General features: G+C 58.0%; 63 protein-coding genes and 2 pseudogenes (1 of these 65 running past the window's edge). 40 read left to right on the forward strand and 25 right to left on the reverse strand.

The window, feature by feature from the left end:
• A protein-coding gene (locus tag GOW09_RS09280) for a low molecular weight protein-tyrosine-phosphatase (RefSeq protein WP_171117626.1) crosses the window boundary here: on the forward strand, positions 1 to 24 show its 3' portion. It extends 420 nt beyond the left edge of the window; the window shows 24 of its 444 coding nt (coding positions 421–444); the start codon falls outside the window, past its left edge; the stop codon is at positions 22 to 24.
• Here the strand turns inward: GOW09_RS09280 and GOW09_RS09285 are convergent.
• The 3 genes from GOW09_RS09285 to GOW09_RS09295 all read right to left on the reverse strand — a co-directional run bounded on the left by GOW09_RS09285 (position 21) and on the right by GOW09_RS09295 (position 2,451).
• Positions 21 to 974 carry a LysR family transcriptional regulator gene (locus tag GOW09_RS09285; RefSeq protein ID WP_171117629.1) on the reverse strand — a complete coding sequence of 318 codons (954 nt, stop codon included), beginning with the start codon at positions 972 to 974 and terminating at the stop codon, positions 21 to 23. The two genes, GOW09_RS09280 and GOW09_RS09285, sit on opposite strands and share 4 nt — an antisense overlap.
• A 65-nt stretch (positions 975 to 1,039) precedes the next feature.
• Complete coding sequence (locus tag GOW09_RS09290; RefSeq protein ID WP_152457335.1) at positions 1,040 to 1,348, reverse strand: hypothetical protein; 309 nt, start codon at positions 1,346 to 1,348, stop codon at positions 1,040 to 1,042.
• Positions 1,349 to 1,350: 2 nt separating this feature from the next.
• Positions 1,351 to 2,451, reverse strand: a complete 1,101-nt coding sequence (locus GOW09_RS09295) for a Hint domain-containing protein (protein ID WP_171117630.1) — start codon at positions 2,449 to 2,451, stop codon at positions 1,351 to 1,353.
• Between the two features lie 161 nt (positions 2,452 to 2,612).
• Here GOW09_RS09295 and lepA point away from each other — a divergent pair, with 161 nt between their 5' ends.
• A complete protein-coding gene (gene lepA / locus GOW09_RS09300) occupies positions 2,613 to 4,412 on the forward strand; it encodes a translation elongation factor 4 (protein ID WP_171117632.1) in 1,800 nt (599 codons plus the stop codon).
• Here lepA and GOW09_RS09305 read toward each other — a convergent pair.
• Both GOW09_RS09305 and GOW09_RS09310 read right to left on the reverse strand, forming a co-directional pair.
• Positions 4,409 to 5,170 (reverse strand): hypothetical protein, encoded by a 762-nt coding sequence (locus GOW09_RS09305; protein ID WP_171117635.1) that lies wholly within the window; start codon positions 5,168 to 5,170, stop codon positions 4,409 to 4,411. The genes lepA and GOW09_RS09305 overlap by 4 nt on opposite strands.
• Positions 5,115 to 5,744, reverse strand: coding sequence for a DUF488 family protein (locus GOW09_RS09310; RefSeq protein ID WP_171117636.1), 630 nt, complete (start codon positions 5,742 to 5,744; stop codon positions 5,115 to 5,117). Before GOW09_RS09310 ends, GOW09_RS09305 begins: the two co-directional genes overlap by 56 nt.
• 260 nt (positions 5,745 to 6,004) lie before the next feature.
• On the opposite strand from GOW09_RS09310, the gene GOW09_RS09315 reads away from it, so the two are divergent.
• From GOW09_RS09315 to GOW09_RS09325, 3 genes are all read left to right on the forward strand, one after another.
• On the forward strand, positions 6,005 to 6,226 hold the full coding sequence (locus GOW09_RS09315) for a hypothetical protein (RefSeq protein WP_171117639.1): 222 nt from the start codon (positions 6,005 to 6,007) through the stop codon (positions 6,224 to 6,226).
• A gap of 113 nt (positions 6,227 to 6,339) precedes the next feature.
• On the forward strand, positions 6,340 to 6,660 hold the full coding sequence (locus GOW09_RS09320) for a hypothetical protein (RefSeq protein ID WP_171117641.1): 321 nt from the start codon (positions 6,340 to 6,342) through the stop codon (positions 6,658 to 6,660).
• A 106-nt stretch (positions 6,661 to 6,766) separates the two neighbouring features.
• A complete protein-coding gene (locus tag GOW09_RS09325) occupies positions 6,767 to 7,216 on the forward strand; it encodes a hypothetical protein (protein WP_152457340.1) in 450 nt (149 codons plus the stop codon).
• A gap of 100 nt (positions 7,217 to 7,316) precedes the next feature.
• Here GOW09_RS09325 and GOW09_RS09330 read toward each other — a convergent pair whose 3' ends face one another.
• The 3 genes from GOW09_RS09330 to GOW09_RS09340 all read right to left on the reverse strand — a co-directional run bounded on the left by GOW09_RS09330 (position 7,317) and on the right by GOW09_RS09340 (position 9,102).
• On the reverse strand, positions 7,317 to 7,733 hold the full coding sequence (locus GOW09_RS09330; protein ID WP_171117642.1) for a type II toxin-antitoxin system Phd/YefM family antitoxin: 417 nt from the start codon (positions 7,731 to 7,733) through the stop codon (positions 7,317 to 7,319).
• A gap of 828 nt (positions 7,734 to 8,561) precedes the next feature.
• Complete coding sequence (locus GOW09_RS09335; RefSeq protein WP_152457342.1) at positions 8,562 to 8,699, reverse strand: entericidin A/B family lipoprotein; 138 nt, start codon at positions 8,697 to 8,699, stop codon at positions 8,562 to 8,564.
• 61 nt (positions 8,700 to 8,760) lie between these two features.
• Positions 8,761 to 9,102 carry a helix-turn-helix transcriptional regulator gene (locus GOW09_RS09340; RefSeq protein WP_171117644.1) on the reverse strand — a complete coding sequence of 114 codons (342 nt, stop codon included), beginning with the start codon at positions 9,100 to 9,102 and terminating at the stop codon, positions 8,761 to 8,763.
• Positions 9,103 to 9,470: 368 nt separating this feature from the next.
• Between GOW09_RS09340 and GOW09_RS09345 the strand changes: the two genes are divergently transcribed.
• The 6 genes from GOW09_RS09345 (at position 9,471) to GOW09_RS09370 (ending at position 13,352) form a co-directional block, all read left to right on the forward strand.
• Complete coding sequence (locus tag GOW09_RS09345; protein WP_117869644.1) at positions 9,471 to 10,103, forward strand: ATP-dependent Clp protease proteolytic subunit; 633 nt, start codon at positions 9,471 to 9,473, stop codon at positions 10,101 to 10,103.
• 131 nt (positions 10,104 to 10,234) lie between these two features.
• Positions 10,235 to 11,503, forward strand: coding sequence for an ATP-dependent Clp protease ATP-binding subunit ClpX (clpX, locus tag GOW09_RS09350; RefSeq protein ID WP_171117645.1), 1,269 nt, complete (start codon positions 10,235 to 10,237; stop codon positions 11,501 to 11,503).
• A gap of 194 nt (positions 11,504 to 11,697) precedes the next feature.
• A complete protein-coding gene (locus GOW09_RS09355) occupies positions 11,698 to 12,060 on the forward strand; it encodes a RidA family protein (RefSeq protein ID WP_171117647.1) in 363 nt (120 codons plus the stop codon).
• 79 nt (positions 12,061 to 12,139) lie between these two features.
• Positions 12,140 to 12,523: an NADH:ubiquinone oxidoreductase subunit NDUFA12 gene (locus GOW09_RS09360; RefSeq protein WP_152457346.1), complete on the forward strand. Its 384-nt coding sequence runs from the start codon at positions 12,140 to 12,142 to the stop codon at positions 12,521 to 12,523.
• A gap of 11 nt (positions 12,524 to 12,534) precedes the next feature.
• A complete protein-coding gene (gene mlaD, locus GOW09_RS09365; protein ID WP_170345068.1) occupies positions 12,535 to 12,987 on the forward strand; it encodes an outer membrane lipid asymmetry maintenance protein MlaD in 453 nt (150 codons plus the stop codon).
• Positions 12,984 to 13,352 carry a DUF2155 domain-containing protein gene (locus GOW09_RS09370; RefSeq protein WP_171117650.1) on the forward strand — a complete coding sequence of 123 codons (369 nt, stop codon included), beginning with the start codon at positions 12,984 to 12,986 and terminating at the stop codon, positions 13,350 to 13,352. The genes mlaD and GOW09_RS09370 overlap by 4 nt, the downstream gene beginning before the upstream one ends.
• Here the strand turns inward: GOW09_RS09370 and aat are convergent.
• The 4 genes from aat to GOW09_RS09390 all read right to left on the reverse strand — a co-directional run bounded on the left by aat (position 13,307) and on the right by GOW09_RS09390 (position 16,535).
• Positions 13,307 to 13,939: a leucyl/phenylalanyl-tRNA--protein transferase gene (aat, locus tag GOW09_RS09375; RefSeq protein ID WP_174829383.1), complete on the reverse strand. Its 633-nt coding sequence runs from the start codon at positions 13,937 to 13,939 to the stop codon at positions 13,307 to 13,309. The genes GOW09_RS09370 and aat overlap by 46 nt on opposite strands.
• Before the next feature lie 48 nt (positions 13,940 to 13,987).
• Positions 13,988 to 15,337 (reverse strand): acetyl-CoA carboxylase biotin carboxylase subunit, encoded by a 1,350-nt coding sequence (gene accC, locus GOW09_RS09380; RefSeq protein WP_171117652.1) that lies wholly within the window; start codon positions 15,335 to 15,337, stop codon positions 13,988 to 13,990.
• A 9-nt stretch (positions 15,338 to 15,346) separates the two neighbouring features.
• Entirely contained in the window at positions 15,347 to 15,847 is a 501-nt protein-coding gene (gene accB / locus GOW09_RS09385; RefSeq protein WP_152457351.1) for an acetyl-CoA carboxylase biotin carboxyl carrier protein, read from the reverse strand.
• Between the two features lie 151 nt (positions 15,848 to 15,998).
• Entirely contained in the window at positions 15,999 to 16,535 is a 537-nt protein-coding gene (locus GOW09_RS09390; protein ID WP_152457352.1) for a LuxR C-terminal-related transcriptional regulator, read from the reverse strand.
• 189 nt (positions 16,536 to 16,724) lie between these two features.
• Here GOW09_RS09390 and GOW09_RS09395 point away from each other — a divergent pair, with 189 nt between their 5' ends.
• From GOW09_RS09395 to GOW09_RS09415, 5 genes are all read left to right on the forward strand, one after another.
• Positions 16,725 to 18,017, forward strand: a complete 1,293-nt coding sequence (locus GOW09_RS09395; RefSeq protein ID WP_171117654.1) for a helix-turn-helix domain-containing protein — start codon at positions 16,725 to 16,727, stop codon at positions 18,015 to 18,017.
• A gap of 78 nt (positions 18,018 to 18,095) precedes the next feature.
• Positions 18,096 to 18,476 carry a response regulator transcription factor gene (locus GOW09_RS09400; RefSeq protein WP_171117656.1) on the forward strand — a complete coding sequence of 127 codons (381 nt, stop codon included), beginning with the start codon at positions 18,096 to 18,098 and terminating at the stop codon, positions 18,474 to 18,476.
• Positions 18,473 to 18,781 (forward strand): hypothetical protein, encoded by a 309-nt coding sequence (locus tag GOW09_RS09405; RefSeq protein WP_253282543.1) that lies wholly within the window; start codon positions 18,473 to 18,475, stop codon positions 18,779 to 18,781. The genes GOW09_RS09400 and GOW09_RS09405 overlap by 4 nt, the downstream gene beginning before the upstream one ends.
• On the forward strand, positions 18,781 to 21,459 hold the full coding sequence (locus GOW09_RS09410; protein WP_171117658.1) for a sensor histidine kinase: 2,679 nt from the start codon (positions 18,781 to 18,783) through the stop codon (positions 21,457 to 21,459). The genes GOW09_RS09405 and GOW09_RS09410 overlap by 1 nt, the downstream gene beginning before the upstream one ends.
• Before the next feature lie 78 nt (positions 21,460 to 21,537).
• On the forward strand, positions 21,538 to 22,641 hold the full coding sequence (locus tag GOW09_RS09415; protein WP_171117660.1) for a FliM/FliN family flagellar motor switch protein: 1,104 nt from the start codon (positions 21,538 to 21,540) through the stop codon (positions 22,639 to 22,641).
• Between the two features lie 3 nt (positions 22,642 to 22,644).
• Here GOW09_RS09415 and GOW09_RS09420 read toward each other — a convergent pair whose 3' ends face one another.
• The 4 genes from GOW09_RS09420 to GOW09_RS09435 are packed head-to-tail and all read right to left on the reverse strand — an operon-like array spanning position 22,645 to position 24,844.
• Complete coding sequence (locus GOW09_RS09420; protein ID WP_171117662.1) at positions 22,645 to 23,076, reverse strand: TIGR01244 family sulfur transferase; 432 nt, start codon at positions 23,074 to 23,076, stop codon at positions 22,645 to 22,647.
• Between the two features lie 9 nt (positions 23,077 to 23,085).
• Entirely contained in the window at positions 23,086 to 23,517 is a 432-nt protein-coding gene (locus GOW09_RS09425; RefSeq protein WP_171117664.1) for a DUF6691 family protein, read from the reverse strand.
• Complete coding sequence (locus GOW09_RS09430; protein ID WP_171117666.1) at positions 23,517 to 23,945, reverse strand: YeeE/YedE family protein; 429 nt, start codon at positions 23,943 to 23,945, stop codon at positions 23,517 to 23,519. Before GOW09_RS09430 ends, GOW09_RS09425 begins: the two co-directional genes overlap by 1 nt.
• A gap of 35 nt (positions 23,946 to 23,980) precedes the next feature.
• Positions 23,981 to 24,844, reverse strand: coding sequence for an MBL fold metallo-hydrolase (locus GOW09_RS09435; RefSeq protein ID WP_171117668.1), 864 nt, complete (start codon positions 24,842 to 24,844; stop codon positions 23,981 to 23,983).
• Between the two features lie 243 nt (positions 24,845 to 25,087).
• Between GOW09_RS09435 and GOW09_RS09440 the strand changes: the two genes are divergently transcribed.
• Entirely contained in the window at positions 25,088 to 25,303 is a 216-nt protein-coding gene (locus GOW09_RS09440; protein WP_152457361.1) for a hypothetical protein, read from the forward strand.
• 9 nt (positions 25,304 to 25,312) lie between these two features.
• Here GOW09_RS09440 and GOW09_RS09445 read toward each other — a convergent pair whose 3' ends face one another.
• On the reverse strand, positions 25,313 to 25,531 hold the full coding sequence (locus GOW09_RS09445) for a hypothetical protein (protein WP_171117671.1): 219 nt from the start codon (positions 25,529 to 25,531) through the stop codon (positions 25,313 to 25,315).
• Between the two features lie 160 nt (positions 25,532 to 25,691).
• On the opposite strand from GOW09_RS09445, the gene GOW09_RS09450 reads away from it, so the two are divergent.
• The 6 genes and pseudogenes from GOW09_RS09450 (at position 25,692) to GOW09_RS09475 (ending at position 29,023) form a co-directional block, all read left to right on the forward strand.
• Positions 25,692 to 25,880 (forward strand): hypothetical protein, encoded by a 189-nt coding sequence (locus tag GOW09_RS09450; protein WP_171117673.1) that lies wholly within the window; start codon positions 25,692 to 25,694, stop codon positions 25,878 to 25,880.
• Positions 25,881 to 25,959: 79 nt separating this feature from the next.
• Positions 25,960 to 26,223, forward strand: coding sequence for a DUF2312 domain-containing protein (locus GOW09_RS09455; protein WP_152457363.1), 264 nt, complete (start codon positions 25,960 to 25,962; stop codon positions 26,221 to 26,223).
• A gap of 477 nt (positions 26,224 to 26,700) precedes the next feature.
• A pseudogene (locus GOW09_RS09460) lies at positions 26,701 to 26,823 on the forward strand (ATP-binding protein); the annotation flags it as partial.
• A 392-nt stretch (positions 26,824 to 27,215) separates the two neighbouring features.
• A complete protein-coding gene (locus GOW09_RS09465) occupies positions 27,216 to 27,941 on the forward strand; it encodes a LysR substrate-binding domain-containing protein (RefSeq protein ID WP_171117676.1) in 726 nt (241 codons plus the stop codon).
• Between the two features lie 319 nt (positions 27,942 to 28,260).
• Positions 28,261 to 28,783: pseudogene (locus GOW09_RS09470) on the forward strand (IS6 family transposase); the annotation flags it as partial.
• A 21-nt stretch (positions 28,784 to 28,804) separates the two neighbouring features.
• Complete coding sequence (locus GOW09_RS09475) at positions 28,805 to 29,023, forward strand: DDE-type integrase/transposase/recombinase (protein ID WP_367397115.1); 219 nt, start codon at positions 28,805 to 28,807, stop codon at positions 29,021 to 29,023.
• Positions 29,024 to 29,162: 139 nt separating this feature from the next.
• Here the strand turns inward: GOW09_RS09475 and GOW09_RS09480 are convergent, their stop codons facing one another.
• Genes GOW09_RS09480 through GOW09_RS09505 form a run of 6 tightly spaced genes read right to left on the reverse strand, consistent with a single transcriptional unit; the run spans position 29,163 to position 33,765 of the window.
• Positions 29,163 to 29,903, reverse strand: coding sequence for an energy transducer TonB (locus GOW09_RS09480; protein WP_171117678.1), 741 nt, complete (start codon positions 29,901 to 29,903; stop codon positions 29,163 to 29,165).
• Positions 29,900 to 30,295, reverse strand: a complete 396-nt coding sequence (locus GOW09_RS09485; protein WP_171117680.1) for a biopolymer transporter ExbD — start codon at positions 30,293 to 30,295, stop codon at positions 29,900 to 29,902. Before GOW09_RS09485 ends, GOW09_RS09480 begins: the two co-directional genes overlap by 4 nt.
• On the reverse strand, positions 30,292 to 30,663 hold the full coding sequence (locus GOW09_RS09490) for a biopolymer transporter ExbD (protein ID WP_171117684.1): 372 nt from the start codon (positions 30,661 to 30,663) through the stop codon (positions 30,292 to 30,294). Before GOW09_RS09490 ends, GOW09_RS09485 begins: the two co-directional genes overlap by 4 nt.
• Entirely contained in the window at positions 30,653 to 31,318 is a 666-nt protein-coding gene (locus GOW09_RS09495; RefSeq protein ID WP_171117896.1) for a MotA/TolQ/ExbB proton channel family protein, read from the reverse strand. Before GOW09_RS09495 ends, GOW09_RS09490 begins: the two co-directional genes overlap by 11 nt.
• Positions 31,319 to 31,322: 4 nt before the next feature.
• On the reverse strand, positions 31,323 to 31,769 hold the full coding sequence (locus tag GOW09_RS09500) for a hypothetical protein (protein ID WP_174829384.1): 447 nt from the start codon (positions 31,767 to 31,769) through the stop codon (positions 31,323 to 31,325).
• A 22-nt stretch (positions 31,770 to 31,791) separates the two neighbouring features.
• Positions 31,792 to 33,765 carry a TonB-dependent receptor domain-containing protein gene (locus GOW09_RS09505; protein ID WP_254442719.1) on the reverse strand — a complete coding sequence of 658 codons (1,974 nt, stop codon included), beginning with the start codon at positions 33,763 to 33,765 and terminating at the stop codon, positions 31,792 to 31,794.
• A gap of 298 nt (positions 33,766 to 34,063) precedes the next feature.
• On the opposite strand from GOW09_RS09505, the gene GOW09_RS09510 reads away from it, so the two are divergent.
• The 6 genes from GOW09_RS09510 (at position 34,064) to GOW09_RS09535 (ending at position 39,571) form a co-directional block, all read left to right on the forward strand.
• Positions 34,064 to 35,116, forward strand: a complete 1,053-nt coding sequence (locus tag GOW09_RS09510; protein WP_171117688.1) for a hemin-degrading factor — start codon at positions 34,064 to 34,066, stop codon at positions 35,114 to 35,116.
• Positions 35,116 to 35,964 carry a hemin ABC transporter substrate-binding protein gene (locus GOW09_RS09515; protein ID WP_254442711.1) on the forward strand — a complete coding sequence of 283 codons (849 nt, stop codon included), beginning with the start codon at positions 35,116 to 35,118 and terminating at the stop codon, positions 35,962 to 35,964. Before GOW09_RS09510 ends, GOW09_RS09515 begins: the two co-directional genes overlap by 1 nt.
• Positions 35,961 to 37,034: an iron ABC transporter permease gene (locus GOW09_RS09520; protein ID WP_171117693.1), complete on the forward strand. Its 1,074-nt coding sequence runs from the start codon at positions 35,961 to 35,963 to the stop codon at positions 37,032 to 37,034. The genes GOW09_RS09515 and GOW09_RS09520 overlap by 4 nt, the downstream gene beginning before the upstream one ends.
• Positions 37,035 to 37,814, forward strand: coding sequence for a heme ABC transporter ATP-binding protein (locus GOW09_RS09525; RefSeq protein ID WP_171117696.1), 780 nt, complete (start codon positions 37,035 to 37,037; stop codon positions 37,812 to 37,814).
• Positions 37,815 to 38,560: 746 nt separating this feature from the next.
• Positions 38,561 to 39,279, forward strand: a protein-coding gene (locus tag GOW09_RS09530) for an IS5 family transposase (protein WP_171117698.1) whose coding sequence is annotated in 2 segments (ribosomal slippage) — positions 38,561 to 38,888 and positions 38,888 to 39,279 — 720 coding nt in all. Because the reading frame shifts where the segments join, the coding sequence is not laid out codon by codon here.
• 43 nt (positions 39,280 to 39,322) lie between these two features.
• Positions 39,323 to 39,571, forward strand: coding sequence for a hypothetical protein (locus GOW09_RS09535; protein ID WP_171117700.1), 249 nt, complete (start codon positions 39,323 to 39,325; stop codon positions 39,569 to 39,571).
• A 434-nt stretch (positions 39,572 to 40,005) separates the two neighbouring features.
• Here the strand turns inward: GOW09_RS09535 and GOW09_RS09540 are convergent, their stop codons facing one another.
• A complete protein-coding gene (locus GOW09_RS09540; RefSeq protein WP_171117702.1) occupies positions 40,006 to 40,962 on the reverse strand; it encodes an AraC family transcriptional regulator in 957 nt (318 codons plus the stop codon).
• Between the two features lie 106 nt (positions 40,963 to 41,068).
• Between GOW09_RS09540 and GOW09_RS09545 the strand changes: the two genes are divergently transcribed.
• The 10 genes from GOW09_RS09545 (at position 41,069) to GOW09_RS09590 (ending at position 50,252) form a co-directional block, all read left to right on the forward strand.
• Complete coding sequence (locus tag GOW09_RS09545) at positions 41,069 to 41,224, forward strand: hypothetical protein (RefSeq protein ID WP_170380012.1); 156 nt, start codon at positions 41,069 to 41,071, stop codon at positions 41,222 to 41,224.
• A 14-nt stretch (positions 41,225 to 41,238) separates the two neighbouring features.
• Positions 41,239 to 42,912 carry a sulfatase-like hydrolase/transferase gene (locus GOW09_RS09550; RefSeq protein WP_170386664.1) on the forward strand — a complete coding sequence of 558 codons (1,674 nt, stop codon included), beginning with the start codon at positions 41,239 to 41,241 and terminating at the stop codon, positions 42,910 to 42,912.
• Between the two features lie 47 nt (positions 42,913 to 42,959).
• Positions 42,960 to 43,745: a hypothetical protein gene (locus GOW09_RS09555; RefSeq protein WP_170592131.1), complete on the forward strand. Its 786-nt coding sequence runs from the start codon at positions 42,960 to 42,962 to the stop codon at positions 43,743 to 43,745.
• A 643-nt stretch (positions 43,746 to 44,388) separates the two neighbouring features.
• Complete coding sequence (locus tag GOW09_RS09560; protein WP_171117704.1) at positions 44,389 to 45,783, forward strand: alpha/beta fold hydrolase; 1,395 nt, start codon at positions 44,389 to 44,391, stop codon at positions 45,781 to 45,783.
• Between the two features lie 335 nt (positions 45,784 to 46,118).
• Positions 46,119 to 47,006, forward strand: a complete 888-nt coding sequence (locus GOW09_RS09565; protein WP_171117706.1) for a LysR family transcriptional regulator — start codon at positions 46,119 to 46,121, stop codon at positions 47,004 to 47,006.
• A gap of 107 nt (positions 47,007 to 47,113) precedes the next feature.
• The gene (wrbA, locus tag GOW09_RS09570) at positions 47,114 to 47,737 is read left to right on the forward strand and encodes an NAD(P)H:quinone oxidoreductase (RefSeq protein WP_171117708.1); all 624 of its coding nucleotides are present in this window, start codon (positions 47,114 to 47,116) and stop codon (positions 47,735 to 47,737) included.
• Positions 47,737 to 48,375 (forward strand): DsbA family protein, encoded by a 639-nt coding sequence (locus GOW09_RS09575; protein ID WP_171117711.1) that lies wholly within the window; start codon positions 47,737 to 47,739, stop codon positions 48,373 to 48,375. Before wrbA ends, GOW09_RS09575 begins: the two co-directional genes overlap by 1 nt.
• 12 nt (positions 48,376 to 48,387) lie before the next feature.
• The gene (locus GOW09_RS09580; protein WP_171117713.1) at positions 48,388 to 48,537 is read left to right on the forward strand and encodes a hypothetical protein; all 150 of its coding nucleotides are present in this window, start codon (positions 48,388 to 48,390) and stop codon (positions 48,535 to 48,537) included.
• A 24-nt stretch (positions 48,538 to 48,561) separates the two neighbouring features.
• Complete coding sequence (locus GOW09_RS09585) at positions 48,562 to 49,461, forward strand: EamA family transporter (RefSeq protein ID WP_171117715.1); 900 nt, start codon at positions 48,562 to 48,564, stop codon at positions 49,459 to 49,461.
• A gap of 53 nt (positions 49,462 to 49,514) precedes the next feature.
• On the forward strand, positions 49,515 to 50,252 hold the full coding sequence (locus GOW09_RS09590; RefSeq protein ID WP_171117716.1) for an EamA family transporter: 738 nt from the start codon (positions 49,515 to 49,517) through the stop codon (positions 50,250 to 50,252).
• Between the two features lie 99 nt (positions 50,253 to 50,351).
• Here GOW09_RS09590 and GOW09_RS09595 read toward each other — a convergent pair whose 3' ends face one another.
• Entirely contained in the window at positions 50,352 to 52,850 is a 2,499-nt protein-coding gene (locus tag GOW09_RS09595) for a hypothetical protein (RefSeq protein WP_171117718.1), read from the reverse strand.
• Between the two features lie 409 nt (positions 52,851 to 53,259).
• On the opposite strand from GOW09_RS09595, the gene GOW09_RS09600 reads away from it, so the two are divergent.
• Positions 53,260 to 53,499: a hypothetical protein gene (locus tag GOW09_RS09600; RefSeq protein ID WP_171169361.1), complete on the forward strand. Its 240-nt coding sequence runs from the start codon at positions 53,260 to 53,262 to the stop codon at positions 53,497 to 53,499.
• The last annotated feature ends 699 nt before the right edge of the window (positions 53,500 to 54,198 follow it).

Genomic DNA, 54,198 nt, shown 5'->3' on the forward strand with positions numbered 1-54,198 from the left:
CTTGCCGCCCATCTGGACAGTTAGCCGCCGATCACCCGCAGCGATCCGCTCAGCCAGGGCAGTTTGGCCAAAGCCGGGTCAACGATCTGGTTCTGCATCAGACGCCGTGTCATGCCCGCCACCTCCTGCGGCACCTGATCGGACCAGCCCGTTCGCGCCAGCAATGATATGCTGCGCGAGAAATCCCCGAACGGGGCAGCGTGGGCTTCCAGCCCGTCATGGAACCGCGCGGCGCGCATGAAACCCAGCGGCGTCGTGATCGCCCAACCCAGACCCCGTGCAACCATGGCCATCAGCGCCATGTGCGAGCCGATCTCGAACCGTTCCTCGAACTCCTGCGCGCCGCGCGCCATATGCGCCTCGATCTGCCGGCTGATCAATTGCTCGCGGGCATAGCGCAGATACGGCAGGCTGTTCTGCACAGCCTCCACTCCGCCCGCCCCCTGAGGCGCAACCAGAATGAACGGATCCCGGACCAGAGGGTACTCGACCACCCCCTCCAGCACTTCTCCGCTATGGGCGGTGACGGCCATATGCAGGCGTTGTTCGGCCAAGGCCTCGAACAGATCGAGGCTCGACAAGGTGATCAGTTTGAAATTCGATCGGGTCAGACTGTCTGCCAGCAACGTGGCCAACCGCGGGGTCAGATCATTGTCGAAGTCGTCGATCAGCCCGATGGACAAAGTGGTCAGATGCCCCAGATCCATGACCGACAATTCGCTTTGTGCCATTTGCAGCTCGGCCAGAACCGCTTCGGCGCGCACCAGAAAGCTGCGCCCGGCCTGTGTCAGGCGCATCGGTCGGCGCCCGTGATCGACCAGTTCGGTGCCCAGAGCCTTTTCCAGATTGCGCAACTGTTGGGAAACGGATGGCTGGCTGAGCCCCGTGATCTCGGCGGCCTGTGCCACCGATCCCGTCCGCGCCAAAGCCTCGAACACCTCAAGGCCCCGCAGGGTCAGCCCTTTCATCACCATAAGATACACCTTTCGCTGCGCCTTTCTGGGGCGCAGCGTGGATCAGGTCAAGGTTTCAGAAGGGCTTAGCTGCAGATCGCCTGTGCCATCTGGCCAAAGTTCTGATACCGGTCCCACAGCGCATCATCGCGCGCGGTCTGCGACATCTTTAACTGTTGCGCCTGATGGGGGTCAGTGAACCATTTGGCCACGGTTTTCTGATCGCTACGGGTAAGCGCCTGATCTGCTACGCGCTGGATGCAACTGCACCGATCCCGCGTCGCCGCTGATCGATCCGACGCCAGACACGCCCGCTTGATCTGCGCCGCGTCAGCAACCGGAGCCACCGCCGTCAGAGATGCCGCACAAAATGCGATTAAGAGGAACTGTTTCATGCTCATGCCTCGTTTTTGCCTGCCCGGAGGGATCTTGCGCCCCTCTCGGCCTGCGGCGAAGTATGAATCAAACTGGAGTTTGGATCAACGGACAAGATGCTGTTGATCAGGAATGTTGCCTCTTTTCTCTTCAGCGTCAGCCTCGCGGTTTCAACGGCATATGAATCCTGATCGATCAGGCTGCGAAAGAACAGATCATCCGGGTTCTGGCCGCTGGTGGATGGTGCCAGCAGCAGGCTTTCGGAAATTGCTCCGTTGGCGTTAATGACATTATGTGTCTCAAGCAGCAGATGATGGTAAATTGCACTGTTTTCTCTGCACAATGTTGCAATGCCCGCATCAACAAGGCTGATGGCTGGAACAAACACTTCGTTCTCTGCACAAAGGATTTCAGCCAAAGGGTGCGTGACCAGCATTCTGTGTTGCTGTGACACTTTCAAAGGCGCGAAATTCGAAAGCGTTCCCTCGGGAATTTCGACCATTCTGAAACGTCCGGCTGTGATGACAGCCTGTTCGCCCGTCCAGATGACAGGTAGATAGCCATTGTCACGGGTCCAAATCTCATCACCCGGCTTCAGCATTTCGATGGGGCGGTATCCGGATTTGGTTTCGATCAGTGTCCCACGGCAGTAGCAAATGGGGCTGACATATGCGTTTGATGCGAAGCTTGGGCCTTCTTGCGTATTGACGACCGTCAGAGGCACTCCGGCTGGTGGAAACTGTCCGGGTCCGCCGATGAATGCGATGCCCTCGACGGTTCCATATGCCGGTGATGAGTTGTTCACGTTGAACGCAACCGCCTGCCACGTGGTTGTCCCATCTGTCAGCGTAATACCATATTCGGCTTCAACACGCGTGCCGCTGGCGAAAAGCGTACCATCGATTGTCTGATCGCCGTTTAACCGCTGATTGCCATCATTGTCGGAAAAGTTGGTGTCCGATCCGGCATCCGTGATGAAAACTTCGGTCGCAGTGCGCGAATTGATTGTAATCGTCTCGCCAATAAGATGAATCCCCGTGCCCTGATTGATCCCGTCCAGACCCTGCGCCACAGAGACGGACAATTGACCTTCACCCAACACAAAGATCGAATAATCGGCCAAGTCTTCCCTGCTTTCTGTTTTTGAAACGGCCAGATGATGCGATCATCTTAACTATTCACTGATTTCGGGTAAATGCCGCTGAACAGAAAGGCGCGGGTGGGACCTTTTTTGCAACGCTTCAACGCTTGACGAGGGGCAAAACTCCCGACATATCCCACTCCATGACAGACCTCGCTCATATCCGCAATTTCTCCATCGTCGCGCATATCGACCATGGCAAATCCACCCTTGCTGACCGGCTCATCCAAGAGACCGGCACGGTCAAGGATCGCGACATGAAGGAACAGCTGCTCGACAGCATGGATATCGAGCGCGAACGCGGCATCACCATCAAGGCCAACACGGTTCGCATCGACTATACCGCCGACAATGGCGAACAGTACGTGCTGAACCTGATCGACACCCCCGGCCACGTGGACTTCGCCTATGAAGTCTCGCGGTCGATGCGCGCGGTCGAAGGCTCTCTGCTGGTCGTGGACTCGACCCAAGGGGTCGAGGCGCAGACGCTTGCGAACGTGTATCAGGCCATCGACGCGGATCATGAGATCGTGCCGGTGCTGAACAAGATCGACCTGCCCGCGTCCGACTGTGACCGCGTGGCCGAACAGATCGAAGATGTGATCGGCATCGACGCGACCGATGCCATTCAGGTTTCCGCCAAGACGGGGCAGGGCATCCACGAAACTCTGGAAGCAATCGTGCAGCACCTGCCCGCACCGAAGGGCAATCTGGACGCGCCTCTCAAGGCGATGCTGGTGGATTCGTGGTACGACGCCTATCTGGGCGTCATCGTTCTGGTCCGCATCATGGACGGCACGCTGAAAAAGGGCATGCGGGTCAAGTTCATGTCGAATGGCACCCTGCACCATGTCGACCGTGTCGGCGTCTTCCGGCCTGAGATGGAGATGGTTGACAGCCTTGGCCCCGGTGAGATCGGCTTCCTCACCGCATCCATCAAACAGGTCCGCGACACCCGCGTGGGTGACACCATCACCAATGACCGCAACGGCACCGAAGAGGCCCTGCCGGGCTTCAAACCCGCGCAGCCGGTGGTGTTCTGCGGCCTGTTCCCGGTGGACAGTGCCGAGTTCGAAGATCTGCGGGATGCGATCGACAAACTAGCGCTCAACGACGCCAGCTTTAGCTTTGAAATGGAAACCTCGGCCGCGCTGGGCTTTGGCTTCCGCTGCGGCTTCCTTGGCCTTCTGCACCTTGAGGTCATCCGCGACCGCATCGAACGCGAATACGATATCGAGCTCATCACAACCGCGCCGTCGGTGATCTATCACGTCTACATGAAAGACGGCGAGATGATCGAGCTGCACAACCCCGCCGACATGCCCGATCCGTCCAAGGTCGACCATATCGAGGAACCGCGCATCAAGGCGACCATTCTGGTGCCCGATGAATTCCTGGGCGACGTGCTGAAACTGTGTCAGGACCGACGCGGTATCCAAATGGACCTGACCTATGCGGGTAGCCGCGCCATGGTCGTCTATGACCTGCCGCTGAATGAGGTCGTCTTTGACTTCTACGACCGCCTGAAATCGGTGACCAAGGGCTATGCCTCGTTCGACTACCAGATGACCGGCTATACCGAGGACAATCTGGTCAAGATGTCGGTGCTGGTAAATGACGAACCCGTTGACGCGCTGTCGACCATGGTTCACCGCGACCGGGCCGAGATGCGGGGCCGGGCGATGTGCGAGAAGCTCAAGGACCTGATCCCGCGCCACATGTTCAAAATCCCGATCCAGGCGGCCATCGGCGGCAAGGTCATCGCCCGCGAGACCCTGTCCGCCCTGCGCAAGGACGTGACCGCCAAATGCTACGGCGGCGACGCCACGCGGAAACGCAAACTGCTGGACAAGCAGAAGGCGGGTAAGAAGAAGATGCGCCAGTTCGGGAAGGTCGACATCCCGCAGGAGGCGTTTATTAGCGCCTTAAAAATGGACAGCTAACTGAACAAGCTCAATTGAGGGGGCTCCGGCAGTGAGAATATTCCCAGTAATTGCCAAGTCTGAGGTCGGCTAGCCATGTTGCCGAGCGCAAAAACAATGCCGGTCGAAACATATTTTTCGCAATATGTTTCACGCAGGTGTTTGATGGCGCTCTCTTCTCCATAGCTTCTTTTGAGATTGAAGAACGCAGCTTGGGTTTCCCAGTCTCCACACAATTTGTTCCGCCTCTTCCCATCTCCATCGAGGAAGCTCATTTTGAACTCGTATGGGCAGGGTTCAATCACATCGAGTTCTTTGTCAAACATTGAAGCTTGTCTCGCCTGTGCTTCAAAGGCAGCTCTCGCTTCTTCAATTTCACTAACATCGCGTTTGCGGCAAAGCAGTTCGACGTCTGTTGGACGGATTGCGGCAAGGCTCTGCCCTCTGTTGGCTGCCTCAACTTCTGAGGCGACAATCACAGGCGAAACGAGACGCGATCTCTTATCGCGATCTGTAACTTGAGCTATGACGTGAATAGACTCCTCGTGAACTCGACAACTCTCCAGCCTAGCATCACGAGTGGGCCGAGAGTACTCAAACTCAACAACGCTCCAGCGTTTGAATGACTGTTCATCTTGAAGATGGCGAAACCGCACTGGGAAAAGCCGTTTCCAATCCCCGTTTGGATCTAAACCAGCGCAACAAACGGTCTCTTGATGGCTTTTACTCGGCTGCGGTGAGGCTTTGACGAGGATGGTAACGCGGGATTTCAATTCCATTTTTTTGATACTGTTCTGGTTTGTCTGCGACCAAATTATAAATTTCAAAGTTGTGAGATGCTGCTGCATCAGCAATATATGAACGATGACAATGAGTTGCGCATCGTTCAAAGCACATCATGCAAGTTTTATTGTCGGCTGCAATCTGAAGTAGATCGCCAAACGCATTCTGGGCGTTTTCGGTTTCTAAATGGTTAAGAAAAATAGATTCGAATTTTTGATAGTTGCCAGATTTGGCGGCGTCGCGTCCTTCCTTCGGGTCTCCCAATGCTCGAAAATGTAAATACTTGATGCCGACTTCATTGAGCCGTTCGGCAAGTTTGTTCTTGGAGAGTCCTTTCTTTCTTGAGATGGGTAATTCACGAACGTCGGCCAGCACCTCTATTCGCATCGCGACTAGGGTCGCCACGAGGTCTTCGACAGAGGAACCTTCGTATCCGATTGTAAATAGTTCCTTCATTTTGGCCTCACCTGATTTGTCTTTCGAAAGGAGTGTTTTGTCTTGAGGAATGATAAATGAAAACGTGCCAATAGTAGGTTTTTCTTCGCATGAAAACAGAGAGTGATGCCTCATTGCAATTTTCTTTCGGAATATGATGCCTAGCAAACGATAACAATTGGTTGTTGCGTGACCGACAACCCATCCACCCGGCGGCACCGCCGGGCCGCGTCATGCTGAAAGCATGCCTCCGGGATGACCCGCCCCCGTCAAACCGGAGGTTTGCCTCCGGCAAAACGGGCGGCGCGTTTGCGCCTCCCCTCGGGCCGGCGCTGCCCTTAGGACTTAGAAATCTGTGACTAGCCGCTGACAGATCACGTCATTAGGTTGTTGCTATGGCAATGAACTATCGAACTATCTTGGAGCGCTGGCCCGTCGCGACGATTGGCCTGACGTTTCTTTCCTACTTTGTTTTGCAAAGCATTGCGGACAACACTTTCCGCGCCTTTGATCAGCGGGAATTTAACCCCGGTTGGGTACTGTTTCTCTTTGTTGGTGGCTGGGGATTCTACAGCATGTTTCACATAGTCTTTTATCTAATTCGAACGTTTAAATAGTATCATATCAGTGGTTTATCGGTCGTCCACCTAACACCTGTGACCCACCTCACAGCTCCAACCTTACCGTCCTGCTACACTTGACCCACCGGAACCCTCGGCAGGAGGCGCAGATGTCCACATCCATGATCCCCATCATCGCCCTCGGGTCGGCGGGTCTCTATTCCGTGGCCATGATCGCGATGAAGTTCTGGTGGAAGCTTCCCGGCGTGGGTCTTGGCCTGCTGATCGTCGCGACACTGCTGGCCGGGGCAACGCTGGAACTCGCCGCGCTGCGCGAGGAACGGCTGGGCATCATCTATACCGGCATTCTGGGGGCCGAGGTCGTGCTGATCGCCATCGCCTCGTATTTCCTGTTTGGCGAGAACTTTTCCTATCGCGAGGGGATTGGCATTGCGCTGGTCATTGTCGGGACAGCTCTGGCCTGGGCCTGAAGCCCCATTCTAAGCCGCCGCTGAACCAATCATGAAGTTTCCCTTAAGTAAGTTGTAACCTGCCCGAGCTCTCCCAATCTGTTTACCAGACAGAAGGAGAGAGCCCATGACCAGATATATGACTGCCGGAGCAGCCGCTTTGGCCACGACCCTCGCCCTTGGAACGGCCGCGCTGGCCGATACCACGCCCGACCTGCGCGGCACCTGGCTGGGGTCTTACACGACTGTCCAGCCCAGCCATTACTACAAAGGCGATCAGCCCCGGTTCAATCAGGCTGAATGGATGCTGGATGTGCAGCTTCAGGACGGCAACGTTTTCTGGGGGCACAGCAAATGGCGTCGCGATGGCGATACCGACTGGAATGAATACGAGGCCACCGGCACCATCAGCCTCGATGGGACGGGCAGCATCGGCATCGTCGAAACCTCACCTCTGCTGATCGGCGCGAATGCGTTGATCGATGCGCGGTACGAAGATGGCAAGATCTTTGCCGATTTCCGTAGCCTGCGGAACGGAACGACCTACAGCACCGTTCTGGAACGTCAGGTGAACTGAAGCGTGTCCGGCCCGGGCGATTGTAGGGGGTAAGTATCGCTGCTGCAATTTTGACTGCGGCGGAGGTTAGTAGGTTGCCACGCGCGGGTCGGACCGCTTCTCAAAAACGGAACAATCGTCTCCACAGCGAGGAGACGGGCCGGGCGGCCAGTTCACCGCCTGCGACAGGATCCAGACCACCCCGCGCAAGAATGCGGCGTTCCTCGGCGCGGGTCATCTGGATTTCGCGAACCTTCAGCGCGGCTTCGCGCGCGGTGACATAGCTGCCGTCCGGTCCCGGTTCCATTCCGGGGATGTTGCGTCCCCGCGACCACATCCCGCGAATGCCCGACAGCGGATGTTTCCACCCGATTTCGTCATCATCCTGCAAATGCCAGATCCGCTTCGCTTCGGCGACCGAGACCAGAACGGCCAGCGGTTTACCGTGCCGGGTCAGTATGATCACTTCTCGCGGGTCCTGGGCGCGGGTGACCAGAGCGCCCAAATGGGCGCGCGCATGGGAAATGGTGCAACGCATCGGCGAATCTCCGTATGTACGATTCGAAAGATTGGTGGTCCGAGAGTTGTACAAATCCTGCGATTCTCAACTAATGGCGCGTACGGTGGCCTTTGCGCCCGCAGCATTGGGCCAAAAACCGGGCTCAGGTTCAGGCCTGAAAATGTCCCGGGACAAACATGCGTGGAGTCGAAACTTCTCGGATTATCCACAAAGATTTCCCGGCAGATACCAACAGTTTATCCCCGTCTAATTTTCATGCTGCGGTGCTATTTTCTTGTCAGATACAAGGCATGCTGCAACAGTCTGAACACCACACAGGTTCTTCGGAACCGAAGGTGGGACGCAAAGGCCCGGGGGTCTTGGCAGAGAGACTGGATCTTAGGATTTGCGTTGAACTGCAATGGCTTACCGGTGGGTGATCAGCCGAGTGAGGGCTTCATGCCCAAGTCGGATGGTTACCTTCTCAGAAGGCCGATGCACGCTGTGATGTCTCTTCGGGGGCAAGGCAGCCGCTGCAGTCTCTCAGGGGGCTGTAGCAACTGGATCGGGTGCTCTTCGGAGCGCATCGACCCGGTAAGGCGTCAGGAGTGTCCGAAAGGATGCATGCAAAGACCGCGTCTGCGCACCTGGCGCCTTTTCCTTTGCCGGATTTCGGTTTCATACAGGCTACCACTCACCCCTGCCGAAAGGGACCGGGGCTCTTCTGCGTGTGCGAAAGAGCCCCGATTTAGCGTCAGATGATGCAATGCCGCGTCTATGCACCTGTAAGGGAAAGCTACCGCGGCATGCCATGTCTTTCAACTATATATTGAGAGAAGGCCCGCGCGCGGCGCAAAATAAAGTGTATTACAGGCTTTCCTGCACGTCGGTTGCTGCGCCTTGGATGGCATCTCCGGCTTTTTCGATATCCTTGCCGGCGCCTTTGGCGGTTTCGCAGGCAGTCAGTGCAAACAGGCTCAGGCCCATCAGAATTACGCGGATCATGTTCGTCTCCTTGGTGCTCGATTGTTTTTCGGTAGCACCTTTTATCAGCCGGAGCCAGTTCCTAGGCCGGACCGTCGCTGCAGAAGAGCTCGTAAACGACTTCGAGCATGCGGCGGGGACGATCATCCGCCAGACGATAATAGATGGCTTTGCCTTCCCTGCGAGGTATCACCAACCCTTCAAGTCGCAGACGGGAAAGTTGCTGTGATACAGCGGCTTGTCTGGCGGACAGCAATTCTTCCAGTTCGGTGACGGATTTTTCACCGGACACCAGATGGCAGAGGATCATCAATCTGCCTTCGTGGCTTATTGCCTTGAGAAAATTGGAAGCGCGTGTCGCGTTGGTGACCATGCGGTCAAAATCTTCTTTTGACATGTCATTGGACAGCTGAGGAAGTGCCATCGATTGAGTTCCTTGCAAACCCGTTGGCCGGGTGTTGTTTCCGTTACGTAAAGAGGCGTGAGTGTGAGACCCTTCAGTACACGTTTCGTACATTCATTTCTATATGTATGAATCAAAATAGCGTGATGTATGAAAGGGGAATTCGGATTGAACGTTCCCGCAACGCGAGGGGGCAGATGATTCACTTTAAGGCGATCTGCGGATCGTTGCCGGAAACAACAGATGGTTCGCCTTGACGATTGATGATGATCGACATTCGGTCAGCGTTCTCACTTGCCCCCCTTGCAGCCCCCCTTAGCCGACACTAAGACTCAGGTAACACTTGTTGGGATATTGTCCCGATCCATAGCTAAACAGGCAGGTTACGAATGTTCGATCCCGTAGAAACCTACATGAATACACTTGTTCCCATGGTCGTTGAGCAGACCAGCCGGGGCGAGCGCGCCTATGATATTTTCTCCCGCCTGCTGAAAGAGCGGATCATATTCATCAACGGACCGATTCATGATGGGATGAGCCATCTTGTTGTGGCGCAATTGCTGCACCTCGAGGCGGAAAACCCCAACAAGGAAATCTCGATCTACATCAACTCGCCGGGCGGGGTGGTGACCAGCGGTTTGTCGATTTACGACACAATGCAATACATCAAGCCAAAATGTTCCACATTGGTGATCGGTCAGGCGGCTTCAATGGGCTCGGTCCTTTTGGCCGGGGGCGAGAAGGGAATGCGCTTTTCACTGCCCAACAGCCGCATCATGGTGCACCAGCCCAGTGGCGGATACCAGGGCCAGGCCAGCGACATCATGATTCACGCGGCCGAGACGCAAAAGCTGAAGGATCGCCTGTATGACATCTACGTACGTCATACGGGGCAAACGAAAAAGGCGGTCGAAAAAGCGCTGGATCGTGACAATTTCATGAGCCCGGAAGAGGCCAAGGAATGGGGTCACATCGACGAGATCGTCGAAAACCGAGCGAAAATGGATACGGAAGAGGCCTGAGGCCAATACCCCGCGTCACCGGCGCGGGGGTCATTTTGAGATTGTAGCCGCCAGAGTGCTGGCCTAAGCTGCACACACAGGTGTAAGCGCCCCCGAAAAGGGGCGCAGGGACGAAGCCCGAAAGGTAGATCATGGCGACGAATTCAGGCGGCGATGGTAAAAACACGCTCTACTGCAGCTTCTGTGGCAAAAGCCAGCATGAAGTCCGTAAGCTGATCGCAGGCCCCACAGTTTTCATCTGTGATGAATGTGTTGAGCTGTGCATGGACATCATCCGCGAAGAGACCAAGGCCAGCGGGCTGAAGTCTTCTGACGGTGTTCCGACGCCCAAGGATATCTGCGAAGTACTGGACGATTATGTAATCGGTCAGGCCACGGCAAAGCGGGTTCTGTCGGTGGCCGTTCACAACCATTACAAGCGTTTGAACCACGCTCAGAAAGCGGGCAGCGATATCGAGCTGGCAAAGTCGAATATCCTGCTGATCGGTCCGACCGGTTGCGGTAAGACGCTGCTGGCGCAAACGCTGGCGCGTATTCTGGATGTGCCGTTTACCATGGCCGACGCGACGACCCTGACCGAAGCCGGCTATGTGGGTGAGGATGTCGAAAACATCATCCTCAAGCTGTTGCAGGCGAGTGAGTACAACGTCGAACGCGCGCAGCGCGGCATCGTCTATATCGATGAGGTCGACAAGATTACCCGCAAATCCGAAAACCCCTCGATCACGCGTGACGTGTCGGGTGAGGGCGTGCAGCAGGCCTTGCTGAAACTGATGGAGGGGACAGTGGCCAGCGTCCCCCCACAGGGTGGCCGCAAGCATCCCCAGCAGGAATTCCTGCAAGTGGACACGACGAACATTCTGTTCATCTGTGGCGGTGCATTCGCGGGTCTGGACAAGATCATCGCGCAACGTGGCAAAGGCTCGGCCATGGGCTTTGGTGCCGATGTGCGCGACAATGACGACCGCGGTGTGGGTGAGATATTCAAGGATCTGGAACCCGAGGATCTGCTGAAATTCGGACTGATCCCGGAATTCGTCGGTCGTCTGCCGGTTCTGGCGACGCTAGAGGATTTGGATGAAGACGCGCTGGTGACCATCCTGACCAAACCCAAGAACGCATTGGTCAAGCAATACCAGCGTCTGTTCGAACTGGAAGATGTTGAGCTGGGATTCACCGATGACGCGCTGAAAGCGATTGCCAAGAAAGCCATCGAGCGCAAAACCGGTGCGCGCGGCCTGCGGTCTATTCTCGAGGATATTCTGCTGGACACCATGTTCGAACTGCCGGGCATGAAAAATGTCAGCGAGGTTGTGGTGAACGAAGAGGCGGTGATGTCCGACGCGCAGCCGCTGTTCATCTATGCCGATGCGGCCAAAGAATCGGCCTCGGCGGGCTGAGGCCGGGCTATTTGCCGCGACGGTGGGACTTCACTTGAACCGGTTCAGGGGGCTCTGCCCCCGCTGCCCTTCGGGCATCCCCCCGGGATATTTTTAGCCAGATGAAGCTGTGGATCCGTCGCTCGCACATGGGTGTCGGCGCAGTTAGGCGGCGGAAGCTTAAGCAAGTTTTCGAACCACAAAGGTGACGAATTATGGCAGTGAAGCGCATCTCCTCGGGTGGTGAGTTCGAAGCCAAAGTCGGGTACTGCCGTGCGGTGGTCGCGGGCGGATGGGTTCACGTCGCCGGGACCGTCGGGCAGGGCGAGGACGTGGTGGCGCAATGCCGGTCTGCGCTGGACATCATCGGCAAGGCGCTGGCCGAGGCGGGCGCAGGCTTTGACGATGTGGTTCGGGTCACATACATGCTGCCCGATCGCAACGAGTTCGAGCCGTGCTGGCCGATCCTGGCCGAAACTTTTGGCACCAATCCTCCGGCAGCGACAATGATTGAATGCGGTTTGATTGATCCGAAATACAGGATCGAGATCGAAGTGACCGCCTTTCTGCCGGAGTGACGCAGGTGGTATCAGGGGCACTGGACCTTGGCGGGCCTTTGGTCCATACCTTTCTTCGACGAAATGCCGGAGGCACCCGATGGGAATCCTGAACAGTCTTTTGCGAGCCGTGACCTGGTGGAATGGGTCAACTTTGAACACTCAGATCTACACTGCACGCAAGGGCGTGAAAGTGGGCGAAGACAATGAAGGCAACGTGTTCTATCGCAATGCCGATGACAGCAAGCGTTGGGTTATCTTCAATGGCGAGGCCGAAGCCAGCCGGGTTGATCCTGAATGGCATGGTTGGTTGCATCGCACTTGGGACGAACCTCCGACAGATAAACCGCTGCCGCATAAATCCTGGGAAAAACCACATCAGGAAAACCTGACCGGCACCGCGCTGGCCTATGCTCCTGCCGGATCTCTGCGTCGCGCGGAACCGGTTGAACGTAAGGACTATGAGGCCTGGAGCCCGGAATAAACGAGGCGATAATGTCGACCCATAACTGGACCGAAGTTCTTGTCGGCGGCGTCGTTTTGGCCGGTGCTGTGGCATTTGGTGTCTATGCCAGCCAATCGACGGGCTTGTCGCAAGGGGCTGCTGGATACGAACTGGGCGCGTCTTTCAGATCTCTGGAGGGTGTGGGTGTCGGCACGGATGTGCGCCTTGCCGGCGTCAAGATCGGAACCGTAACGGGCGTCACCCTGAACCCTGAAACCTACCGCGCAGACACGACTTTCACGATTGCGGACGGGATTCTGGTGCCGGACGACAGTGCCATTGTCATTTCCTCAGAAGGTCTGCTGGGGGGCAATTTCGTCGAGGTGATGCCCGGTGGGTCGCCATTCTACTTTGATCCCGGCGATGAGATCGAGGATACGCAGGGCGCGGTCAGCCTGATTTCTCTTCTGGTCAAGTTCGTAGCCGGAGACGGCAGCGAATGATACGCGCCGCGTTTCTTGCCTTGTTGCTGGCCGCCACTGGTGCGGCTGCGCAGCAGAAAGTTCAATCTGGACCCGGGGCAATGTTGCGGGGCCTCGACAAGGTGAACGGCCAGACTGTCGATGTTGAATTGAAAACCGGCGAGACGGCAGCGGTTTTTGGGCTGGATGTTGCCTTGGGAGATTGCCGTTTTCCCGTTGACAATCCAACGGGTGACGCGTTCGCCTATCTGACCATCTGGGAGAGCGGAAAGGCCGATCAGCTGTTTGACGGTTGGATGATCGCAACCTCCCCCGCGTTGAACGCGCTGGATCACGCGCGTTATGACGTTTGGGTCATACGGTGTATCACACCTGCCGCCGACTGATTCAGCGGTGCCGAGAAATCGGCGCTGTGGTTCAAGGCCTCTTCCAGCTCTTTCTTGTAGGCGCTGCGCGGAATTTCGATTGCGCCCAAAGATGCCAGATGCGCGGTCAGAAACTGCGTGTCAAACAGGCGGAAGCCGGTTTGCCGCAGGCGGTCCACAAGATAGGCGAGGGCGATTTTCGAGGCGTCTTTGCGTCTTGAAAACATGCTTTCGCCGAAAAATGCTGCGCCCAGGGTCACGCCATAGACGCCGCCCACCAGAACGGTGTCTTCCCAGACTTCCAGTGAATGCGCATGCCCGGTTTGGTGCAACTGACGGTACAGGTCATGAAGTTCGGCGTTGATCCAGGTATCTGCCCTGTCGGCACACCCGTCGACGACGCCGGAAAAGTCCTGGTCGATCGAGATATCGAACCCGCAGTTTCGGATACGGCGCGCCAGGCTTCGGGAAATGTGGAATCCGTCCAGTGGAAAGACGCCGCGAAACTTGGGATCGACCCAAAACAGCTCGGGGTCATCGCGATGCTCGGCCATCGGAAAGATACCGATGGAATAGCCATGCAACAAAAGTTCGGGGGACAGGCTCATGTCAGGTATGAGGCAACCGGAGGGCAGGGGCCCTCCGGTCCTTGGTGACTATTGTTCCATGTTCTCCGCAAGCCAGCGCTCCAGCCAGTGGATGTTGTAGTCGCCGCTGCGCAGATCGGGTTCCTGCAACAGTGCGTGGAACAGAGGGACCGTGGTATCGATACCGTCGACAATCAATTCCCCCAGTGCGCGTTCCAGTCGGGCCAGCGCTTCGGCCCGGTCACGGCCCTGCACGATCAGCTTGGCGATCAGAGAGTCATAATAGGGTGGAATCGAATACCCGTCATAGAGAGCCGAGTCCATTCGAACGCCAAGGCCCCCCGGCGCGTGGTACGCGGTGATCTTGCCGGGGCAGGGCGAGAAATTCGGCAGCTTTTCGGCGTTGATCCGAACCTCGATGGCGTGGCCGTTGATTTCCAGATCGTCCTGACCGAACGACATCGGTTCACCCGCTGCGACAAGGATTTGTTCGCGCACCAGATCGACGCCAAAGATACCTTCGGTGACCGGATGTTCCACCTGAAGGCGGGTGTTCATTTCGATGAAATAGAACTCGCCATTTTCGTAGAGGAACTCGATGGTGCCGGCACCGATATAGTTGATTTTCGCGACCGCATCCGCGCAGATCTTGCCGATCCTGGCGCGTTCTTCGGGTGTGATGCAGGGGCCGGGGGCCTCTTCGAACACCTTCTGGTGGCGCCGCTGAAGCGAACAATCCCGTTCGCCCAGATGAACAGCCTTGCCTTTACCGTCGCCAAACACCTGAATTTCGATATGGCGCGGCGTGGTCAGGTATTTCTCGATATAGACTTCGTCATTGCCAAAGGCGGCCTTGCCCTCGGCCCGCGCAGTCATGAAGGCGCTTTCCATTTCGTCAGCGTTCATCGCAACCTTCATGCCGCGACCGCCGCCGCCTGCGGTAGCCTTGATGATGACCGGATAGCCGAATTCCTCACCGATCTTCTTGGCCGTCGCAAGATCCGGCACACCGCCGTCTGATCCCGGCACGCAAGGCACGCCCAGCGCCTTCATCGTGTCCTTGGCCGTGATCTTGTCGCCCATGACGCGGATGTGTTCCGCAGTGGGGCCGATGAACGTGATGCCGTGATCTTCGACGATCTGCACGAACTCGGCATTCTCGGACAGGAAGCCATAGCCAGGGTGGATCGCCTGCGCACCGGTGATTTCACAGGCCGAAATGATCGCGGGCACGGACAGGTAACTCTGGGGGCTGGGCGGGGGGCCGATGCAGACCGATTCGTCCGCCATGCGCACATGCATTGCGTCGCTGTCCGCGGTGGAGTGGACGGCTACCGTCTTAATCCCCATCTCGCGGGCGGCGCGGATGACGCGCAGGGCGATCTCGCCTCGGTTGGCAATCAGGATCTTGTCGAACATGGGCCCGCCTTACTCGATGATGACCAGAGGTGTGCCGAATTCCACAGCGTCGCCATCGCCGACCAGAACACGCTTGATCGTGCCCGATTTGGGGGCGTGGATGTGGTTCATGGTCTTCATCGCTTCGACGATCAGCAGCGTGTCGCCTTCGGACACGGAAGCGCCGACCGAGATAAACGCGGGCGCGCCGGGCTCGGGCTGCATGTAGACGGTTCCAACCATGGGAGAGGTCACGGCGCCAGGGTGGCTGGCCGGATCTTCCTGAGCAGCAGGGGCTTCGGCCACGGCAGGCGCAGCCGCAGCAGCAGCGGCAGGAGCTGGTGCTGCCGCAGGGACGGCAACCTGAACTGGTGCGGCTGCGGCCTGTGTCATGCGGCTTACGCGCACGTTCAGGCTGTCCTCCTCGCCATATTCGCGCTTGACCTGCAATTCGGTCAGGTCATTGTCACGCAGCAACTCGGCCAGAGCCTTGATGAATGCCACATCCGCTTCGTGTTTGGTGTCTGTCATGAGTGTCCTCGACGGTTCCCCTTTGGCCCGTCTGTTTCTTGCGGGCTCTGATCAAATTACGCAGGGTTATAGGCTAAGCGGCGGTGCATGAAAAGCGCCGACTCGCACCATCACAGGCGGGAATCCCGTATAATTTAAAGGGGCGGAAAGGTTACAGAGGCATCCCTGACAATTTGGCGACAAGCTCAGACAGTTTGCGGGCGCCGAATTTCTCAAGCAGTCGGGCGCGATAGGCTTCGATTGTGCGGTAACTCAGGCCCAGTTCGGCACCGATTTCCTTGGCGGACAGGCCACGGCAGGACAGGATCGCCACTTCGCGTTCTCGAACGGTCAATTCGACAAGGGGACGTTCTTCCGAGATGTCGGAAAAGCTCCAGATTCCATGGCGGAACGGGTCATCGGGCGTCAAAGAGCGGCCACGTGCGCGGCACCAGAACAGATCGCCATTGCGCCGCCGCATGACGCGCTCATCCGTATAATACCCGGTGTCTCGCATCACTTGCAGGCTGCGTTCCCCGATCCTCTCCCAATCCGCGACCGAGGGATAGAGATGCAACAGCGGCATGTTGCGGTAATCGGCCTCTTCCCCGCCGAAAGTGCGGGCGAATTGCAGATTGCAGCGTCTGATGATCCGGTTTTCCAGCTCAACAAGCCCGATCGGTGCGTATTCAAAGGCGGGGTCACTCATCCGCTTATCGTGCCGGGAAACCACGCGGAATTGAAGGGGAGATGCGGTTTCTTGTGGCCAGTGATGCGCATTGGCGGCTGCCGCTTTTGTTAAGGTTGTAAATTTGTTTTGAAAATCTCTCGGTAAGCCAGCGAAACACATGATATGTTCTGAAAAAAGAGGCTGAAGCCTGGTCAGGAGAATACGATCATGCGTGATATGTTGACGGGAAGCCGTATTCGGGAAAGACGGCAGATTGCCGGGCTTCGGCAGGCAGAACTTGCCCGCCTTGCCGGGATATCCGCGTCTTACTTGAATCTGATCGAACATAACCGCCGCCGGATCGGTGGCAAATTGCTGGTGGATATAGCGTCTGCGCTTTCCGTCGAACCCTCTGTCCTGACACAGGGGATCGAGGCAACCCTTGTGTCGGCCCTGCGGGAGGCGGCGGATGACGCCGTCGGGCAGCAGGCCGAAGTGGACGGGCTGGAGGAATTTGCCGGGCGCTTTCCCGGATGGGCCGGAGTTCTTGCGCAGATGCACCGCCGGGTTGTTTCGCTTGAGCGGAATGTCGAGATATTGTCGGACCGGCTGACTCATGACCCGCATCTTGCGGCATCAATGCACGAAGTGCTGTCAACGGCGGCGGCGATTCGTTCAACAGCGGCAATTCTTGCAGACACAGAGGACATCGAGGCAGAGTGGCGAGAGCGGTTTCACAAAAACCTGCACCAGGATGCAGAGCGGCTGGCCGGCAGTTCAAAGGCACTTGTAACCTTTCTGGACGAAAGCGACTCGTCAATTGATCCGCGCGGTGTTCCGCTTGAAGAGGTCGAAGCGTTCTTCGAAACCCGCAGGTACAGTTTTCCGGAATTGGAACAGGGCGAGGACGTGGATGCCGTTGATCTGAGCGGTCTCAACACGTCGGCTGCCCGAACTGTGGCGCGTGAAGTTCTGAAGATGTATCGCGATGATGCAATCGCTTTGCCGCTGGATGCTCTTCGATCAAGTCTGCAAAAAGGCGACACGGATCCCATCGCGTTGGCTTATCGCTTTTCCGTGGACGTCGCCGCCGTTCTGCGTCGATTGGCGTTCATACCCGATGACGTGTTGCCGCAGCCGGTTGGCATGGTGCTGTGCGATGCATCCGGCAGCGTATTGTTCATCAAGCCGATCCCGGGCTTTGCTTTGGCGCGGCATGGTGAGGTTTGCCCGCTGTGGCCGTTGTTCACGGCTTTGAGCCGCCCACTTGTTCCGGTGCGCAAGCAGGTTGTCCAGTTGGGGCGGACCCCGGCTGAATTCGAATGTTTCGCCTATGCTTGGCCTTATGCGGTATTGGGGTATGATCAGGATCCCGTTTATCGCTCGGTTATGCTGGTCCGTTCGGGCAACGAGGCGGCAGGTGACGCTCCGGTCACGCAAGTCGGGCCGAACTGCCGCGTCTGTCCCAGCAATGCTTGCAAGGCCCGCCGCGAACCGTCGATTTTGAGCGAAGGCTTTTGACACTTTCCCGACAGAAGGCTTAATCTGGCGGGGACCGATCTGAGGATGGAGGAACGGTCTTGGGGAGGAACTGAAAATATGAGCCGTAAGGTTCTGTTGATCGAGGACGAGCCGAACATTGCCGAGGCAATCCGGTTTCTGCTGACCCGCGAGGGATGGCAGGTGGACACGCATGGCGATGGCACGGATGCGGTTCAGGTGATTCAGAGGGCACAGCCCGATCTGGTCATTCTGGACGTCATGCTGCCGGGCAAGAGCGGCATGGATATCCTGCGGGACATCCGAGAGATGGAAGAGCTGGCAGGTTTGCCGGTTTTGATGCTGACGGCGCGCGGTCAATCGCGCGACAGGGAAATGGCGGAAAACGCTGGTGTAAGCCGTTTCATGACCAAACCGTTTTCCAATGCAGAAGTTCTGACGGCTGTGCGCGATCTTCACGCGCAGTCGACGCGAATATGATGTCTGGCGAGGGCAAAAAGGGCGCACCACAGGGCGCACGCCCCTCGCTTTTTCTCGAACGTCAAAGCTATCGCCGACGTAGGCTGGCGGATGCGGCGCGGCTGCTGCCGTTCTTGGGGGCGGCTCTGCTGGCGCTTCCGTTGCTGTGGCCCGATCAGCCCGGCAAGGGCGAGGCTGTCCCCTTGTCTTCGGCAATGTATTACATCTTTATCTGCTGGGGCGCTCTGATCGTGGTTGGGTTGGTTTTTGGAATTGCCGCCCGCCGTTTGGGCGTGCGCGAGGATCAAGACGCGGACGCTGAGTGATGGCAACCATTAACACGCTGATCCTGGTCTGCCTTGGCTATGTCATCTTCTTGTTCGCCGTGGCTTTCGCCGCTGACCGGATGGCTGCGGCAGGGCGGGGCAAGTGGCTGCGCTCGCCCCTGATCTATACCTTGTCGCTGTCGATCTATTGCACGGCATGGACGTTCTATGGTGCGGTGGGCAATGCCGCGCGGTCCGGGTTGGAGTTTGTAACGATTTACCTTGGCCCAACCCTGGTGATGGTCAGTTGGTGGTGGGGACTGCGCAAACTGGTGAGGGTCGGGCGCAGTCAGCGGGTGACCTCGATCGCGGACCTGTTGTCATCGCGCTATGGCAAGTCGAACACGCTTGCCGTGTGTGTGACCGTTCTTGCCGTGCTTGGCGGGACACCCTACATCGCGCTCCAGTTGCAATCGATCACCCTGTCCTTTTCGATTTTCGCCGAAGCCGATCCATCGGGTCTGTATCGCGAAGGGTCCAGCGTATTCTGGATGGCAGCGGGGCTTGCCGTGTTCGCAATTCTTTTCGGCACGCGCAACCTGGACGTGAACGAGCGTCACCACGGTGTGGTCACCGCCATCGCCGTGGAGGCCGTTGTCAAACTGTTTGCTCTTATCGCCGTGGGCGTTTTCGTGGTGTGGGGCATTGCCGGTGGCGTTGGCCCGATGATGGAGCGGATAGATGCCTCGGAAATCGGACAGTGGAACGTCGACGCCGGGCGCTGGACGACTTTCATATTCCTGTCCGCCGCGGCCTTTATCTGCCTGCCGCGCATGTTTCAGGTGATGGTGGTCGAAAATGATGACGAAAGCCATCTGCGAACCGCCGCCTGGGCGTTTCCGCTCTATCTGCTTTTGATGAGCCTTTTTGTCGTGCCAATTGCCGTCGTTGGTCTGGATCTGTTGCCAGAGGGGGCCAATCCCGACCTGTTCGTGCTGACGGTGCCGCTGTCGCAGGGCAATGACTGGTTGGCCATGCTGTCCTTTATCGGCGGGTTTTCGTCCGCAACGTCGATGGTCATCGTCAGCGCAATGGCCTTGTCGACGATGGTTTCGAATCATGTGGTCATGCCCATTTGGTTGAACACGCATGAGGGTACGGGCTCGGTCTCGGGCGATGTGCGCAGCATCGTTCTGGTTGCGCGCCGCGTGTCCATCGCCGTGATCATGGCGTTGGGATACTTTTATTATCGGTTGTCCGGTGGGGGTGCGGCACTGGCCTCGATCGGATTGATTGCCTTTGCCGGAATTTCACAGATTCTGCCAGCTTTGGTCGGGGGATTGTTCTGGCGCGGAGCAACCCGGACAGGGGCGCTGGTCGGGTTGAGCGTGGGTTTCGCACTTTGGATATATACGCTGTTGTTGCCAGGTATGGGCGCGCCGTGGATGCCGGAAGCCGTCATGCAGAATGGGCTGTTCGGCCTTGCCTGGTTGCGTCCTCATGCCCTGTTCGGGATCGAAGGGATCGATCCGATGGTCCATACCGTGATGTGGTCCCTGTCCCTGAACACCATTGCCTTTTGCATAGCGTCCCTTCTGAGCTTTCCCAGCCCTCTGGAGCGTTTGCAGGGGGCGCAGTTCGTCAATGTTTTCGATCACTCGGTTTCACCCGGTGGCTGGTCCGGCTCGGTGGCGCAAAGCGAAGACCTGATGATCATGACACAGCGTATTCTGGGCGCCGCCCCGGCGCAGGAGTTCTTTCAGGCAGAGGCTGAAAAACAGGGCGGCCGGTCGCATATGCCGGAACCGACCCCGGGTTTCCTGAACCGGCTGGAGCGAGAGTTGAGCGGGTCGGTCGGCACCGCCACGGCGCATGCGATGATTGCGCAAATCGTCGGTGGGTCTTCAGTTTCCGTAGAAGATCTGCTGGCGGTGGCGGATGAATCGGCCCAGCTTTTGGAGTATTCGGGGAAGTTGGAAGAGAAGTCGTCCGAATTGTCCCGCACGGCGCGCCAGCTGCGTGAAGCAAACACCAAACTGACGCAGATTTCCGAGCAAAAAGACAGCTTCCTCAGCCAGGTCAGTCACGAGTTGCGAACGCCGATGACCTCGATCCGAGCGTTTTCCGAGATCATGCGGGATACAGAGGGCCTGAGCCGAGAGGAGCAGACCCGCTATGCCGCAATCATTCACGATGAGGCCTTGCGCCTGACCCGGCTTCTCGACGATCTGCTGGACTTAAGCGTGCTGGAAAACGGGCAGGTCAATCTGAACCTCAGCGATGACAGTTTGCGTTCGGTTCTGGACCGGGCGGTGTCCAGCGCACTGGCCGGAGCAGAGCGGAAAATCATGGTCCGGCGGACTCTTACGGCAGAGCGAATGCGCCTGCATACGGATCTGGACCGGTTGGGGCAGGTGTTCATCAATCTGATCTCGAACGCGCAGAAATACTGTGACGCGGAAGATCCGGTATTGGTCATTTCAGCCCACGACGTCGGCGGCAGGGTCATCATAGATTTCATCGACAACGGCAGCGGCATTCCACCGGGCGCGCGTTCGATGGTGTTCGAAAAATTTGCCCGTGTCGGGGTCGACAAGGCGGGGGGCGCGGGTCTGGGTTTGGCCATTTGCCGTGAGATCATGCAACGGTTGGGCGGTGAGATCACCTATTTGCCCGGGCAGGGCGGCGCGGCGTTCCGGGTCAGCTTGCCTTTGGCTTTCCAGCAGGCCGCGCAATGACACGGCCATAAAGAACTTCGTAACGCTCGGCAGGGTAAACCAATAGCCAGTTATTGAAACAACTGGTGATCGGGCGCCATGTCACAAACCGTCAGCGCTGCTTTGGCGCGCAAACTGTCTGTTGGACGAAAAGATCTGGGCGATCGCCCGCGTTCGGTTCTGCGGGCGCTGCGTTTGGGGTTTGCGCGGGCGGCAAGTGATCGATTGAACCTTCCCTTGGCTGTCATCGGGGCAAAACAGGCCAGCCGCACGCAGGATGACATGGTGGAATCAGTCGCTCAGGATTGGCTGATGTTGGTGTTTGACGGGCCCGAGGGGCGCGCAGGGATTTGCCTGAGCCCGCATATGGTGTCCGCCATTGTGCAAACCCAGACCATCGGTGAAGTACTGCCCGGTGATCCTGACCCAAGGGCCTTTACGGATACGGACGCCGCCATGGTGGCGCCATTTATCGAAACCGCTCTGACCTTGACCGCCGGCTCAATAGACGCCGCGGCCGAGCAGGTCTGCCTGACGGGATACGAGTTCGCGGCACGTACGAAAGATTCGCGCGGCTTGTCGTTGGCCATGACTGAAGATGAATACCGCGTCTTCGATCTGACGGTTGATCTGGCCGGCGGGGCGCAGCAGGGACAGATCTCGATCTTTCTTCCAGAGCATCCTGCCACGCCGGAAAAGGCAGAGGAGGGCACGGACCCGGCCGGTCCCCGGCTTGAGCAGGCATCGGGTGTTGTTCGGGCGGAACTGAACGCCGTCTTGTGCCGGATGTCGCTGCCACTGTCCGATCTGTCAGAGATTCAACCTGGATGTGTCTTGCCATTGCGCGGCGCGCGCCTGGACAGAACTGAGATATTGACCATCGACCGAAAGCCAACGGGCATTGGCCGCCTTGGTCAATGTGGTGGGTTGCGCGCCGTTCGGTTGAACGAACATTCGACCCTGCCCGCCTTGTCGGGGGACGAAGCGCAGGGGTTCATCGAAAGCCGAGGGAGAATGCAGCCGCACGATGACCTGGTCGAACCGGTTTCCGGCGCGGTGGATGTCATGCCTCCGGCAATAGAGGACGCGGGTTTGGACCTGATGGACCACGATCTGTCACTGAACGATTCCGAACGGATGGTCGCAGAGATTTCGCAACTGGCTGGCCTTGACGCGGCCGACACGAATCCCAGCACGGAATAGGGTCTAGCCTGCCTTGCTGCGGAAGTGTTCCAGGGCAGGGCGCAGGTTTTCCAGTTGATACCCGGCATTTGTCGTGGCAGCCAGAATGTCGTCCGTGCTCATGCGGTCGCATTGACCAAGGGCCCAGACCACCGAACACCGAGTGCCCGAGGCGCAATAAGCCAGAACCGGGCCATCGCAGCTTTCTGCCAGGTCACGCTGCTGCTTTGCAATCTCGGGCGTCATGGTCTGGTGAGTCAGTTCCAACACCTCGTATTCCATGCCTGCCGCACGGACGGCTTCACCGATCGCGTCGGATTGCATGATCGCGGGAACCTCAACATCGGGCCGGTTGCAGATCACCTTGACGAAGCCTGCCTCGGCAATTGCCGGGACGTCTTCTACAGTGATCTGCGGTGAGACAGCATAGCGGGGCGTGATCGGTCGAATCTCCATGCCAAATCCTTAGGCCGCGTTTGCGGCTCTGTCCAGTTGCGCCCCCAGCGTTGGCGCGATGAACATGCCTGCAACCATCGCAATCAGGAAGACTAGGCCACCCAAACCACCATATGTCAGCGAGGCCATCGCCGGTCCCGGGCAAAGCCCGGCCAAGCCCCAGCCCATTCCGAACAGGACGGAACCAATGATGAGCCTGCGATCAACCTCGGACCTCGGAGGAGGTGGAAAATCGCCTCCGGTCAAGGCCTTGCACCCAGAGGTCAGCCTCCAGGCCACAAGCATCGGCAGGATGGCGCCGCCCATCACAAAGGCTAGGGTCGGGTCCCAGTTTCCGAAAACATCCAGCCAGCCCTGAACCTTGGTCGTGTCCGTCATGCCCGAAACCAACAATCCGGCACCGAACAGGGATCCTGCGAGCAAAGCAATCAAAAGGCGCATCAGATCAACCCCCAAACATGGCGCAGCAGGACGAGAGTCATTCCGCCGGCAAGGATATAGAATACGGTGGCCACGATGCCGCGCAGAGAAAATCGCGAGATGCCACAGACCCCGTGACCCGACGTGCAGCCATTGGCGATACGCGCTCCCACACCGACCAGAAGCCCGGCCACAACAACAAGGCCCAGATTGCTGGTGAGATGCGTTTGGGCCTCGGGGGCGATCAGTGGCCGTAGCAGAAGCGGCATACCGATCAACCCGGCGATGAAGGCCAGGCGTTCGGCTTTGGTGTCGCGGGCCTCACCGTCGACAAGGCCACCCAAAATGCCGCTTGCACCCATGATCCTGCCATTTCCAAGCAGGTACACGGCTCCGCCCAGGCCAATCAGCAGGCCACCGCACAGCCCCCAGATCCACTCGATGTTCATGTGGGATTATCCTTTTTTGATTGACTTGACTTGCGTCAGATTTTGTTCACCGGCAGCTTCAGGAATACATCGCCTTGCTCATCGGCGGGCGGCATTTGCCCCGCCCGCATGTTGACCTGCAAAGAGGGCAGGATCAGGCGCGGCATGGCAAGGGTGGCGTCCCTTGCGTCACGCATTTCCACGAATTCTTCGATGCTGCGTCCTTGTCCGATATGGACGTTCAGCGCTTTCTGTTCACCTACCGTCGTCTCCCAGGCGTATTCATCTCGGCCCGGCGCTTTGTAGTCGTGCCCGACAAAGATGCGCGTTTCGTCCGGCAGCGACAGGATTTTCTGGATCGATTCAAACAGTGTGGCTGAGGAGCCTCCGGGAAAATCGCAGCGCGCCGTGCCGAAATCCGGCATGAACAGCGTGTCGCCCACAAAGGCGGCGTCGCCTATCACATAGGTCAAGCAGGCCGGGGTATGGCCCGGGGTATGAAGTACATCGCCGCGCATCTGCCCAATGTGAAAACTGTCCCCCTCCGAGAACAAGGCGTCGAACTGGCTGCCATCGCGCTGGAACTCGGTTCCTTCATTGAAGACTTTGCCGAACGTGTCCTGCACGGTGACGATCTGAGCGCCAATTCCGATTTTGCCGCCCAGTTCCTGTTGCAGGTAGGGGGCCGCAGACAGGTGATCGGCGTGAACGTGGCTTTCCAGAATCCATTCGACCTTTAGATCGTGCGCGCGCACAAAGCCGATGATTGCGTCAGCCGATTTTGTCTCTGTGCGCCCCGAAGCATGATCGAAATCCAGAACACTGTCGATGATGGCGCAGGCACGCCCTTGCGGTTCATGAACAACGTAGGACACCGTGAAGGTTTGATCGTCAAAAAACGCTTTCACTGCGGGTGTCATGATTTCCTCCGTATCGGTTGTCATTATCATATATGTAAAATGGAATGTGATGCAACATCGAACCTGTGTTTGATGCGCGTCAAGGCATTCACGATAAAAACAGCTTAAACTTTAGCCCATCCGCGCCGGATTGCCGAAAACGCGAATGTGTTGGGCAATATCCCGCACAATTTCAGGTTAATATCAGCGGGTCTTATTCCCGTTACCTATATCTGGGATACTGGCGACACTTGGGAGGGTATTATGACATCGACAAGTCTTTATTCCGAAGCAGAACGGCTTGAACAAGAGCTCAGAAATGCGTGCCTTGATACGCGTTTGGCGCTTCAGCCGAGTGTGAGCAAGGTTGTCGACCGTATGCGACAGCAGGGGATGCAGGTGCCGTCCCGCCTACGGCGTCTGGATGCAGCCCTGTGTGAAGACGCTATGGAAGCGCAGTTCGACAACTTGCCGATTTGAAACAAGTGGTCATCCAAAGGATATCCCGAGGATGACCAGCATCAATCCAAGGACGGACAGGAACAAAGACGCCAAGTTCCAGGGCAAAACGCCCTGAACGGTCGCGCGCAGTTCGTCGTCTGACAGACCCGCCTTGCGCGCTTTCATCACGCGAAGAATACACCAGATCAGGCCGGCGAGGCCGGTCAGAGAAAGGGCTGCGCCGCCCCAAGTGATGAACTCGAACATGGTGCCCTACATCTCTTCGTGAACTACCCCCGCGCTTACCGGATCGGATCACTCCGTACAAGTGCGCTTGGGGATTGTGTGGGATTGGGTGCTTGCGACCCGGGCGGCGGCATTGTATCCGGCTTCCTGCATCAGATTTCAGCCCTTGGGACGGACGCGTATGGAAGGCATCATCAAAGATCAGGCTGCCCCCAACTGTCGCGTGACTGCCGATGAGCCGTGCCAGTTCATCGAACGGTTTGAGGGGCTGGATGCGGTGAATACAACCTGGTGGAACAACGGAAAGAAGCCATGGCTGCGGCTCGGGCACGTCGTTGCTTCTGCCTCTCGAAAACTGTTTTGTGTGTAGCAACCAAAGCTTGAGGCGAATACAGGTGGTATGAACTGTATTCTCTTAGCGGTGATGATCCAGAATTGGGAAGAATTGGATGAGCATGTCGGAAGAAGCAGAAGCAAGTTACAAGGTCACCTCTGGGGAGTTGCGCCAATTTGTTGAGCGTATCGAGCGCCTGGAATTGGAAAAGAAAGACATCGCGGATCAAATAAAGGAAGTGTACGCAGAGAGTAAATCGCGCGGCTACGACGTGAAGGCTCTTCGCAGCATCATTTCTCTCAGAAAAAGAGATAAGGATGATATTGCCGAGCAAGAGGCTGTCATCGAGATGTACAAAGAAGCCTTGGGCATGAACTAAGGCCGGTTCATTGGGAACAGCGTTTCAACCAGCTGCCAACAGCGATGTCTTTTGGAGCCAAGAAAAACGCTGGCCACGGATTGGAACAGAGCACTGCCTCCTAGGGCGAAGACCTCAAATATCGCAGCCCTAGGTGGCAGTGCGGTTATCCTTGAAAAAGAACAACGGGTATTTGGTTTCAATGCCCGTCAGAAATTGCGCCTCCGCACAATGCGTTAAACTGGTGACGCTACCTGTTCTTCGCGCAGGGTCGCCTCAACCGTGTTGTTCGAACACCTTGCGCAAGTAAGTGAAGAATTTTCCGTACTGAATGTCGTTGGCCTGTGCCGTCTTTTTGAACCAAGCCTCATCTTCTTCCAAAATTGAAAGATGCAACTGCCCTACATATTGAGACCTCGGTCTGCCGGTTGTTCGAGTTGGTTTTTCACCCGAAGCAAGGTGCGGTTTGACGAAAATCTTGTGTTCTTCTTCAAGAGCCTTCCGCTCGAGGAATGGACGGAAACATTCGGACCCGAGCGTCTCACTGGTGCCTTGCTCGACCGGCTGACCCACCATGTCAGCATTCTGGAGATGAACGGAGAAAGCTATCGCCTGGCATAGAGCAGGGCTCGGCAGAATTCCTAAAACACAGAAAAGATTGGTCCTGGCGGACCAAGACGCCTTGGCAACCGCCAGCTTTATCGGAGCCCGTTTGCCAAGGCGCCGGTCACCCAATCAGTGGACGACTTTTGCTCCGCCCCATGGCAGGTTTTTACGCCGCCGTTGACACTTTTTGACTTCCATGTTTTTGATGCGCAGCTCGGCCAGGCGGGCTTTCAACGAAAAGGCTTTGACACGGTTATTTCGGGGCATCTTTGTCTCCTATTTTAGCGGCGCTTGTATTGGGCTGACTGGCGAACCCGCTCTATCAGCAGTTACTTTTTGAATATCGGGTGGATAGAAATTCTAAAAAGGTGATCATAATTTAAATTTAAATAGGAAAAACCTATCCATTGGAGGCTGGCATCGTGGGTAGTGATGTGACTTTGAAGCAGTTGGCATACTTTGTCGCGTTGACCGAAGCGCGACACTATCGGCGTGCGGCTGAACGCCTTGGCATCAGCCAGCCTTCGCTTAGTCAACAGATCGCCGGTTTGGAAGCCGTGCTCGGTGTCCAATTAGTCGAGCGTGGTCAGCGGGGAGCAATCCTGACCCCAAATGGTCGGGAAGTTCTGGCGCAGGCGCGACGGGTGCTTGAGGAAGCGGAAACGCTTAAGGACTTGGCGCGAGATGCCAGCGCCGGTGTCAGTGGCACCATCCGGTTAGGAACATCTCCCACATTGGGTCCCTATTTCCTCCCGTATGTTATGCGGCACCTACATACGTCTTTTCCTTCACTTAAGTTGATCGTTCGAGATGCAGCACCGCTGGTTCTGCAAGAAGAGCTTCTTCGCGGTCAGCACGATCTAATCCTCACACAGCTTCCGGTACGATCAGCCGACTTGGAGGTAGAGCGCCTATTCCGGGAGCCACTAAAGCTGACCGTCGCAAAAGATCATGCGCTGTCGAGCAAGTCTGAAGCCCAAGATGCGGACTTGGCCGGGCAAGACGTCCTTGCTTTGACGTCGACTTATGTGTTGCACAATCAGATTGTCGCTCTGTGCGAGGAATTGGGTGCCAATCCACGGCAAGACTACGAAGGTACAAGTCTTGATGCCTTACGGCAAATGACTGCGTGAAACATGGGTGTCTGCTTTCTGCCTGCTCTATATGTTCGTTCCGAGGTTTCCCCGGACACCGGCGATGTTTCTGTCCTATCGTTTCGCAAGGACCGTTTCACAAGGTCCGTTGGCTTGGTCTGGAGAAAACGTTCAGCGCACAAACGCACTATAGAAATTATAGGAACCATTTTCCGGTCAGTTGCGCGCGACAAGTTTGCCGATTTGCTGACTCCAGAGTGAGTTGCTAAGCAGCAAGCTTGATCACTTTAGAGTTCTGTTTTGTCTTATCACACATTTCGCTGAGTTGACTAACTGACGCCGGCAAGACCACTGGAACCGATACGCACCTCTGGTCGCCGACCGGACGCGTCGAAAGAAGCGTTGCTGCGATCGATCCTGGCGGATGGACGAAACCTACGTGCGCGGCAAAGGGGAATGGGTCTACTTGTATCGCGCAGTCGACAAACACGGTAAGACTCTTGATTTCATGCTGTCCAAACGGCGGAACAAAGCTGCAGCAACGAAGTTCTTCGCACGTGCGCTTGAGGTAAACGGGCTCCCAAGAAAGATAGTGATAGACAAAAGCGGTGCTAACACCGCCGGTATCAAAGCCGTCAACAGATGTTGAAGGGCTTTGGTTGTCCGATCCCAATCGAGATGGAGAGGTGGAAATTCCTAAACAACATTATTGAGCAAGATCACAGATTTATCAAACGCCGGATCCGACCAATGCTCGGCTTCAAATCGTTTGTATCTGCTTCCGCTACGCTTGGTGGGATTGAAGTGCGAAGATGATCCGAAAGGGTCAGTTCGGACTCGGAATCTGTCCGTGCAAGCAATTTGCGGAACTAGCCAACTAAACACAGCTAGTTTCGAGCCGCATTCCGACTTTAAAAAAGAATGCGACAAAGCCTTTAAATAACATTGTGGAACAGGACCATCGCTTCATCAAGAGACGCACGCGACCGATGCTAGGGTTCAAGGCCCTCGCTTCAGCGGCGACAACGCTTGACGGAATCGAAGTGTCGCACATGGTCCGCAAGGGCCAACTCACGCCCGGCCTCTGCCCATTTCAGCAGTTCGTTGAGCTCGCCACCTGACGCGCGAGCGATTGCTGAAACAACTCAATGGGCTTAAATCATTGCAACAAAACCCCTCAAAACAATGCAACAGTCCCAAGGAAACGTCCGCGCGAAAAATGGGAAGTTGCGATAAATCCCGGTTCGCGCAAGGGGTCGGCTATTTACTGACGATTTCCACGGTATAGGCGCGCCGCACCGAGGCCGGCGGCGGCGGGAAGGGCGCGGCGGCCCGGACCTGTGCCAGTGCGACCTGATCCAGCCGGGACGAGCCCGAGCTGCGGGCAACGCTGACCGAGGCCAGCGCGCCGCTGTCGGCGATGCGAAAGGCCACCCGAACCGAGCCTTGGATGTTCACGCTTTTGCGCCTCGCCCGCAGGATCTTGCGCTTGACCAGACCGGCATAAGTGCTGGCCTCGGCATTTCCCTGCTCCTGCGCGGCGCGGTTCGTCCGTTTCGCCGAGGCCGCCCCCGTCGCCGCTTTGCCGGTGGCGCTGCCCTTTTTGCGGCTGACTGCGGCATTGCCGGTCGGGGTGGGCGGCTTTGGGGGTCGGGCCTGCTGCGGCTGGGGTTTTTGCAGGGTCGGCGTATGGGCGCTCTGCCGCCGGGCCGGGGCCTGCGCCTGCAACCTGGTGGCCGGCTGCGCGCGCGCACGGTCGGCCGGGGCCTCTGGCGCGGTCCGGGCCGGGGCAACGGGTGACTGCTGCGCGGCCGCCGGGGGCGGGGCCATGGTTCCAGCCGCGTAATCCCGGAACGAGGACCCCAGCGCCGCAGGGGCAACCGTGCCACCGCCTTCGACGAAAACCGCCTCGTCCGTGTCGAATTCGAACAGGGCGGCGGCGTGGGTCGCGGCGGCCAGCACGACCAGCGCGGCGGCCATGATGCGGGATTGCGGGATCATGGCAGGCCCCGCTCGGTCACGACGAAGACCCGGTTGGCGCCCAAGGTACGTAGGGCATCGCTGACCTCTTTCAGCCGCACTGCCGGCAAGGCCCGGTCGGGCACCAGCCGCACGGTATCCAATGGCAGGTCGATCGAGGCGCGCTCGACATAGGCCGCCACATCCGTCAGCTCGGCCCCGCGATATTCCAGCACGCCGTCGGCGCGGATGACCAGCGCATCCGGGGGCTCGCGCCCTTCAAGATCCGCCGTCCGCACCAGTTGCACCGACTCGTCCAGAGGCGGCGCCAGCGTGCCTGCGATCATGAAGAAGACCAGCATCAGAAAGACCACGTTGATCAGGGCGATCGTCGGCTCGCGGCCGGGTTTCGTTTTCGGGGTCAGCCGGATCATCCGATGACCTGCGTGCTGAGCCGAGACACGGGTTCCAGCGCGGTCAGCAAGTCGATCAACTGCTGCGAGGTCGCCCCGCCGCCCAGGCTGATCAAGGCCAGCTGGTCGGTTCGGCCGTCGAACCGTGCGGCGACCGCGTCGGGCGCGACTTCGGTGCCGTCGATCAGGATGCGGTCGCGCTCCAGCTTGATGAACCGGATGGGCCGCTGGGCCTGCGACCCGCCCGCCGCGGCGGTGGTCAGTTCGATCTCGGCGTATTTCGAGAAGGTCGAGGTGAGCATGAAAAACAGCAGCAGCAGAAAGATGACATCGATCAAGGATGTCATCGACAAGCGCCGGTGCCGCCTTTTGCGGGTTTCAAGCGCCATGTGCCAGCGCCTCGGAGGACGGAATGGCCGGACGTGGCGCGGCGGCGTGGCCGGGGGCAAACACCGTGCGCAGGGCGCGGTTGGTAAAGACCCGTTCGCGGGTCATGCGCGCCTCGAACCAGGTCAGGACAAGCGAGGTGGGCATGGCCACGGCCAGCCCCGCGGCGGTCGTCATCAACGCAACCCAGATGCCGCCGGCCAGCAGCGCCGGATCCACCGCGTTGCCGGCCTCCTGAAGGGTGCGGAAGGCCTCGATCATGCCCAGCACGGTGCCGAACAGCCCCAGCAGCGGCGCAAGCTGCGAGACCATGTCCAGCGCGTTCAGCCCGCGTTCCAGCCCGGCAAAGCGCGCCTCGGCCTCGGCATCGGCGCGGTCCATCAGTTCCGGCCCGTGCCCGTCCAGCGCCATGGCGACCACCGGCGCCAGATAGCTGCGGCTTCGGTCCAGATGCGCGCGCGCGGTTGCCCGGTCGTTGCGGTCCCAGGCTTCGATGGCCAGCGACAGCTCGACATGCCGCCCGACCCCGGCGGCCTTGTATTGCCACAGCTTGTAGAGGATCAGCGCCATGGTCGCGACAGAGGTCGCGATCAGCACCGCCACGACCGGGCCGCCCAGGTCCAGAATTGCGGTCAGTCTTTGCAGAAACGCATCCATCGGATCATCCAATCAACTCGGTTTCAAGGCGGCTGCGCAGCGTCAGGCCGGACAGGCAGGCATCGGCCAGATCACCGGGATAGGCGCAGTCCTGCACCCCGTTGATCAGGATCCGGCTGATCTGATTGCAGGCAAGGCCGGTGAATTTGAACTGGCGCACGCGGGGCCGCCCGGCGGGCAGGTCCTGGAAACCCAGCAGCGTCAGCAGGGCCACTTCGCCTTGCGCGCCGAACAGCACCGTTTCATAGACGGCGCCGCCGATATCCGCGGGATGGGCGTTTTCGACCACGAAGCTCAGCAGGCAGCCCTGATCTTGGTCCACGGCCGAGCTGAGCTCGATCGTGACGCCGCCCGCTCGCTGCGTGTTCTCGGCACTGGCCAACCCCGCCCCCGCGATGGGGGGCAGGGCCAGCAGGACCGCCCGAACAAGGTGATGCACGGCTTTTGTCATGACGGGTCCTTTCCGTGTGGGTTCAGAAGGTCTTGGCCAGGGTCAGCTTGAAATTCCGGCCCGGCGAATTGCGGGTCGACAGGTTCGGCTGATAGGCCTTGTCAAAGATGTTCTCGATCCCGGCGCGCAGTTCGAACCCGGCCAGTGCGCCTTCTTGCGGCAGATAGGTCGTGCGCAGGGTGTTCACCCCGTACCCGCCCACCGGATCGCCCGAGGAATCGAGCCCCGACTTGGCGCCGAAGATCTCCCAGCTGACATCCAGGGTTTCGCCGAACCGCTTGCCCAGGGTGATCCGCGCAGAATCCGTGGGTTCATTGCGCCACGGCGATCCGATGCCCGCCGCGTTGAATTCGGTGGCGCTGACGATATTGGCGTTGAAATCGACGTAGAAGCCCGTGGCATGGGCATAGGAGGCTTCGATCTCGACGCCCTCGGTTTCGACCTTGGACAGGGGCCGTGACGGCCTGCCCGACACGTACGAGGTGATGTCCCACAGATCGGTGCTGTAGACATTGACCTTGGCGCGCAGGACGTCGCCGGCGGCGAAGATGTCGCCGCGGTCATAGGAAAAGCCGGCCTCCCAGGTGCGGGATTTCTCGGGCTGGGTCATGTAGAGCGGTGTGCCCAGATCGTCGATGATCGGCAGGCTTTCGGTATAGGCCCCGCCCGCGAACACCGCGAAGCCGCTGGCGAATTCATAACGGGCTGACAGGCCGCCCATCAGCGCGTCGTTGTCATATCTGCCGTTGAAGGGCGCGACCGCGTCGCTGTTGCCTTTGATGTCTTGCGTTTCGTAACGCAGCGCGGGCGTCACGGTCAGCTGGTCGCTGAACTGGATGTCGTCGACGGCAAACAGCGCGATGCGGCGGTCGGTGCCACCCGGCGCCGATGGGGCATCCAGCCGCTCGCGGTCGATGAATTCCACCCCGAACCGCAGATCATGCGACGCCGCCCCGGTCTGGAAATACGCGCTGTTCTTGATCGTCAGCTTGGTGGTTTCGTAATTGTGCGTGGCATCGGCCAGCGCCCGGATGCCGGGGAAGAAGGGCGTTCCTTCCCGGCTGGACGAACCGGGCACATAGCTGCTGTCGATGGACTGCTCGGAATAGCTGAGATTGACGTCCAGATCGACCAGATCGTTGCCGGCCGGCCGGTACTGATAGCGCAGAACGGCGATCCGGGTTTCGATGTCGCGGTCCACGTTGCCGAAGGCGCCCGCCGTCGTGCCGAAGGAATCATAGGGCACGTCGCGCTCTTCCGAGGTGGACTGGTTCCAGGACGCGGTGATCGAATGTTCAAGATTGTCGCCAAAGCTGTATTTCCCCTTGGCCAGCAGCGAAGGCAGGGTGAAGGCGCTGTTGCCGATCGTGTCGCCGTTCCCGTCCTTCTGATCGTCCTGGTCGCGATAGGTGTAGTTGAACAGGAATTCGGTCTGCCGGTTGGGTTGCCACGCCAGGATCGACGACGAGGCGAAGCCGCTGCCGTTGGAATACCCCTCGAGCGTCTGGCGGAAGCGGAACCCCGGCTCGCCGCCGGTAAAGTCGGACGCGTCCTTGGTTTCCAGCTGAACCACGCCGCCGACGACGCCCGAGCCGTATTCGAAGGACCCCACCGTGCCGCGGATGACCGAGACGCTTTTGTACAGTTGCGGATCAGTGAACAGCTGGTTGCCGATCCGGTACAGCTCTTCCGCGCCGGTGGTGGCGCCGTCGACCAGGATCAGAACCTTCTGATCGGTGCCGAAGGTGCCGTTGGCCCCGTATCCGCGGATATTGATGCCCGATCCTTGCGGGGTCGAGCCGTTCACCAGGGTGACGCCGGGAACCGAATCGATCAGCTCGGCCACCGTGTTGGCCTGACGGTCATCGATCTCTTCCTGGTCGATATTCGTGACCGGAACGGATGTGCCGGTCTGGATCTCGCGTTTGCTTTCGCCCAGCTCCAGGGTCCCGAGGAACCCGTCATCCTGTTCCTGCGCCCAAACCATGGACGCCATCAAACCAAGGCAAGAGGCAGTCCCAAGCAGGCCTGCAATATGAGTACGCGCACGCATTTCTGTCCCTTCGACACAAGTGTGAGGACCGGAGATGCTTGCAGGTCGCTGGCGCTGGTCGTTTTTTTTGCTGTTTTTTGGAATCGCCTTTTCGCGGCGACTTGTGCTCGTTAATAAAGGTGACTAAAACAGTCAACATAATTTCGTGCCTGTAAATACAGCACTGCCAGCAGGTCACTGATTGCGATCAGCGCCCGGGCCAGCACCCCCTTGGAACCACGATGAAGACGGGAAACCCGCTATGGAACAGGTGCTTATGGCTCCTCAGGATATTCGTGCTGCCTATGCGCAGAAAACAGGCCAGCGAGACCGCGATTTCGCGGAATCGCTGGGGTTGAGCGAGGGCCAGCTGGTCGCGGCCTTTGCCGGGCAGGGCGTGACGCGTCTGACCCCCGGCCTTGACGGGCTGTTCGGCCAGTTGGCCGGCTTGGGCGAGGTCACGGCGCTGACGCGCAACCCGTCCTGCGTGATCGAAAAGATCGGGCGATACGACAATTACCACAGCGGCCAGCATGCCGCGATGGTGCTGACCGAAGAAATCGACCTGCGTATGTTCCCCGCGCAATGGCACCATGTCTTTGCCGTCGAGCGGGAAACCGAAGCCGGTCTGCGCCGCTCGATCCAGGTGTTCGATGCAGCCGGGGACGCGGTTCACAAAATCATCCTGCGGGATGGCTCAGACCTGGGCCACTGGGACAGCTTGGTTCGGGCATCGGCCGCCGAGGATCAAGGCCAGACGATGGCGGTCGTGCCGCGCAAACCGGCCGAAGCGCCCAAGACCAATGCCGACAAGGCCGACGCGCTGCGCCGCGAACGGGCAAAGATGACGGACACGCACCAGTTCCTGCGCCTGACTTCCAAGCTCAGGATGAACCGGCTGGGCGCCTATCGCATCGCGGGCGAACCGCTGGCCCGCGCGGTTGATCCCGCGGCGGTCACCGGCCTGTTCGAACAGGTGCGGGACCGGCAGATCGAGGTGATGATCTTCGTCGGCAACCGCGGCTGCATCGAGATCCACGGCGGCCCGGTGCAAAATCTTCAGCAGATGGGGCCGTGGTTCAACGTGCTGGATCCGGGCTTCAACCTGCATCTGCGCAGCGATCACATCGCCGAGGTCTGGGCCGTCGACAAACCGACCCAGCGCGGCCCGGCGGTCTCGGTCGAGGCCTTCGATGCGGACGGCGCCCTGATCCTGCAGATCTTCGGGCGCCGCACCGGCGAGGCCGATCATCGCCCCGCCTGGGATGCGCTGGTGGCCGCGCTGCCCGGACCGGCCGATACCGGAGCGGCATGATGCGGGGCCTGGTGACACTCTGCGCGGCTTTGCTGGTTTCGGCGGCGGCCGCGCAGGCCGAGAGCAAACGCGTGATCGCCATCGGCAGTTCGCTGACCGAGATCGTCCATGCCCTGGGCCAGCAGCACCGGCTGGTCGGCCGTGACCGCAGTTCGACCTGGCCGCCCGAGGCGGCGGATCTGCCCGATGTCGGGTATCGCCGGGCCCTGTCGCCCGAGGGCGTGCTGTCGGTTGCCCCCGACCTGATCCTGGCGCTCGAAGGGTCGGGCCCGCCCGAGACCATCGCGGTGCTGCAAGAGGCCGGCGTAGATTACGTCGCCATTGCCGACGAATTCTCGCGCGATGGCGTCATCGACAAGATCCGCGCCGTGGGTGCTGCGCTGGGGGTCGAGCCCGAGGCCGAAGCCCTGGCGGCCGAAACCGCACGCCGGCTGGACCGGGCGCTGGCCGAGTCGTCCGCCGCGCAGGACGCGCCGGTGAACGTGCTGTTCCTGCTTTCGGCACGGGGCGGCGAGTTTGTCGTCGGCGGGGCCGAGACCCAGGCCGACACCATCATCCGGATGGCCGGAGGCAAGAACGCGGCCGCCGATGTGACGGGTTTCAAGACGATGACGCCCGAAGCCATGGCCGCCACCGCGCCGGACGTGATCCTGATGATGGAGCGCCAGGGCGAGGCGATCCTCTCGGAGGAAGAGCTGTTCGCGCTGCCCGCGGTCCGGCTGACCTCGGCGGGGCAAAACCGGGCGCTGATCCGGATGCCCGGCGCCTATCTGCTGGGCTTTGGCCCGCGCACCGCCGACGCGGTCATGGATCTGTCGGCCGCATTGCGGGGCGTCAGGGGCTCATGACGCTGGCACTGGACAACGGCGCGCCCCCGTCCGCCGAGGCCCGCAGGTCGCGGGCGACATGGGTGACCCTGACCCTGATCGGCCTTCTGGCCGTGACCAGCGTGGCCAGCGTCTCGGTCGGCGCGTCCGGGGCCTCGCTGAAGATGGCCGTTTCAGATCTGCTGCATGGCCGGGGCCTGTCGGATCTGAACCGGATCGTGCTGTGGGATATCCGCCTGCCGCGGCTGGCGATGGGCATCCTGGTCGGGGCGGCGCTGGCGGTGTCGGGCGTGGTGATGCAGGGGCTGTTCCGAAACCCGCTGGCGGATCCGGGCATCGTCGGCGTCAGCACGGGGGCGGGGCTGGGCGCGATCACCGCCATCGTCTTCGGCAACCTTCTGCCCGCCGCCGTTCTGGCCTGGGTCGGCAGTGGCCTGGTCGCGGTTGCCGCCTTTCTGGGCGGCTGGGCGTCGGTCTTGATCCTCTATCGCGTTTCGACGCGCCAGGGGCAGACCTCGGTCGCCACGATGCTGCTGGCCGGTATCGCCCTGGCGGCTCTGTCCGGCGCGGTGTCCGGGGTAATGGTGTACGTCGCCGACGATCAACAGCTGCGGGATCTGACCTTCTGGGGCATGGGGTCACTGGCCGGCGCGACCTGGACCAAGGTCGCCACCGCCGCGCCCTTGATACTGGCGTCGATCCTGTGCGCGCAGCGTCTGGCCCGCGCCCTGAACGGCCTGGCCATGGGCGAAGCAGTGGCGCGTCACATCGGCATTCCGGTGCAGCGCAGCAAGAACATCGCGATCCTGACGGTGGCCGCCGCCACCGGCGCGGCCGTGGCCGTGTCGGGCGGGATCGGGTTCATCGGCATCGTCGTGCCGCATCTGCTGCGGCTGAGTACCGGCCCCGATCACCACCGGCTGCTGGTGAATGCGGCCTTGCTGGGCGCGGCCCTGTTGCTGGCCGCCGACATGATCAGCCGGGTGATCGTGGCCCCGGCCGAGCTGCCGATCGGCATCGTCACGGCCATTCTGGGCGCGCCGGTGTTCTTCTGGATCCTGCTGCGCCGCCACGGATCGATGGGAATGTGAATGATGAAAGCTGAAAATGTCGGCGTCCGCATCGGGCGCAAGCAGATCCTGCGCGATGTGGATTGTCTGGCCGAACCCGGACAGGTCACCGCGATCATCGGGCCCAACGGCTCGGGCAAATCCACCTTGCTCAGGGCGCTGTCGGGCGACATCCCGAACACCGGCCGGATCACCCTGAACGGCCTCGACATCGCGGCCCTGCAGCCCTGGGAACTGGCGGCGATGCGGGGCGTTCTTCCGCAATCCTCGGCGGTCGCCTTTCCCTTCACGGCGCTGGAAGTCGTACGGCTGGGCCTGCCCGGCGGCCTGGCCGACGGCGACGACGCCTTGCCGTCGCGCGCCCTGGCGCATGTCGATCTTGCGGGGTTCGAGCCGCGCTCTTACCATAACCTGTCCGGCGGCGAGCAGCAACGCGTGCAGCTCGCGCGCGTTCTGACCCAGGTCTGGAGCTCGGTGCGGCGCGACCGGCCGCGCTGGCTGTTGCTGGACGAACCCGTAGCCAGCCTGGACATCGCGCATCAGTTCACGGTTCTGCGCATCGCGCGCGAATTCGCCGATCAAGGCGGCGGCGTCGTGGTCGTGATGCATGACCTGAACCTGACCGCATTGTTCGCCGACAAGGTCTGCGTGCTGTCGAACGGAAAGCTCTGGCGCACCGGCACGGTTTCAGAGGTCTTGACCGACGATGTGATGCGGCAGGTCTATGGCATCGATCTGCCGGTCAGCACCCTGCCCACAAGCGGCGTTCCGTTCATCCTGCCGCAGGCGCGGGTGCCCTAGCGCCCCGGCCAGACCTGCACCACCGGATAGGAGGGTGCGTCCCGGGGGCCTGCTCGGCCGCATCGGCTGTGTTGAAGGCGATCCGGTAGAACAGGAAGGTCGCGTCGGGGTGCTCGGTTTCGCGATCGGCCCGGCCCAGCCACCTCTGGCTTTCGGGTGTTTGCTGAGATCGCAGGATAAGTGTGATTGGTAAGACGCTTACTCTGATCGTTCCAAAATTTTGCAACACAACCGGCGCTTTGTCGTTGCGCAGCATATTCCGGAATTCCGACTTCACTCTTCCCCACGATTGTCACGCTTTCGGCAAACCTGGTCACTATACTACGGTGGCGGTTTAACCGTGAGTGAGTGTTTTCAGTACGTTCTGTGCTCGGGGGTTGAAAGTCCCTGGGCGAAATTCAGTTGGTTTGGGCGTGTCACTTCGACCTTCAAGCAGGATGCGTTTGTCGTACTAGAGGATACGCAGATGCAGGGCGACCATCTGATTGCACAGGTTCGACATGATATCCATGGCGACTTCAGGAATGCTTGGGTGATCTCCTTCAAGCGCCGCCTATGCAAATTTCACGGTGCTCTCAATCCCCTGGGCAATCACGATGCCGAATTCGCCCAACGTGCTGCGTAGCGTGTTGCTGAGCTGTGTCCGTTGCCGCACGACAAGATCGCTGGCTAGGTTCTGGACCTATTAATTTGGTTGCCGCTTTCCCGCCTACGTGATTCATGTCCGTGAGTTTCAGGGGTATAACATGAGCAATCTATTCTGGCTGACCGATGAGCAGATGGCGCGGCTTCAGCCTTACTTTCCCAAGAGCTATGGTAAGCCGAGGGTTGATGATCGACGCGTACTGAGTGGGATTATCTTCATCAACCGCAATGGGCTGCGTTGGTCCGATGCGCCTCGCGAGTATGGTCCGTCAAAGACGCTGTACAATCGCTGGAAACGATGGAGCGATATGGGTGTGTTCGCTCGGATCATGAACGGGCTGGCTGCGGAGGGAACCGATCAGAAGACCATTATGATTGACGCAACCTACCTCAAAGCGCACCGCACGGCTTCCAGCCAGAGGTTGAAGAAGGGGGGCGTGGCAGGCTGATAGGGCGCACCAAGGGTGGCATGAATACGAAACCGCACGCCGTTACTGACAGCCTCGGACGCCCCATCCGCTTCTTCATATCCGCTGGCCAGGTGAGCGTTTACACGGGCGCCAGGGCTCTGGTAAATAGTCTACCATCGGCTGACTGGCTGCTGGGAGATCGAGGCTATGACGCAGACTGGTTCCGCGAAGCCCTTAATGACAGGGGAATAAAGCCCTGTATCCCAGGTCGAAAGTCGCGCGACAAGCCTGTCCGATACGATAAGCGCCGCTACAAACGACGCTACCGCATTGAAATCATGATCGGACGCCTGAAGGATTGGCTGCGCGTCGCCACCCGATATGACAGATACCCAAAGGTATTCCTCTAGGCCATCGCTCTCGCTGCTACAGTCCTATTCTGGCTGTAAATCAATGAGTCTGGAGCGTAATAGCAACCAAGTGGAACAATTGGGTATTAGCGCATTGCTGCAGGGCATGGCGCATGTGCCGGGCGCAATCTTAACCGCCACTGAAGCATTCGAAGTCGTCGTCGATCACGATGACCCAGCCGCTGCCCAAGCGGATAGGGCATTGAACGACGTCGTGAGAACAGTACTTCTCCCCCGCATGGAGGAAGATCCGAACGCGCTGGTCTCTGCATTGACTAAAGCACTCCAATAGCGTTGCCAATTTGTAAGGTGGACTTTGATGCCGTTCGCCGCATTATCGAGATAGTCTGTTTCTTTACCCTGGGCGGCAGTCCGGAAGCGGACATTCGAAGAAGGTGCAGCAATCTGCTGGTTTGGGCTCAATTCAGTCGACCTTCGCTGCTTCCCGTGCCTATGACTGGAGGCAGCCCAAAGCAGACCTTCAGATCCAAGTTATGCAATTTCAGGTTTGCGGACTTTGCAGCCATCCGCATTCTTGCTCTAAAGGACCACAATCAGCCCGAAGCGGACCTACAAAATCCGACTTTGCAATTCTCGTGTTGCGGACAAGTTAGGCCGCGTACCGCCAAGGTCTCAGCGTCGCTAGCCACTGAACTCTGACAGTGGCTCCGCAACTACAATTGCTTAACACAAACTTTGCGCCAAAGACTGTTGCCAAGCTCTGTTTCAGTTCATTTTGCCTGACAACGTTTGTGTCGGCAGTTGTCCAAAGAGTGCTCTGTAGTCTCGCGCGAACTGACCCATGTGCCAAAATCCGTAAGCGTTTGCGATGTCCGATATACTCTCCTCTGGCGAGCAGGATACCAGTTCATGGCGCACAGCACCGAGACGGGCTCTTAGATAAAACTGCTTGGGGCTCACCCCATATGTTTCCTGAAACGCGCGACGAAGAGTGCATGCGGATACCTGAATATCTGCACATACTTCACCGATTGACACGTTATCCATCAAATGGGCCCGCATGAACTCAACGGCTTGTTGTGCTAAACGGGTTCTATTTTTACTGTTTCGCCGATCACTCCATTTTTCGCCTACCACCAGCATTTCCAGAAGCTCTAAGATCATATCACTCTCTTCACTATCAGAGCTTGGTCCGGCCGCTGATCCAATTAGAAAGCGCGCTTTGTTTTTGACTAAGGAATGAAGCTTGCCAGCGTCGCTAACGAAAGATCTTATAGCGTCATTTCGCACGGTGCTGATATCAAGACCGCAATCGTCGGCGATCCGTTGAGCCCTTCGGATGTCGATGCCAAAGGTCAGGCCTGTGAGCGTTGAATTGCTCACGCCTTCAAAAGGGTCTCCGCTACCAAAATTCATCAGAGCGGTGTCTGAGGGTGAGCCGTTAAGCCAAGTCCGTACACTCCCTTTGTCTGGTAAGCCAAACGCTAGAATGTCAGGGCGAGAAACACCGGTTTGGTACACAGCCTTATCAAACGACAAATCAATCATTTGAAGGTCAAGACCTGCCCAAACGGATACCGAAGAGTTCATAGTTCCCTCTTCAATTTGGCGTAGCTCGACATCCCATTGGGACAGCTTGCGGAATTGCGAAGGGTCCTGCAAAAAAAAAGTGTTTGGGGCGCAGGTTTTTTTGGGGGCTGATCGTTTTTTGATGTCGTCCATTCCGCCCCGCAGGTAGTTTTCATGAAATGTTATTCGAATATGTAGGCGTGGACAATTGCAAGACAAAGCAGACAAATCGAGAGGGAAGAGATTCGGACGCCCATCGTTGCCTGACGATACTGCGCGCACCGAACGCGTCGTAACGCTGCTAACCAAAAGCGAAAAAGAGTTGTTGCGCTCCCAGGCTGAAGACAGCGAACTCTCCCTTTCAACCTTTTGCCATCATCTGATCCTTGAAGGTCTGAAAACAAGTAAATCATGAAACAGGGGTATCTCATGAAATCAAAACTGTTCCTCTCCGCGCTGGTCTTTGCCGGCTCCGCTATCACGGCGGCAGCTCAGGACAGCAATATCGTGCATGATGCGGAATACTATGTGCTGAAGCAGCAAAACGAAGCCGTTTGGGTCGAGAACGACGCACAGGTTGACCAACTGCTGGCCGATTTTCGTGAGAAAAACGGAGGGAACCCTCCAAACATCTTCTACATCCTTATTGACGATATGGGTTTTGGCGACATGGGTATGCCCGAGATGAACGCGATACGCGGGTATTCGACGCCCAATATCAACGCGCTCGCAGAGGAAAGCATGCGGTTTGCGCGCATGTATACCGAGCCGTCCTGCACACCGTCGCGGGTCGCCTTCATGACGGGTCGCCAGCCGTATCGCAATGGGATGGGCGATACCGCCGTCGATATTTCAGGTTTTGGCCTTGCCGATGAAGAAGTCACAATTGCCGAAGTTCTGAAATCCGTAGGCTACAACACCTCGCATGTTGGCAAATGGCACATGGGCGACATTCAGGAATCCTGGCCTACTTATCAGGGCTTTGACTACGCCGCGTTCCCCATCCATCAGCAGGGCCAGTTGGCCATCTTCAACGAAGATGCAGCCAAGGAAGAAATCACCATGGCCATAGGGGAAGACAACTACAACTCCAAATACACGCTGGATGATTGGTTTCGCCCTGATCCGGGACACATGATTACCGGCCTCGAAGCTGTTATTGGCGGGGAGGTCCGCGAAGTCCATATGGAACCGGGTGAGAAATGGACCCAGGACAAATATAATGAAATGAACATCCGCTATCAGGCACAGGCGATGGAACAGTTGCGCCTGCTAGCAGAACGGGATGAACCGTTCTTCCTGCAATACTGGCCGCTTGTCCCTCTGTCGACAACGCGCACGACGAGAGAGGCGTTCACGACACCCAACGGCGGTACATTCGTTGAAAGCATGGAAGAGCTGGATGAATGGATCGGGGTCATTCTGAACGAAGTCGATGCGCTGGGGCTTAGGGACAATACCCTGATCGTTTTGATGGGCGACAACGGTCACTTCACCAAATATGCCCCCGGCAGTGGGTTTTCGCCGCTGGTCTTCCGGGGCGGCAAGGCCGATACGTCTGAAGGAGGCGTTCGGGTGGATGCGTTCGCCCGCCTGCCCGGCTTGATCGAGGGAGACTCGATTGTATCTGACATTATTCATATCTCTGATTTGTTCACGTCAATTGCGCGTATCGGCGGAGCGATGGATGCCATCCCCCGCGACCGGATCATTGACGGTGTCGATCAGACGTCCCTGATGTTTATTGGCGATACGCATGGGCGCAGGGATCATGTACTGATCTACTCGATCAATTCGCTGAAAGAGGTGGTAAAGGAACACATCAAACTCAAAGTTCCGGCCAAAGGTGAAAATGCTATCGTGGCCAAGTTCTACAACCTGTTCCGCGACCCCCGCGAAGAACAGAGCGTATCGACCGAGATCGGAGCATGGGCTGGACATGAGTTTAACCGCATTATTGCCCGCCACCTGAAATTTAAGGAAATGTACCCCGATCAACCGGCCGCGACTGGACGTCCCTATGAAGGTATCGTGAACCTTCGTCCTGAAACCGTCGCAGCGGTGGATGCCTTTGTCGCCAAGCGGGACATTCAGCCCGACTAAAGGGTGAAGCTGATAAGAGTAATGCAAGCCCCGCATCAGATAATGATATGCTTGATGTGGGGCTTGGCATCCACAACAAAAATTCTGGAAACAATATGAAAATCCAAGCGCTTGTCCTTGCATTGGCGACTGGCATTGTTGCGGCCCCAGCAATCGCCGATGAAAACGCTTCAAACCCTTTGGCCGCAGTTAATAACACGGACATCCGGTATCAGTATTTTGATTTGGGCAACGGTGCTGACAAGCAGGACGCCTTTATAGATGGCGCATACATGCTGCGGCCTGATCTGAAACTGAAATATGAGTTGCACTACAACTCAACGGATGTGACTGGAACTCGGTTCACTGACTTCGAGAAATTGAGCCTCAAAGCGATCTATTTCCCTTCTCAGAGACCGCTCAACGAAACGTGGGCCATCAAGTCGGCCATTGGTCTGGAGTGGATTCTGGACTTTGGCGACCCGGAAAAAGGGATCGGAACCGGGTCCGATCAAATTGCGCCTTTTGGCGGGTTCGCCTTTGCAAACACAAAATCAGGGCTGACGCTGATCCCACTGCTCCAGCATTTTGCTTCATACAATGGCCCGACGGACATAAACCAAACCGCGATGCGGTTGATTGCGCTACAACCGTTTGGCGATGGGTACTGGGCCAAGGCTGACATCAAAGCACCATATGACTGGGAGAACGATGCTTGGCCAGCGACCGCTGAGTTCCAGATTGGCAAGAACCTCAGTCCTGGCATCGCAATTTATGCTGATTTCCTAATCGGTATAGGTTCCGACCGCCCCTACGATAAAGGTGCCGGCTTGGGTTTGCGTTTCAACTACTAGTCCACCCACACCCAACCTCGGCGAAGATCATCTATGTCACAGTCCAGAACTCTGTTCAGCCATTTGTATTCTGCGCCTATCTTGACCCTTCCTGGAACTGCCTTGAGCCAATCCCTGCCCGCGCCGGGTTGGTAGGAAATAAATTGGCGTCACTCGCGCCGCATCATTCTATCTGGTCGCTCCGCTCTGAACTCGGGGAAGATCAATAGTCTCTAGGCGATCCGCTGAGATGGATTTGAACCTTGAAACTGAATCCGTTGTTCGCGCTTCTAATCCCCAACCAGCGATGCTTAGGCCCAGAGTTCTGAGAAAAGAGACTTCTATTACGATCTGTACCCAAGACTTTGCAAAGTCCGCTGTCTGCGCATTGCTGTCATTGGGGCATAGAGCAGCATCGGTCGAAGTGGGCTCGAAGCCGTCATTGGCGCAATCCCGACAAGTGTCTGCTCCGCGGACAAACCCGCCGTTCCCTGAGAAAACCGATAGGCATACCTTTTGAATAATCGCCTCCACACGTCTTCCGACGATTCGAGACCTTAGCTACCGATCTTTCCACCGCACGTTCACAGGTATTAGGCAAGTTGCCGGTTCTAACAACCTATGAACGTGGTAGTGTTTTCGAGCCAACTTGCGGGAAGTAACCATGAGTCAACGCCGCCTTGCTGCAATCGTGTCTCTCGATGTCGTCGGCTTCAGTCGGATGATGCAGGGCGGCTCCAAGCTACTTCTCAAAACACTGAACACCTTGTACCGCGATCTGGTAACGCCGATCGTTGAACAAAAAAATGGCCGGGTGGTCAAACTGTTGGGCGATGGAGCATTGATTGAATTTCCGTCAGCAGGGAACGCTTTAGAAGCGGCAATTGCGATTCAAACCGAGTTAAGAGAGCCAGACCATCACTATCTGGTTCCGGAACGTATCCAGCTTAGAGCGGGTTTGCATGTCGGCGACGTTACCGTCGATGGCGAAGATATCTTCGGAGACGGCGTTAACATCGCTGCGCGGCTCCAATCGGCAGCTGAACCCGGGGGCATTCTGGCCTCAAAGGTACTTTGTGATCTTGCCGGAGCGGATTACGCCAAACGATTACGCCGAGAAGGGCTGCATACGTTCAAAGGCATTGAACAGCCGATCGAAGTTTTGTCGATCAACTTCACCGATGAACATGTGTCCAAATCGCGCGCTAACTTCGCCAAAACACAGGAAATTCGCTATTGTAAGACAGACGACAACATTAGTCTGGCCTGGAGCTCAGTTGGGGACGGTCCTCCGGTCGTAAAGGCGCCAAGCTGGATTGGACACTTGGAACTTGACTGGCGCAATCCGGGGAAAGCTCCAATTTACACATCCATCGCTAGTCGACATCGTTTGGTCCGTTTTGATGCACGGCTCAACGGTCTATCCGACTGGGATGCAGAAACCTGCACGTTCGAACGGTTCGTTGATGACTTGGAAACCGTTTTCGACGCAGCGGGTATCAAGCGCGCGCCGATCCTTGCGATATCGCAGGGGTCCGCAGTAGCAGCCGCATTCGCGGCGCGCCGACCTGACCGCGTGTCTGCGATCGTAATGATAGGTGGGTTCCCCGTTGGTCGGGCAAAAAGAACATCGCAAAAAGATGTGGAACGCGCCAACGCAATTAAGCAAATGATGACTGCCGGGTGGGACGATGATTATCCGTCTCTGCGTGACTTAATGGCGCAAATCATCGTGCCGGGCGCAAGCCAAGAAGAACGGCGGCAATATGCCGAAGATATGCGAAAGATGATTTCACCCGAAAACATGGGGCGGTATCGCAGCGTGATTGATAACATCGATATCTCACCGATATTGTCCAAGGTCGAGGTGCCGTGCCTTGTTTGCCATGGGACCGGCGACAGGATGCAACCGGTCGAACAAGGACGATTGTTTGCAAAGGGATTGCCCAACGCGAAGTTCATCGCCTACGAAAGCTCGAACCATACCATCCCGGACAACGACCCGGAATGGCCACGTTTTGAGAGGGATGCCCTGGCTTTCTTGGCTGAACACAGCTGAATTATTGCTCCAAGTGCCTTTGGGTCTGGCGCTATATCTCTCAAAACAAATGCTACAAGAGTACCTCGCCAGAGTAATGGAACACAGAGTTGCAATAAGTGCAGTCAGGCTATCCTACGCACAATACGCCGAAGGTGAGCCGGTGGTCTTTGTTCATGGTTCGAATGCGGATCATCGGTTTGGCGGGTTTTGCAGATATGGTATCCTCTAAGAGGGAGGCGAATTGACAGCCGAGCAGTCTTGCGGCCTGTTCGCACGAGATCCGCATTCATGGTATTCCTCGACTTGATCGCTCGCACAAGGCAGCGTTTCAGTTGGACTGGTCGAAAGCAACAATGGACAAGCTCTCTGTCATGAACGCCTTCCGCCGCATTGTCGAGCGAGGCAGCTTTGCGCGTGCAGCGGAGGATCTCGGGGTTTCTCCCGCTCTTCTAAGCCGCGAGATAAAGCTTTTGGAGGAGAGCCTTGGCACGGTATTGCTCACCCGCACAACGCGTTCAATGTCACTCACCGATGCTGGCCAACTCTTCTACGAGGAAGCATCAGGTATCCTTGATGCCGTGTCCCAGGTCGAGACGCGCATCCGTGACGGCGCCGGGGCGATACGCGGTCATCTCAAGGTGAACGCCTCCAGTTCCTTCGGTCAGACCGTCATTGCGCCGATCCTGCCGGGGTTTTTCGACGCCTATCCCGATCTGCGCCTAACGCTTTCGATGGATGACCGGGTGATCGACATGGTGGAGGGAGGCTTCGATGTGTCGATCCGGATCCGGGCGGCGATGCCGGATTCCGCGCTTGTGGCCCGCAAGCTGGGGACGATGCGGCAACAGGTCTTTGCCGCGCCGTCCTATTTAGACAGCGTCGGTGCTCCAGAAACGCCGCTGGACGTTGCCGATCACCGTGTCATCGGCTTTTTGCTGGCCGATCACCTCATCGCCTGGACCCTTCACGGTCCGTCCGAAACGGTGACCGTGGACCTTGATCCGCCCATCCGCGTCGGCAACAGCCTTGTCCTGCGCGATCTGCTGATTGCCGGCCAGGGAATCGGCACCTTGCCGGATTTCGTGTCAAAGGATGCGGTCGCGCGCGGCGAGCTGGTCCGCGTACTGCCCGATTGGGAACTGCCAGCGCCTGAAATCTACGCATTGACGGCCTCGCGCCTCGGCATGGATGCGAAAGTGACGGCGTTTCTCGATCACTTGCGCGCCGCGCTGCACCCCTGACATTCTTCAATCCACGTAAAGAGTGAATTGAGAGCGGTCCGGTTATTCCGGGCCGCCTCATCGCCGATCTTCTCAGGTGACGAAACCCGAAACACTGAGAGGATCCCATGACCCGTGTTCTTGTTCTCTACTATTCCAGCTATGGCCATGTCCGCGCGCTTGCCGAGGCCGAGGCCGAAGGCGCGCGCTCGGTGCCCGGCACCCATGTCGATCTGCGGCGCGTGCCCGAAACCGTCCCCGAGGAGATCCGGCAGAAGGCCGGGTTCGCGGCCGACGAGACCCCGGTTGCGTCTCCCGCCGATCTGGAAAGCTACGACGCCATCATCTTCGGCACCCCAACGCTGTTCGGGATGATGGCCGGGCAGATGAAGTCTTTTCTCGACCAAGCGGGCGGCCTCTGGGCGCGGAACGCGCTGGTCGGCAAGGTCGCGGCCGTCTTCGCCTCTACCGGCTCGCAGCATGGCGGGCACGAGGCGACGCTGCTCTCGACCCAGATCCCGTTGCAGCATTTCGGAATGCTGATCGCGGGCATGCCCTATACCTTTGCTGGTCAGAGGGCGGGCGAGGAAATCGTGGGCGGCGCGCCCTATGGCGCGGGCACCATCGCCGGAGCCGACGGGTCGCGTGCACCATCCGGGACCGATCTTGCCGGGGCGCGCTTCCAGGGCGCGCATGTCGCCCGGATCGCCGTGCGCCTTGCCGGGGCGGATTGGCAAGAGGAGGCCGCGTGATGCCGTCCCTTACAATAGATTTCTTTCACGACGTCGTCTGCTGCTGGTGCTTCAACATCTCGTCGCGGATGCGCGGGCTTGCGGAGGAGTTCGATCTCGATATCCGGCACCGAACCTTCGTCCTGCAGGCCAGCCGCGCCGAGATGGCCGCACGCTGGGGCGCACCCGAAGACGCCCGCGAGACCATCCTTGGCCACTGGGACGCCTGCCGCCAGGTCGGCGACCGGCCGGAGCTTGTCGATATCGACGCCATGCGGGCAGCGCCCTTCGACTATCCCCACGGTATGATCGCCGCCCTCGGCTGCAAGGCCGCCGAACGCATTGGCGGGCAAGCCGCACATTGGGACATGTTCGACTGCCTGCAACGAGCTCATCTGGGCGAAGCCCGCAATATTGCCGACCCCGAAACCGTTCTGGCAGTGGCACGGGATCTCGGGTTCGAGGCGACTGTCTTTGGCGATGCGTTCGACGATCCACACACGGCCCGGGTCGTCGAAGCCGATAGGCAACTGGCCCGCGCTCTTCAGGTCCACTCCATTCCCACGCTCATCGTGCGCGAAACAGGCGCGCGCCTCGTCAACGGACCGCGGGAAGACCTTGCCGCACAGCTCCGCGCTGCCCTCCGCCTTGTCGCCTGAAAGGAGACCCTCATGACCTCTTTCGCCCGTCTTTCGCGCAGCCGGATCCACCGCCGCAGGTTGTGCGAATTGGCACAGGATCTCTCGCCGCACATGCGGCGCGATATCGGCCTTGATGCCTGCGCCAGACCACCCCGGCTGCCCCATCACCTGCTCTGGTGAGCCCCGAACAAGGAGATACGATCCATGTCACGCACCAGCGACATTCTTCTCACGGCGCTCGCCCCGGCGATCTGGGGCAGCACCTATATTGTCACCACCGAGGCGCTGCCGGTGGGCTATCCCGTGACCCTTGCCGCGCTGCGCGCGCTGCCCGCTGGCCTGCTCCTGCTTGCCCTCACGCGCTGCCTGCCGCCACGCGCATGGCTTGGCCGCGCCTTCCTGCTCGGCAGCTTCAACTTCGCCCTGTTCTGGGTGCTTCTGTTCGTGGCCGCCTATCGGCTGCCGGGCGGAGTCGCGGCGACGCTCGGATCGCTGCAGGCGATGATGGTCATTCTCATGGCGCGCGGCTGGCTCGGCACACCGATCCGGGCTGGCGCGGTCGCCGCGGCGGCAACCGGCATATTGGGCGTCGCACTGCTGTTGATCGGACCCGAGGCCGCACTCGATCCCATCGGTGTCGCCGCGGGTCTGGGCGGTGCCGCCTCCATGGCGGCGGGTACCGTGCTCAGCCGCAAGTGGCAGCCGCCCGTCTCGGCGCTGAGCTTCACCGCGTGGCAGCTGACCGCCGGGGGGCTTGTCCTTTTGCCGTTCGCACTGATCATCGAACCGCCCTTGCCGCCGCTGACGGCGACGAACCTGGCCGGGCTGGTCTGGCTTGGCCTCATCGGCGCGGCAGCCACCTATGCGCTCTGGTTCCGGGGTGTCGCCCGGATCGAGCCCGGTGCCGTCGCCATGTTGGGCATGATGAGCCCCGTTACTGCGGTTTTCCTGGGCTGGGTGGTGCTTGGGCAGTCGCTCTTACCCCTGCAGGGCTTGGGCGCGGTCATCGTCCTTGCCTCCGTCTGGGCGGGGCAGCGCGCGAACCGGACCAGCGCCCGTGCTACATTCGCGCGGCACAGGCCGGTGCTTGCAAGAAATGTCTGACCAGGTGTCAATAAGGACGGTCCCAATGCCCAAGCTTACCCTCACCCCCGATCTTGCGTGCGAGATATGGCTCGCCGGGGCTGTTTTACCTCGCGATCATCATGACGGGCTTTGGTGCCGAACTTGGCCTGCGCGCGCCCCTGATCGATCTCAGCGATGCCGCTCTGGCCATTCTGCTCTACCGGATCTTTCGCGCCATAGCGCCGGGCCTGGCGCTTTCGGCCATGGTCTTCCGGCTGATCCAGATCGTGTTGATCGCTGTCAGTCTCATGGGGCTCATGACCGGGTGGATGGTTTTGGTCCGCGCGGATATTCTGGCCGATGCGCCCGCGCTCGCCTTTCTTTTGATGATAGCCTCCAATGCCTGCCGCGGGCTGTATTTGGTTCTTCTGAAGAAATGGCGCATGCACCCTACGCCAGATGAAGGTTTATTCGTGATATTCGTTGTTGGCATTGTCGTCCTGCTGCCGTTCATTGTGATACATGAAGCTGGTACATCTCAGCCATTGGACTACTCTTGGCAGGTCTGGGGATCGATCCTGTTCATTGGTGTTGGCATGGGTGCTATCTACCTCCACCTGATAAATTTTGGTACAAACGAAGTCGGTGCTTCGACAGCTTCTCTATTTGCCTATCTCGTGCCGATATTCGTTGCGGTCGAAGCCGTGGCTGCAAAGGGCATGGACATTCAGACCTATCAAGGCGTCGGTGGTGCGTTGATTGTCAGTGGTGTTTTGATCGCAACCCGTTTGCACCATCGGCCAACGGCTGCGGACCATCCGCCTCATTGATACATGCGTTGCCAGAGGCACGGGGCCTGGCTTCTTATCTGGCTTAACGATTCGAAAGAAGTGCTATTGCGGCACCAGGCAGACCGAAAAGGGCCAAGCTCAATCCGGCAACCCAGCTTCCCGAAGATCTTCAACGAACCTGTCAATATCGCGTTGTTGCAGGTTTTCGAATGCCAGACGCACGCGGGAACAGGTCATGTCGGGGCGTTTTTCTTGGCTCTGACGAATCATTCGTCTCGCGGCGCCTATGGCTTTCTGCCGAATCAGTATTGCCGCCAGCACATAGCGACCGAACGGATCAACCGATTTTCCCTCCAATGCTGTTCTCGCACAACTTTCGGCCTGGCCAAAACTGTCGAGAACATAAAGGCAAAAGGCTTTAGCCAACAATTTCACCTTGAAATAAGGACCCGATGGCCCAAACCGGGTAGCGGTCTCGAAATGCGATAACGCGAGCTTTGCCTGCCCGTTTGCGAGATGCGCATACCCAAGAACCAAATGAGCGTTTGCCGCGCTTGGATTTAGACTGACCGCGAGCTGAGCCTCTGCAATTGCGGTATCGTGTTTGTTGAACTGAGTGTAGGCACGGGCAAGACTTGCGTGCGCAAAACTACTTTGTTCATCCAATGCCACGGCCCGCTCTGCGTGATATAGCGCGCGTTCCTTCGCCTCTTCCCGATCATCGACCTGGACGAAGAACAGTTTCCGAAGCTCGGCGTTCGCAATCACCGCGTGCGCAAGTGCATAGTCTGGTGCGATGTCGATAGTTCTGGTTAGAATATCCTTTGCCTTCTGTGTATCTTCATCTGTGAATTTGAAGAGATGCCATAGCGCTTTTTGAACCCTGTCCCAAACGTTGACCTCACCACGTTTCAACCGGGCTTGTTCGCGCAAGTCGAACCGTAACTCCCAATCTATGTGCCCGACAACGGCTGACGCGATCTCCTCCTGCAAGGAAAAGACATCTTCTGTCTTGTGATCCAGGCGATCAGCCCAAAGATCATGCCCGGTCGATGTATCTACCAGATGGGCAGTCACGCGAACGCGCTGATCGTCATAACGCACGGAACCCTCTACCAAATAGTGGGCCCCGAGACGTTGTGCGATCTCTTCTCCAACCAAAGAAGCATCCTTGAGGAGCTGGGTGGAGGTTGGTGAGACGACTGACAGCCAATCCACTTTGGCAAGTTCGGTTACAAGTTCATGGTTGATGCCAGCCACAAACCCGTTGGTGTCGCTTTGCCCACTAAGGCAGTCGAAAGGTAGCACTGCGATTACTGGTTTTTGCGGCGCTGGAAGCTGAGTGATCATCTGATCAAACAGACGATCTTTTTCGGGTGGAGGCTCGGTTCTTGGTGCAAGCGTTTCGGCCTTAGATTGAGAATCAGACATAGCTCCCCGTGTCGCTGGAAAACGGAACACTGGACCGTGTCTGGGCCATTCAACATTGTTGAGCGTCATGTAGTCTTTGAGATTGTGAGCTGCATACAAGAATGCGTGGCTGCGTGCGCCGACGTTGAGGTTCTTGTGTGCAAAATTCAGGCCCACGGCGACACGGGCCAGCAAGTATTGGCTTTCCATAAAGCTTAGCCGATGGCTTTCGTGGCGCTCGACCCAACTCATAGCGCCTCGCCGAAGAGTTCTGACGAACTCGACGAGGCCGACGTCATCCTGCCAAAGCCCCAATGTGTGGTGTTTCGAATGAAAGAGGCCTAAGTCATCTAGGATGGCATCCCATTGGGCAGGTATGCAGTTTCCGCGCCGCGCCAGAAGGTACGCCATCTCGAAATACGCATGATCGTAAAACAAGAATTGCTTGTCTTCATACATGGCCAAATCGATCAGAAAATAATCAGGATCGCGGGACTGGTGCGATCGAACCAGTACATTGTAGCCATGGAGGTCCCCATGCACCCGTCCCTTTGCCGCTCTTACGCTCAACCGGCCCGGCAGGTTCTTTTCAAAGGCAAAGGCCAGCGGGTTTGGGTACCAATGCCCTTCAAACATAAGACAACGCTCGTGCGGGTCATGTCCGCAAACATCCAAAAGAAAGTGATGTAGCCGGCCTGGCTCAGGATCCAATCTGTAGCCGAGCCATCCAGCAAGCAGATCCTGAGGCGAGTGCAAGCCAGGCGCCATCTCGTAATCGATATTCCAGTCATCAAGCAGGCTTCTCGACAGCCGCTCTAGAACGTTCAAGGCCGGCTCATAGCCGCAATCGTTCCAGGGAAGTGAGTATTCAAGTCCTTGCGCCACAACGGTGGACAGGATCGCAATCTTACCCTCGTGTTCCAAAGAGTGGACGACGCGCGCCAGGTGCTTTGATCCAAACGCGGGAACCGCTTCAAACGCTTCCAGATGCCTTTGGTTTTCGGCCTTTTCATTCCATTCCGGATCGGGCAGGGCGTCGAACTTAAGTATGGCCTGGCCGCTGAACGTGTCGCATGTAATGTCGACAATATAAACTAGGGCTCCGGACTTACCGGCACTTAGCTGCCGGTGAAAATAAATCTCATCCTTTACCAACCAGCGGTCAGTTATCAGCGGCAGAAGCTCAATGTACGCTTCAGGCCATCCGAGATCATCGATGGCGTGCATTAACGACACTCCGCAGAAGTTCGGCTAAGGACTGTGCAAATCTGTAAGGCGGCAACGTTTGGTGACATGATACACAAACAATTGCGTGAACCAAGGCGTTTAAGTTGACCGGTCAGAGTGTTCCGCGCGACGGCTTGATCTGCCTAAAGAAGGCCCAACTGCCTGCAACAAGCATGAAGGACAGCTTTACGAGTGGAAACGAAAATGAGCTGTTGAACGCGATCATTAACTGCATCGGGCCGCGAGAGTAGGCTTTGCAAAAAGTAGGGCTTTAGTATGCTTTCCTTCCTTTGAGCCGCGCCGCGAACTCAAACCCAAAGCGTTTTGGGTATAATGCTCGAAAACGGTGTTCTGTATAGTTAACCAGATAACTCTGATAATCGAAGCCGACCTTCGAAACGCCAACTGGGTGGAAGCTCTGTGGCAAACTTTGTTCCCACCGATCAGACCACGCGCCGTTTTGGTGGTGCATCTGCCGATCATCATGTATCTGGTTGTAGAGACAGACGGATACCTGGCGGACGGAACCAAACTTGTGGACGGAATTGATAAGATCGACGGGGCTACCGAGGCGGTAGCGCTGTTTTTATTGTCAATTGCGTTCATCCGGCTCATTTCGCCGGAGCGCTTGGCAACCACCCCCGACTGAAAGACGTGGTGGCTAACGCTTCGAGTTGCTCGCATGCGGAACTTGGCGAAGCAGATGAATTGGACCAAGGCGATCCAATTGAGCTTGGAAAGCAGACTGCCGCGATTGCACGGAAGAATCCGTAGGTTCAAGTAGTTGGAGGGTGTTACGGAACCGATATACGCCAGCTGAAACCGATGGTCAGCGAATTGGCGCAACCAACTTGGTTCAAATTGCTCGTTTATGCTGAAATCTGAGTCAATACTATGATTTCTTCCTACAACCTGTCATATGGCGGTCCAAAGTTGCTGTCCGCGCGGATGTTTATTGCTGCATTGCGGATTCCCAGGAGCGGACTGTGATAGGCGGCTGTTGATAGTATTACTGCTCGAAACGAAGCAAAGACTCGATTTCACATCCAGAATGGTTTTCAGGGGGCCGGGTCAATGAATTGTCCTAGTCATCTTGGATTCAGAAACCAAATTCCGTTGCGCGGCTACCTACGGGTGGCCGATTGACGGTTTGTTGGGGTTATCTTTCCATTCTTTGATCTTGAGAGCTCTTCCTAAGCCTTTCGCCAACGCATCGAGGTACGGACCTGAAAACATAACTTGAACTTTCTGTTCTGTGTCCTGGTTGATACTTCCGCCTGTGTCGTCAACGAGCGGGTTCGTATCGGTAAGGCCGTTGTCTCAAGCCGCGCGGACAGAATGGAAATGC

It is taken from the genome of Ruegeria sp. HKCCA5463 (genome assembly GCF_013034175.1).
Classification (GTDB): domain Bacteria; phylum Pseudomonadota; class Alphaproteobacteria; order Rhodobacterales; family Rhodobacteraceae; genus Ruegeria.

Bases quoted from the DNA above. Each gene is read 5' to 3' on its own strand.
- GOW09_RS09285 (WP_171117629.1), bottom strand. From the start codon at position 974: ATGGTGATGAAAGGGCTGACCCTGCGGGGCCTTGAGGTGTTCGAGGCT.
- GOW09_RS09290 (WP_152457335.1), bottom strand. From the start codon at position 1,348: ATGAAACAGTTCCTCTTAATCGCATTTTGTGCGGCATCTCTGACGGCG.
- lepA (WP_171117632.1), top strand. From the start codon at position 2,613: ATGACAGACCTCGCTCATATCCGCAATTTCTCCATCGTCGCGCATATC.
- GOW09_RS09305 (WP_171117635.1), bottom strand. From the start codon at position 5,170: ATGGAATTGAAATCCCGCGTTACCATCCTCGTCAAAGCCTCACCGCAG.
- GOW09_RS09310 (WP_171117636.1), bottom strand. From the start codon at position 5,744: ATGAGGCATCACTCTCTGTTTTCATGCGAAGAAAAACCTACTATTGGC.
- GOW09_RS09315 (WP_171117639.1), top strand. From the start codon at position 6,005: ATGGCAATGAACTATCGAACTATCTTGGAGCGCTGGCCCGTCGCGACG.
- GOW09_RS09320 (WP_171117641.1), top strand. From the start codon at position 6,340: ATGTCCACATCCATGATCCCCATCATCGCCCTCGGGTCGGCGGGTCTC.
- GOW09_RS09325 (WP_152457340.1), top strand. From the start codon at position 6,767: ATGACCAGATATATGACTGCCGGAGCAGCCGCTTTGGCCACGACCCTC.
- GOW09_RS09330 (WP_171117642.1), bottom strand. From the start codon at position 7,733: ATGCGTTGCACCATTTCCCATGCGCGCGCCCATTTGGGCGCTCTGGTC.
- GOW09_RS09335 (WP_152457342.1), bottom strand. From the start codon at position 8,699: ATGATCCGCGTAATTCTGATGGGCCTGAGCCTGTTTGCACTGACTGCC.
- GOW09_RS09340 (WP_171117644.1), bottom strand. From the start codon at position 9,102: ATGGCACTTCCTCAGCTGTCCAATGACATGTCAAAAGAAGATTTTGAC.
- GOW09_RS09345 (WP_117869644.1), top strand. From the start codon at position 9,471: ATGTTCGATCCCGTAGAAACCTACATGAATACACTTGTTCCCATGGTC.
- clpX (WP_171117645.1), top strand. From the start codon at position 10,235: ATGGCGACGAATTCAGGCGGCGATGGTAAAAACACGCTCTACTGCAGC.
- GOW09_RS09355 (WP_171117647.1), top strand. From the start codon at position 11,698: ATGGCAGTGAAGCGCATCTCCTCGGGTGGTGAGTTCGAAGCCAAAGTC.
- GOW09_RS09360 (WP_152457346.1), top strand. From the start codon at position 12,140: ATGGGAATCCTGAACAGTCTTTTGCGAGCCGTGACCTGGTGGAATGGG.
- mlaD (WP_170345068.1), top strand. From the start codon at position 12,535: ATGTCGACCCATAACTGGACCGAAGTTCTTGTCGGCGGCGTCGTTTTG.
- GOW09_RS09370 (WP_171117650.1), top strand. From the start codon at position 12,984: ATGATACGCGCCGCGTTTCTTGCCTTGTTGCTGGCCGCCACTGGTGCG.
- aat (WP_174829383.1), bottom strand. From the start codon at position 13,939: ATGAGCCTGTCCCCCGAACTTTTGTTGCATGGCTATTCCATCGGTATC.
- accC (WP_171117652.1), bottom strand. From the start codon at position 15,337: ATGTTCGACAAGATCCTGATTGCCAACCGAGGCGAGATCGCCCTGCGC.
- accB (WP_152457351.1), bottom strand. From the start codon at position 15,847: ATGACAGACACCAAACACGAAGCGGATGTGGCATTCATCAAGGCTCTG.
- GOW09_RS09390 (WP_152457352.1), bottom strand. From the start codon at position 16,535: ATGAGTGACCCCGCCTTTGAATACGCACCGATCGGGCTTGTTGAGCTG.
- GOW09_RS09395 (WP_171117654.1), top strand. From the start codon at position 16,725: ATGCGTGATATGTTGACGGGAAGCCGTATTCGGGAAAGACGGCAGATT.
- GOW09_RS09400 (WP_171117656.1), top strand. From the start codon at position 18,096: ATGAGCCGTAAGGTTCTGTTGATCGAGGACGAGCCGAACATTGCCGAG.
- GOW09_RS09405 (WP_253282543.1), top strand. From the start codon at position 18,473: ATGATGTCTGGCGAGGGCAAAAAGGGCGCACCACAGGGCGCACGCCCC.
- GOW09_RS09410 (WP_171117658.1), top strand. From the start codon at position 18,781: ATGGCAACCATTAACACGCTGATCCTGGTCTGCCTTGGCTATGTCATC.
- GOW09_RS09415 (WP_171117660.1), top strand. From the start codon at position 21,538: ATGTCACAAACCGTCAGCGCTGCTTTGGCGCGCAAACTGTCTGTTGGA.
- GOW09_RS09420 (WP_171117662.1), bottom strand. From the start codon at position 23,076: ATGGAGATTCGACCGATCACGCCCCGCTATGCTGTCTCACCGCAGATC.
- GOW09_RS09425 (WP_171117664.1), bottom strand. From the start codon at position 23,517: ATGCGCCTTTTGATTGCTTTGCTCGCAGGATCCCTGTTCGGTGCCGGA.
- GOW09_RS09430 (WP_171117666.1), bottom strand. From the start codon at position 23,945: ATGAACATCGAGTGGATCTGGGGGCTGTGCGGTGGCCTGCTGATTGGC.
- GOW09_RS09435 (WP_171117668.1), bottom strand. From the start codon at position 24,844: ATGACACCCGCAGTGAAAGCGTTTTTTGACGATCAAACCTTCACGGTG.
- GOW09_RS09440 (WP_152457361.1), top strand. From the start codon at position 25,088: ATGACATCGACAAGTCTTTATTCCGAAGCAGAACGGCTTGAACAAGAG.
- GOW09_RS09445 (WP_171117671.1), bottom strand. From the start codon at position 25,531: ATGTTCGAGTTCATCACTTGGGGCGGCGCAGCCCTTTCTCTGACCGGC.
- GOW09_RS09450 (WP_171117673.1), top strand. From the start codon at position 25,692: ATGGAAGGCATCATCAAAGATCAGGCTGCCCCCAACTGTCGCGTGACT.
- GOW09_RS09455 (WP_152457363.1), top strand. From the start codon at position 25,960: ATGAGCATGTCGGAAGAAGCAGAAGCAAGTTACAAGGTCACCTCTGGG.
- GOW09_RS09480 (WP_171117678.1), bottom strand. From the start codon at position 29,903: ATGATCCCGCAATCCCGCATCATGGCCGCCGCGCTGGTCGTGCTGGCC.
- GOW09_RS09485 (WP_171117680.1), bottom strand. From the start codon at position 30,295: ATGATCCGGCTGACCCCGAAAACGAAACCCGGCCGCGAGCCGACGATC.
- GOW09_RS09490 (WP_171117684.1), bottom strand. From the start codon at position 30,663: ATGGCGCTTGAAACCCGCAAAAGGCGGCACCGGCGCTTGTCGATGACA.
- GOW09_RS09495 (WP_171117896.1), bottom strand. From the start codon at position 31,318: ATGGATGCGTTTCTGCAAAGACTGACCGCAATTCTGGACCTGGGCGGC.
- GOW09_RS09500 (WP_174829384.1), bottom strand. From the start codon at position 31,769: ATGACAAAAGCCGTGCATCACCTTGTTCGGGCGGTCCTGCTGGCCCTG.
- GOW09_RS09505 (WP_254442719.1), bottom strand. From the start codon at position 33,765: ATGGCGTCCATGGTTTGGGCGCAGGAACAGGATGACGGGTTCCTCGGG.
- GOW09_RS09510 (WP_171117688.1), top strand. From the start codon at position 34,064: ATGGAACAGGTGCTTATGGCTCCTCAGGATATTCGTGCTGCCTATGCG.
- GOW09_RS09515 (WP_254442711.1), top strand. From the start codon at position 35,116: ATGCGGGGCCTGGTGACACTCTGCGCGGCTTTGCTGGTTTCGGCGGCG.
- GOW09_RS09520 (WP_171117693.1), top strand. From the start codon at position 35,961: ATGACGCTGGCACTGGACAACGGCGCGCCCCCGTCCGCCGAGGCCCGC.
- GOW09_RS09525 (WP_171117696.1), top strand. From the start codon at position 37,035: ATGATGAAAGCTGAAAATGTCGGCGTCCGCATCGGGCGCAAGCAGATC.
- GOW09_RS09535 (WP_171117700.1), top strand. From the start codon at position 39,323: ATGAGTCTGGAGCGTAATAGCAACCAAGTGGAACAATTGGGTATTAGC.
- GOW09_RS09540 (WP_171117702.1), bottom strand. From the start codon at position 40,962: ATGGACGACATCAAAAAACGATCAGCCCCCAAAAAAACCTGCGCCCCA.
- GOW09_RS09550 (WP_170386664.1), top strand. From the start codon at position 41,239: ATGAAATCAAAACTGTTCCTCTCCGCGCTGGTCTTTGCCGGCTCCGCT.
- GOW09_RS09555 (WP_170592131.1), top strand. From the start codon at position 42,960: ATGCTTGATGTGGGGCTTGGCATCCACAACAAAAATTCTGGAAACAAT.
- GOW09_RS09560 (WP_171117704.1), top strand. From the start codon at position 44,389: ATGAGTCAACGCCGCCTTGCTGCAATCGTGTCTCTCGATGTCGTCGGC.
- GOW09_RS09565 (WP_171117706.1), top strand. From the start codon at position 46,119: ATGGACAAGCTCTCTGTCATGAACGCCTTCCGCCGCATTGTCGAGCGA.
- wrbA (WP_171117708.1), top strand. From the start codon at position 47,114: ATGACCCGTGTTCTTGTTCTCTACTATTCCAGCTATGGCCATGTCCGC.
- GOW09_RS09575 (WP_171117711.1), top strand. From the start codon at position 47,737: ATGCCGTCCCTTACAATAGATTTCTTTCACGACGTCGTCTGCTGCTGG.
- GOW09_RS09580 (WP_171117713.1), top strand. From the start codon at position 48,388: ATGACCTCTTTCGCCCGTCTTTCGCGCAGCCGGATCCACCGCCGCAGG.
- GOW09_RS09585 (WP_171117715.1), top strand. From the start codon at position 48,562: ATGTCACGCACCAGCGACATTCTTCTCACGGCGCTCGCCCCGGCGATC.
- GOW09_RS09595 (WP_171117718.1), bottom strand. From the start codon at position 52,850: ATGCACGCCATCGATGATCTCGGATGGCCTGAAGCGTACATTGAGCTT.